At 73.3% G+C, this 57,671-nt stretch carries 45 protein-coding genes and 1 pseudogene (1 of these 46 only partly in view); 20 read left to right on the top strand and 26 right to left on the bottom strand.

Annotated features, from left to right (window positions below; genetic code table 11):
- Nucleotides 1-3,079: the 3' portion of an FxSxx-COOH system tetratricopeptide repeat protein gene (gene fxsT / locus AB0J10_RS05745; RefSeq protein WP_363058149.1), read on the top strand. 851 nt of this gene lie to the left of the window's left edge; only the last 3,079 of its 3,930 coding nucleotides appear in the window; its start codon lies beyond the left edge, outside the window; the stop codon is at nt 3,077-3,079.
- Between the two features lie 130 nt (nt 3,080-3,209).
- On the opposite strand, the gene AB0J10_RS05740 is transcribed toward fxsT, so the two are convergent.
- Nucleotides 3,210-4,097 (bottom strand): alpha/beta fold hydrolase, encoded by an 888-nt coding sequence (locus AB0J10_RS05740; RefSeq protein WP_363058147.1) that lies wholly within the window; start codon nt 4,095-4,097, stop codon nt 3,210-3,212.
- 414 nt (nt 4,098-4,511) lie between these two features.
- Here AB0J10_RS05740 and AB0J10_RS05735 point away from each other — a divergent pair, with 414 nt between their 5' ends.
- Nucleotides 4,512-5,597: a S1 family peptidase gene (locus AB0J10_RS05735; protein WP_363058145.1), complete on the top strand. Its 1,086-nt coding sequence runs from the start codon at nt 4,512-4,514 to the stop codon at nt 5,595-5,597.
- A 233-nt stretch (nt 5,598-5,830) separates the two neighbouring features.
- On the opposite strand, the gene AB0J10_RS05730 is transcribed toward AB0J10_RS05735, so the two are convergent.
- Entirely contained in the window at nt 5,831-6,985 is a 1,155-nt protein-coding gene (locus tag AB0J10_RS05730; protein ID WP_363058143.1) for an AI-2E family transporter, read from the bottom strand.
- Between the two features lie 501 nt (nt 6,986-7,486).
- On the opposite strand from AB0J10_RS05730, the gene dnaE reads away from it, so the two are divergent.
- The 3 genes from dnaE to AB0J10_RS05715 all read left to right on the top strand — a co-directional run bounded on the left by dnaE (nt 7,487) and on the right by AB0J10_RS05715 (nt 13,210).
- Entirely contained in the window at nt 7,487-11,056 is a 3,570-nt protein-coding gene (gene dnaE, locus AB0J10_RS05725; protein ID WP_363058141.1) for a DNA polymerase III subunit alpha, read from the top strand.
- A gap of 131 nt (nt 11,057-11,187) precedes the next feature.
- A complete protein-coding gene (locus AB0J10_RS05720) occupies nt 11,188-12,144 on the top strand; it encodes a hypothetical protein (RefSeq protein WP_363058281.1) in 957 nt (318 codons plus the stop codon).
- 208 nt (nt 12,145-12,352) lie between these two features.
- Nucleotides 12,353-13,210: an alpha/beta fold hydrolase gene (locus AB0J10_RS05715; RefSeq protein ID WP_363058139.1), complete on the top strand. Its 858-nt coding sequence runs from the start codon at nt 12,353-12,355 to the stop codon at nt 13,208-13,210.
- A gap of 182 nt (nt 13,211-13,392) precedes the next feature.
- Here the strand turns inward: AB0J10_RS05715 and AB0J10_RS05710 are convergent, their stop codons facing one another.
- Together AB0J10_RS05710 and AB0J10_RS05705 are read right to left on the bottom strand one after the other, a co-directional pair.
- Nucleotides 13,393-14,391 (bottom strand): lytic polysaccharide monooxygenase, encoded by a 999-nt coding sequence (locus tag AB0J10_RS05710; protein ID WP_363058137.1) that lies wholly within the window; start codon nt 14,389-14,391, stop codon nt 13,393-13,395.
- A gap of 329 nt (nt 14,392-14,720) precedes the next feature.
- Complete coding sequence (locus AB0J10_RS05705; RefSeq protein ID WP_363058135.1) at nt 14,721-15,218, bottom strand: levansucrase; 498 nt, start codon at nt 15,216-15,218, stop codon at nt 14,721-14,723.
- A gap of 228 nt (nt 15,219-15,446) precedes the next feature.
- On the opposite strand from AB0J10_RS05705, the gene AB0J10_RS05700 reads away from it, so the two are divergent.
- Nucleotides 15,447-16,013: a hypothetical protein gene (locus tag AB0J10_RS05700; RefSeq protein ID WP_363058133.1), complete on the top strand. Its 567-nt coding sequence runs from the start codon at nt 15,447-15,449 to the stop codon at nt 16,011-16,013.
- 99 nt (nt 16,014-16,112) lie between these two features.
- Here the strand turns inward: AB0J10_RS05700 and AB0J10_RS05695 are convergent, their stop codons facing one another.
- On the bottom strand, nt 16,113-16,799 hold the full coding sequence (locus AB0J10_RS05695; protein ID WP_363058131.1) for a response regulator: 687 nt from the start codon (nt 16,797-16,799) through the stop codon (nt 16,113-16,115).
- A 438-nt stretch (nt 16,800-17,237) separates the two neighbouring features.
- On the opposite strand from AB0J10_RS05695, the gene AB0J10_RS05690 reads away from it, so the two are divergent.
- The 4 genes from AB0J10_RS05690 to AB0J10_RS05675 all read left to right on the top strand — a co-directional run bounded on the left by AB0J10_RS05690 (nt 17,238) and on the right by AB0J10_RS05675 (nt 21,629).
- Nucleotides 17,238-18,221: a tripartite tricarboxylate transporter substrate binding protein gene (locus tag AB0J10_RS05690; RefSeq protein ID WP_363058129.1), complete on the top strand. Its 984-nt coding sequence runs from the start codon at nt 17,238-17,240 to the stop codon at nt 18,219-18,221.
- Entirely contained in the window at nt 18,218-18,763 is a 546-nt protein-coding gene (locus tag AB0J10_RS05685) for a tripartite tricarboxylate transporter TctB family protein (RefSeq protein WP_363058127.1), read from the top strand. The genes AB0J10_RS05690 and AB0J10_RS05685 overlap by 4 nt, the downstream gene beginning before the upstream one ends.
- Before the next feature lie 3 nt (nt 18,764-18,766).
- Nucleotides 18,767-20,263, top strand: coding sequence for a tripartite tricarboxylate transporter permease (locus AB0J10_RS05680; protein ID WP_363058125.1), 1,497 nt, complete (start codon nt 18,767-18,769; stop codon nt 20,261-20,263).
- 163 nt (nt 20,264-20,426) lie between these two features.
- Nucleotides 20,427-21,629, top strand: coding sequence for a methyltransferase domain-containing protein (locus AB0J10_RS05675; protein WP_363058123.1), 1,203 nt, complete (start codon nt 20,427-20,429; stop codon nt 21,627-21,629).
- Here AB0J10_RS05675 and AB0J10_RS05670 read toward each other — a convergent pair.
- Both AB0J10_RS05670 and AB0J10_RS05665 read right to left on the bottom strand, forming a co-directional pair.
- Entirely contained in the window at nt 21,610-22,104 is a 495-nt protein-coding gene (locus tag AB0J10_RS05670) for a DUF402 domain-containing protein (protein ID WP_363058121.1), read from the bottom strand. The genes AB0J10_RS05675 and AB0J10_RS05670 overlap by 20 nt on opposite strands.
- Entirely contained in the window at nt 22,085-23,008 is a 924-nt protein-coding gene (locus AB0J10_RS05665) for a GNAT family N-acetyltransferase (protein WP_363058119.1), read from the bottom strand. The genes AB0J10_RS05670 and AB0J10_RS05665 overlap by 20 nt, the downstream gene beginning before the upstream one ends.
- A 99-nt stretch (nt 23,009-23,107) precedes the next feature.
- Here AB0J10_RS05665 and AB0J10_RS05660 point away from each other — a divergent pair, with 99 nt between their 5' ends.
- A complete protein-coding gene (locus AB0J10_RS05660) occupies nt 23,108-23,482 on the top strand; it encodes a GntR family transcriptional regulator (RefSeq protein WP_363058117.1) in 375 nt (124 codons plus the stop codon).
- 132 nt (nt 23,483-23,614) lie between these two features.
- Here the strand turns inward: AB0J10_RS05660 and AB0J10_RS05655 are convergent, their stop codons facing one another.
- The 4 genes from AB0J10_RS05655 to AB0J10_RS05640 form a co-directional block, all read right to left on the bottom strand.
- The gene (locus AB0J10_RS05655; RefSeq protein WP_363058115.1) at nt 23,615-24,709 is read right to left on the bottom strand and encodes a DUF5925 domain-containing protein; all 1,095 of its coding nucleotides are present in this window, start codon (nt 24,707-24,709) and stop codon (nt 23,615-23,617) included.
- A 96-nt stretch (nt 24,710-24,805) separates the two neighbouring features.
- Nucleotides 24,806-25,594 (bottom strand): polysaccharide deacetylase family protein, encoded by a 789-nt coding sequence (locus AB0J10_RS05650; protein ID WP_363058113.1) that lies wholly within the window; start codon nt 25,592-25,594, stop codon nt 24,806-24,808.
- Entirely contained in the window at nt 25,591-26,613 is a 1,023-nt protein-coding gene (locus AB0J10_RS05645; protein WP_363058111.1) for a glycosyltransferase family 2 protein, read from the bottom strand. Before AB0J10_RS05645 ends, AB0J10_RS05650 begins: the two co-directional genes overlap by 4 nt.
- The gene (locus AB0J10_RS05640; RefSeq protein ID WP_363058109.1) at nt 26,610-27,491 is read right to left on the bottom strand and encodes a glycosyltransferase family 2 protein; all 882 of its coding nucleotides are present in this window, start codon (nt 27,489-27,491) and stop codon (nt 26,610-26,612) included. Before AB0J10_RS05640 ends, AB0J10_RS05645 begins: the two co-directional genes overlap by 4 nt.
- A gap of 787 nt (nt 27,492-28,278) precedes the next feature.
- Between AB0J10_RS05640 and AB0J10_RS05635 the strand changes: the two genes are divergently transcribed.
- Complete coding sequence (locus AB0J10_RS05635; RefSeq protein ID WP_363058107.1) at nt 28,279-29,088, top strand: SGNH/GDSL hydrolase family protein; 810 nt, start codon at nt 28,279-28,281, stop codon at nt 29,086-29,088.
- Here AB0J10_RS05635 and AB0J10_RS05630 read toward each other — a convergent pair.
- From AB0J10_RS05630 to AB0J10_RS05615, 4 genes are all read right to left on the bottom strand, one after another.
- A complete protein-coding gene (locus tag AB0J10_RS05630) occupies nt 29,058-30,746 on the bottom strand; it encodes a protein kinase (RefSeq protein WP_363058105.1) in 1,689 nt (562 codons plus the stop codon). The genes AB0J10_RS05635 and AB0J10_RS05630 overlap by 31 nt on opposite strands.
- Before the next feature lie 58 nt (nt 30,747-30,804).
- Nucleotides 30,805-32,418 carry a hypothetical protein gene (locus AB0J10_RS05625; protein ID WP_363058103.1) on the bottom strand — a complete coding sequence of 538 codons (1,614 nt, stop codon included), beginning with the start codon at nt 32,416-32,418 and terminating at the stop codon, nt 30,805-30,807.
- Between the two features lie 623 nt (nt 32,419-33,041).
- A complete protein-coding gene (locus AB0J10_RS05620; protein WP_363058101.1) occupies nt 33,042-34,358 on the bottom strand; it encodes a tetratricopeptide repeat protein in 1,317 nt (438 codons plus the stop codon).
- On the bottom strand, nt 34,355-35,884 hold the full coding sequence (locus AB0J10_RS05615; protein ID WP_363058099.1) for a DUF4331 domain-containing protein: 1,530 nt from the start codon (nt 35,882-35,884) through the stop codon (nt 34,355-34,357). The genes AB0J10_RS05620 and AB0J10_RS05615 overlap by 4 nt, the downstream gene beginning before the upstream one ends.
- Before the next feature lie 279 nt (nt 35,885-36,163).
- Here AB0J10_RS05615 and AB0J10_RS05610 point away from each other — a divergent pair, with 279 nt between their 5' ends.
- The gene (locus tag AB0J10_RS05610; RefSeq protein ID WP_363058097.1) at nt 36,164-36,430 is read left to right on the top strand and encodes a hypothetical protein; all 267 of its coding nucleotides are present in this window, start codon (nt 36,164-36,166) and stop codon (nt 36,428-36,430) included.
- A gap of 275 nt (nt 36,431-36,705) precedes the next feature.
- Here AB0J10_RS05610 and AB0J10_RS05605 read toward each other — a convergent pair whose 3' ends face one another.
- From AB0J10_RS05605 to hmgA, 5 genes are all read right to left on the bottom strand, one after another.
- Nucleotides 36,706-37,899 (bottom strand): CaiB/BaiF CoA-transferase family protein, encoded by a 1,194-nt coding sequence (locus AB0J10_RS05605; RefSeq protein ID WP_363058095.1) that lies wholly within the window; start codon nt 37,897-37,899, stop codon nt 36,706-36,708.
- 207 nt (nt 37,900-38,106) lie between these two features.
- The gene (locus AB0J10_RS05600; protein WP_363058093.1) at nt 38,107-38,589 is read right to left on the bottom strand and encodes a hypothetical protein; all 483 of its coding nucleotides are present in this window, start codon (nt 38,587-38,589) and stop codon (nt 38,107-38,109) included.
- 347 nt (nt 38,590-38,936) lie between these two features.
- A complete protein-coding gene (locus AB0J10_RS05595) occupies nt 38,937-40,136 on the bottom strand; it encodes a type ISP restriction/modification enzyme (RefSeq protein WP_363058091.1) in 1,200 nt (399 codons plus the stop codon).
- Nucleotides 40,133-40,882, bottom strand: coding sequence for a GntR family transcriptional regulator (locus AB0J10_RS05590; protein WP_269731251.1), 750 nt, complete (start codon nt 40,880-40,882; stop codon nt 40,133-40,135). The genes AB0J10_RS05595 and AB0J10_RS05590 overlap by 4 nt, the downstream gene beginning before the upstream one ends.
- A 24-nt stretch (nt 40,883-40,906) precedes the next feature.
- Nucleotides 40,907-42,235 (bottom strand): homogentisate 1,2-dioxygenase, encoded by a 1,329-nt coding sequence (gene hmgA / locus AB0J10_RS05585; RefSeq protein WP_363058088.1) that lies wholly within the window; start codon nt 42,233-42,235, stop codon nt 40,907-40,909.
- 248 nt (nt 42,236-42,483) lie between these two features.
- On the opposite strand from hmgA, the gene AB0J10_RS05580 reads away from it, so the two are divergent.
- The 4 genes from AB0J10_RS05580 (at nt 42,484) to AB0J10_RS05565 (ending at nt 48,183) form a co-directional block, all read left to right on the top strand.
- Complete coding sequence (locus AB0J10_RS05580) at nt 42,484-44,724, top strand: molybdopterin oxidoreductase family protein (RefSeq protein WP_363058086.1); 2,241 nt, start codon at nt 42,484-42,486, stop codon at nt 44,722-44,724.
- A gap of 330 nt (nt 44,725-45,054) precedes the next feature.
- The gene (locus AB0J10_RS05575; RefSeq protein ID WP_363058279.1) at nt 45,055-45,378 is read left to right on the top strand and encodes a hypothetical protein; all 324 of its coding nucleotides are present in this window, start codon (nt 45,055-45,057) and stop codon (nt 45,376-45,378) included.
- A 313-nt stretch (nt 45,379-45,691) separates the two neighbouring features.
- Nucleotides 45,692-47,083 (top strand): aldehyde dehydrogenase family protein, encoded by a 1,392-nt coding sequence (locus AB0J10_RS05570; RefSeq protein ID WP_363058084.1) that lies wholly within the window; start codon nt 45,692-45,694, stop codon nt 47,081-47,083.
- Between the two features lie 17 nt (nt 47,084-47,100).
- The gene (locus AB0J10_RS05565) at nt 47,101-48,183 is read left to right on the top strand and encodes a Zn-dependent alcohol dehydrogenase (protein ID WP_363058082.1); all 1,083 of its coding nucleotides are present in this window, start codon (nt 47,101-47,103) and stop codon (nt 48,181-48,183) included.
- Between the two features lie 19 nt (nt 48,184-48,202).
- Here the strand turns inward: AB0J10_RS05565 and AB0J10_RS05560 are convergent, their stop codons facing one another.
- Nucleotides 48,203-48,784 (bottom strand): putative glycolipid-binding domain-containing protein, encoded by a 582-nt coding sequence (locus tag AB0J10_RS05560; RefSeq protein WP_363058080.1) that lies wholly within the window; start codon nt 48,782-48,784, stop codon nt 48,203-48,205.
- A 143-nt stretch (nt 48,785-48,927) separates the two neighbouring features.
- Between AB0J10_RS05560 and AB0J10_RS05555 the strand changes: the two genes are divergently transcribed.
- Nucleotides 48,928-50,262 carry an MFS transporter gene (locus tag AB0J10_RS05555; RefSeq protein ID WP_363058078.1) on the top strand — a complete coding sequence of 445 codons (1,335 nt, stop codon included), beginning with the start codon at nt 48,928-48,930 and terminating at the stop codon, nt 50,260-50,262.
- Between the two features lie 214 nt (nt 50,263-50,476).
- Here the strand turns inward: AB0J10_RS05555 and AB0J10_RS05550 are convergent, their stop codons facing one another.
- The gene (locus AB0J10_RS05550; RefSeq protein ID WP_363058076.1) at nt 50,477-51,160 is read right to left on the bottom strand and encodes a TetR/AcrR family transcriptional regulator C-terminal domain-containing protein; all 684 of its coding nucleotides are present in this window, start codon (nt 51,158-51,160) and stop codon (nt 50,477-50,479) included.
- Nucleotides 51,161-51,224: 64 nt separating this feature from the next.
- Between AB0J10_RS05550 and AB0J10_RS05545 the strand changes: the two genes are divergently transcribed.
- The gene (locus tag AB0J10_RS05545; protein ID WP_363058277.1) at nt 51,225-52,376 is read left to right on the top strand and encodes an acyl-CoA dehydrogenase family protein; all 1,152 of its coding nucleotides are present in this window, start codon (nt 51,225-51,227) and stop codon (nt 52,374-52,376) included.
- Between the two features lie 164 nt (nt 52,377-52,540).
- Nucleotides 52,541-53,164, top strand: a complete 624-nt coding sequence (locus tag AB0J10_RS05540) for a TetR/AcrR family transcriptional regulator (protein WP_363058074.1) — start codon at nt 52,541-52,543, stop codon at nt 53,162-53,164.
- Between the two features lie 155 nt (nt 53,165-53,319).
- On the opposite strand, the gene AB0J10_RS05535 is transcribed toward AB0J10_RS05540, so the two are convergent.
- The 4 genes and pseudogenes from AB0J10_RS05535 to AB0J10_RS05520 all read right to left on the bottom strand — a co-directional run bounded on the left by AB0J10_RS05535 (nt 53,320) and on the right by AB0J10_RS05520 (nt 57,053).
- A complete protein-coding gene (locus tag AB0J10_RS05535) occupies nt 53,320-53,781 on the bottom strand; it encodes a MaoC family dehydratase (protein WP_363058072.1) in 462 nt (153 codons plus the stop codon).
- 217 nt (nt 53,782-53,998) lie between these two features.
- Nucleotides 53,999-54,712, bottom strand: coding sequence for a YoaK family protein (locus AB0J10_RS05530; RefSeq protein ID WP_363058070.1), 714 nt, complete (start codon nt 54,710-54,712; stop codon nt 53,999-54,001).
- Between the two features lie 189 nt (nt 54,713-54,901).
- A pseudogene (locus tag AB0J10_RS05525) lies at nt 54,902-56,003 on the bottom strand (RNA ligase (ATP)).
- Between the two features lie 438 nt (nt 56,004-56,441).
- Nucleotides 56,442-57,053: a hypothetical protein gene (locus AB0J10_RS05520; RefSeq protein ID WP_363058068.1), complete on the bottom strand. Its 612-nt coding sequence runs from the start codon at nt 57,051-57,053 to the stop codon at nt 56,442-56,444.
- Nucleotides 57,054-57,671 lie beyond the last annotated feature (618 nt).

Here is a 57,671-nt window from a genome sequence, read left to right as displayed (position 1 = left end):
CTTCGGCGACGAGGCCGGACTCACCAACTCCCTGCTCTCCGCCTTCGAACGGCTCACCGCCGTCGTCACCGCAGGGGAGGTCACCGCCATGCCCACCGTCGGCGAGGAGACCAGGCTCCGGATCAGGGACGCCTTCACCCGGCGCCGCCCCGCGCTGCCGGCCGACCTGTTCCTCAGCTACGTCGCCGAGAACCGCATGTGGGCCGACTGGATCGAGTCCGTCCTCACCCGCGCCGGCTTCCGGGTCGTCCCGCGCGACGTCTCCGCTGAACCGCCCGAGGACGGCGCCGTCCTCGCCCCCGAGAACGCCGCCCGCACCGTCGTCCTCCTCTCCAGCGCCTACCTCAAGTCCGCCCGGGCCGTGGAAGTGTGGGAGCGGGCCGCGGCCGAGGACCCGGGCGGCGGCCGCGGCCGTCATCTGCTGCCGCTGCGCGTCGGCGACGTGCGCCTCACCACCCCCTACATCGACCGCAACCCCGTCGACCTCTTCCGCCTCGACGAGGTGCACGCCACCAGCGCGCTGCTGCGCGCGCTCGACCGTCCGGTCCAGCTCACCGACGGGGTCGCCCCCGGCCCGCGGTTCCCCGGCACCGTCCCCAAGATCTGGAACGCGCCGGCCCGCAACCCCGGATTCACGGGCCGGTCCGTCGTCCTGGAGCGGATGCGCGACCAGCTCGGCGGCGGCATGGCAGTCGTGCTGCCGCAGCCGCAGACCCTTTACGGCCTCGGCGGTGTCGGCAAGACCCAGGTGGCGCTGGAGTACGTGCACCGCTTCATGGCCGACTACGACCTGGTGTGGTGGATCTCCTCCGAACAGACCGACGACGTCGTCGCCGGGCTCGCCGAACTCGCCACCCGGCTCGGCGCCCAGGGTGGCGAGGACATGGCCGCCGCCTCCCAGGAGGCGGTCGACCTGCTCCGGCGCGGCGTACCGACCTCCCGCTGGTTGCTGGTCTTCGACAACGCCGACGACCCGGAGCAGCTGAAGCGGTTCTTCCCGACCGGTGGCCACATCCTGGTCACCTCGCGGAACCAGACCTGGTCCCAGTACGGCGACGCCCTGCCGGTCGACGTCTTCCTGCGCGAGGAGTCCGTCGAGCACCTCCAGCGCCGCGCACCCGGCCTCACCCCGCAGGACGCCGACCAGGTCGCCGCCGCCGTCGGCGACCTGCCGCTCGCCGTCGAACAGGCCGCGGCCTGGATCGCCGAGACCGCCACCCCAGTCGCCGCCTATCTGGAGCAGCTCGGCCGGCAGGCGCCCAGCGTCCTCGCGCTCAACCAGCCCGCCGGCTACCCGGAGCCGGTCGCCGCGACGTGGAACGTCTCCATCGAACGGCTCAAGGAGCGCTCCCCGGCCGCCGTCCGGCTGCTCCAGCTCTGCGCCTTCTTCGCCCCCGAGCCCATCTCCGCGAATCTCCTCTACAGCAAGGAGATGATCGAGGCGCTCAAGCCGTACGACCCCTCCCTCCAGGAGAAGCTCGTACTCGGCCGCGTCATCCGCGAGATCGGCCGGTTCGCCCTCGCCAAGGTCGACCAGGTGTCCAACTCCATCCAGGTGCACCGGCTGGTCCAGGCCGTCATCCGGGCCCAGCTCAGCGACGAGGAGCAGCGGGACGCCCGGCACGCGGTCCACCGCATCCTCGCCGGCGCCCGCCCCGACGACGACGAGCCGATCGACAACCCCGAGACCTGGCCGCGGTTCAACACCATCTGGCCGCACCTCGGCCCCTCCGAGGCCCGCTACTGCAAGGAACCCGAGACCCGCCGGCTGCTCATCGACCGGGTGCGCTACCTCTGGAAGCGCGGCGACTGGCAGGCTGCCGGAGCCCTCGGCGACGATCTGCGCGAAGCCTGGCGGGAGATGCTCGGCAACGACGACCTGCAGTACCTGTACCTGCGCTTCCACCTCTCCAACATCTTCCGCTCGCAGGGCCGTTACGTCGAGGCCAGGGAACTGGACGAGGTCACCCTGGAGCGCCAGCGCGCCGTGCTCGGCCCGTCCCACCCGCACACGTACATGACCACCAGTGGTCTGGCGATGGACCTCGGCACGCTCGGCCAGTACGGCAAGGCCATGGAACTGGCCACCGAGGCGCACGAGGGGTTCAGCCAGATCTTCCACGAGTCCCATCCGCGCACCCTGGCCGCCGCCAACAACCTGGCGCTGAACCTGCGCATGGTCGGCCAGTACGCACGGGCCCGCGAGATCGACCAGGACGTCTTCGACCGCCGTACCGAGGTGCTCGGCCCCGACCACCCGTACACGCTCTCCTCGGCCACCTCGCTCGCCCGCGACCTGCGCGAGGTCGGCCGGTACGAGGACTCGGTCAGCCTGCTGAGCCGCACCTACGAGAGCTACAAGCAGACCCTCGGCCGCGCCTTCCCCGGCACCCTCGCCGCGGGCAAGAGCCTCGCCGTGTCCCTGCGGCGGGCCGGCCGGCTGGAGGACGCCCGCCGGCTGACGACGGCCACCCGCAACCGCTACCGCGCCAAGTACACCTCGGCCAACCCGGACTCGCTCGCCTGTGATCTGAACCTGGCGGCCGACCTGTTCGCGGCCGGGGAGCCGGTCGCGGCCCGGGACCTCGCCCAGGAGGTCGTCGACCAGTACACGAAGGTGCCGGGCGAGAAGCACCCCTACACCCTCGCCGCGATCAACAACCTCGGCATCTACCAGTGGGGCTGCGGCGACCCCGAGGCCGCGGAGCAGTTGCTCGTCGCCGCCGTCCGCCGGATGACCGACGTCCTCGGCACGGCGCACCCGCACACGCTGTTCTGCACCGTCAACCTCGCCAACGCCCGTGCCGACCTGGGCGAGCTGGAGTCGGCGCTGGAGACCGAGCGGCGGGCGGTGTCGAAGCTGCGCGAGGTCCTGGGCGTCCACCACCCAGAGGTCCTCGCGGTCTCCTCCAACATCGCCGTCACCCTCGGCGGGCTGGGCCGCAAGGACGAGGCGGCGGCGCTGCGGACGGAGACGGCGGAGGAACTCGCGCGGCTGCTGGGCGAGGAGCACGCGCTGACCCGGATCGCCCGGGACGAGCGCAGGACCCACCGCGACCTGGAGCCGCTGGCCGTCTGACCGTGCGGGGTCCGCCGTTCCCGCGCAGGGCCCCGTACGTCAGGACGGCGCCGGGCGGCGGCCTCCGCCGGCGGGTCCCGGGGGCGCGCCGTGCCTGCCCGAGCGCCCCCGACGGGAGTGCTCGGGTCGCTCACTGGCCGGGGACCCCGGGGTGGTCCTCCAGCAGCCAGGTGAGGATCCGGGGGAGCGCGTGCAGTGCGTCGAAATGGGCGGCCGCCGGTTCCAGTACGGCCGTCACCCCCGGGATGCGCTGCGCAAGCCAGCGGGAGTGGCCGACCGGTGAGAAGACGTCCTTCTCGCCGTGCCACAGGAGCACGGGCGCGGTGATGCCGGCCGGGTCGAAGCCCCAGGGGCTGCAGAATGCGAGGGCGTCGTCGATCCAGCCGTACGCCGAAGTGCGCAGCGCCTCCTGGTAGTTGCGCAGGAGCATCGACCGCACGCCGGCGTCCGCGACGACCATCCGGTCCGAGTCGGTGAGCTCCCTGCGCAGATCGTCGAGGAGCCGGACCGGGTCGCGCCGGATCTCCGCCGAGCGCATGATGAACCGTGCCGTGAGCCCGTCCGGGTCGACGGTGGCCGTCGTGTACTCGAGCACGTTCGACGCGGCCATGCCCTCGAACCAGTCCAGGCCGTCCGCGTCCCGCGGGGCGAGCGTCACCAGTGCGGCGGCCCTGGTGACCCGTTCCGGCAGCAGCGCCGCACAGGCCAGAGCGTGCGGTGCGCCGCCCGAGCGGCCCACCACGGCGAACCGGTCGAGCCCCAGCGCGTCGGCGATCGCCCGTACGTCCTCGGCCACGTCCGCCACGCTGCGGCCGGCCAGCCGGTCGGAACCGCCGTATCCCGGCCGGTCGTAGGCGATCAGCTGCGTTCCGCGCTGGTACAGCACCATGCCGCGCGGCGCCGGTCCGAGACGGCTGCCGGGGGTGCCGTGCAGCAGGAAGACCGGTCTGCCCCGCGGGTCCCCCAGGCGCTCCACCATCAGATGCCGCCCGTCCGACGCGTGCACCCGACGTCGCACCCGGAGCCTCCTTCGTCGTGGGCCTGTTCGGATCAGGACATTGCCGTACATGACGTAAGTGCCGCGTACATGTGCCATGTGCGGCAATACTGTCCTGGCATTCCCCGGCCCCTTGATGATTACCCGTCGGGGCGAGGCCGGCGTAAGTCGCCAATGAGCCCGTTCGTCATGGGGATCCGGACAGGACTAGTCCTTACATGCTGCCCATGGGCCGGTAGCAACGGGTGTTCGCAAACGGAACCGACCTGTACGGACCAGGGGTCGTGAAGAAGCAGAGGGCGCATTGTCGGCGTCGTGTGCGCGTCCTGAAGTCGACCTTGTGTGCTACCGGCGCGTATCGGAATAGTGGGCGCCCGATCCTCCGCGTCCGGGTACCCCACTTGCCCGTTCGCGGCCCCCCACAGGAGGTCCTACGTGAAGCACCGACGCATACCCAAGAGGCGCGCGGCGATGGCAGGTGGAGCCGTCGCCGCCCTCGTGGCGGCCGGCGTCACCTTCCAGACTGCGAACGCCAGCGAGGACACGCCCGCGGTCACGGTGAAGACGCTCTCGGCCTCGGCGGCCGGAAACCTCGCCTCGACGCTCAACAAGAGCCTGGGCGGCGACGCGGCCGGCGCCTACTACGACGCCGAGGCCAAGGCCCTCGTGATGAACGTGGTCGACGAGGCGGCGGCGGCCGCCGTCCGCGAGGCCGGAGGCAAGGCGAGAGTCGTCGAGAACTCGCTGGCCGAGCTGAGGGCCGCCCGGCAGACCCTCACCGACCGGGCCACCATCCCGGGCACCTCGTGGGCCACCGACCCGGTGACCAACAAGGTGGTCGTCACGGCCGACCGTACGGTCGCGGGCGCGGACCTGACGAAGCTCCAGGCGGTCGTGAAGGGCCTCGGGGCGAAGGCGGAGCTGAGGAAGACGGCCGGGGAGTTCAGGCCCTTCGCCGCCGGCGGCGACGCCATCCACAGCGGTGGCGGCCGCTGTTCGCTCGGGTTCAACGTCGTCAAGGACGGCGCCCCGCACTTCATCACGGCCGGCCACTGCGGTGAGACCGGCAGTGAATGGTCGGACTCCGCCGGCGGTGCCGCGATCGGCAGCATGGTCGACTCGCAGTTCCCCGAGAACGACTTCGCGCTCGTCAAGTACAGCGGCGACACAGCCCACCCGAGCGAGGTCAACCTCTACGACGGCAGCACGCAGCAGATCGCCGAGGCGGGCGACGCGACCGTCGGCATGCAGGTGACCCGCAGCGGCTCGACCACCCAGGTCCACGACGGCGAGGTCACCGGCCTCGACGCCACCGTGAACTACGGCAACGGCCAGATCGTCAACGGCCTCATCCAGACGAACGTCTGCGCCGAGCCCGGCGACAGCGGCGGCTCGCTCTTCGCCGGCGACGCCGCGATCGGTCTGACCTCCGGCGGCAGCGGCGACTGCTCCGCGGGCGGCGAGACGTTCTTCCAGCCGGTCACGGAGGCGCTGCAGGTCCTCGGCGCCGAGATCGGCTGACCCGACCCCGGTGCGGCGCCGCCGGGCGGCGCCGATCGGCCGACCCCGGCGGCTACGGCGCCACTTGCGGGCGCCGCCCGGCGGAGCACCGACCCGGCGGGGGCGCCTCTTCCGGCGGAACGCGTCCGGCGGAGCGACCTCCCACGGGGGCACCACCCCGCAGAGCGGACCTCTGCGGAGCACCACCCGGTACGGCACCACCCGGCACGGCAGCCCGCGGCCCGGCCCGTCCCTCAGGGACGGGCCGGGTCCCGGCCGCCCCGCGCGCGCAGCGCCTGGCGAACCGACCAGAGGACCGACACCAGCGGTACGGCGACCACCGCGCCGATCACCCCGGCGGCGATCGCCCCCGCCACGACCGAGAGCGCCACGACGAGCGGATGCAGCCGTACGGCCCAGCTCAGCACGATCGGGTGCAGCACATGCCCCTCGATCTGGCCGATGACCACGATCAGCGCGATGACGACCGCGGCGACGACCGGGCCCTTGGACGCCAGCGCCACGACCGCGGCGACGGCGAGCGCGATGGGCGAGCCGATGAGCGGGATGAACGCGGCGAAGAACTCCAGCAGCGCCAGCGGCACGGCGAGCGGCACGCCGAGCGCGTACAGCGCCACGCCGACCAGGACGGCGTTGGTCGCCGCCACCAGCACGATGCCGTGCGTGTAACCGGTGAAGGTGCGCCACCCCGCACGGCCCGCCACCGACACCCGGTCCCGCGCGGAGAGCGGCAGCTGGGCGCAGAACCAGTGCCAGTGCCGGTCGCCGGAGTGCAGGAAGAACACCGCGCAGAACAGCCCGAGCGCCAGTGTCGTCAGCACCTCCACCAGCCGGCCCGCGCCGCTGAGGGCCGTACTGATCACCGTGGACCGATGGCTGGAGAGGAACCGGCCGATCCGTGACTGGAGGTCGTTGAGCGCCTCCGGGTTCAGCCGGAACGGCGGCTGCTCCAGCCAGCGCTCGATCCTCTCGATCCCGGCGCCGAACTCGTGCTGCAGCACGGTCCGCTCGCCGGCGACGGTCTCCGCCACCAGGGCCAGCACGCCGAGGGCGAGGGCGATGCTGCCGATCAGCGCGAGGGTCACGGCGAGGGGCCGCGGCAGCCGGCGGGTCAGCAGATCGACCACCGGCCGGAGCATCGCGGTGCCGACGAGACCGAGGAAGACGGCCACGCCGATCTCGTGGAACCGCCCGAGGACCGAGAAGACGGCGTACACGAGGGTGCCGACCACCAGCAGCCGCCAGGCGTAGGCGGCGGCAGTCCGCAGGACGGGTGCCACCGGCGGCTCGGCCGCGGTGGGCGGGCCGGGCGCCGGGCGTGCGTCACCGCGCGCGCCGCCGCGCGCCGCGCGGATCCGGAGCCGGGGGTGGGCGGATCGTGTGGGCATTGCCCGAACTGGTACCACCGGCGGACGCGGGAGCAACGCGTGTGGCCCGTCATTCGCCCGAAGGCCGTCGACCGCCCGATGGTGCGGCCGCGCGCCCGGCCGGGTGGTCCCGCCGGGGCGGGCCGTCGGTGGCGGGGCCGGCTTCGGGCGCGAACGCTTCCCGGGCCCGGGCGGCTCCGGCGCACGCGCACCGGGCCCCGGGGTGCTGTCCGGCAGTCGTGAGCAGTCGGCGCGGTGGCCGCAGTGCGGCCGGGGGTTCCCCTCCGGTCCGGAGGGGTGATCGCCCACCGGGCTTTCCGGTACCCCCCGTACCGCCTCCTCGCGGTGCGCGGCGAGCTCGGGGAGCGGCGTTCCCACGTCCACAGGACGCGGGGGAGTCGTGCGGATCGCGGTGCCGGACCGCAGCCGGGCCCGCCCGCACGTCTATCGCACGAACATTCGAAACTTGGTCTATGGTGGAGGTGAGGGGGAGGTGAGAACGGATTGATCCAGGAGGTGCGGGTGCCCGGTTTCACGCATCTGCACACCGTGTCCGGTTTCTCCGTGCGGTACGGCGCCTCCCACCCGGAGCGGCTGGCCGAGCGCGCCGCCGAGCGGGGCATGAGCGCCCTCGCCCTGACCGACCGCGACACCGTCGCCGGCGCGGTCCGCTTCGCCAAGGCGTGTGCCCGGGTGGGAATCCGGCCGGTCTTCGGGGCCGAGCTCGCCGTGGGCGAACAGGCCGCAGGTGCCGGGGGCCCGGCCGCCCGCGCCGAGTGCCGGCGCACCCCGGTCCGGGGTGGCGCCTTCATCGACGAGTCCGCACCCCGGGTCACCTTCCTCGCCCGTGACGGGGCCACCGGCTGGGCGGAGCTCTGCCGTCTGATCACCGCGGCCCACACGGCCGGCGGCCGGCCGGTCCTCGGCTGGGACGCCCTCGCCGGGGCCGGGGCCGAGGGGGCTTCCGGGGCCGACGGGCTCACCGTGCTGCTCGGCCCGGCCTCCGAGGTGGGCAGGGCCCTCGCCGCGGGCCGCCCCGACCTGGCTGCCCGGCTGCTCGCGCCCTGGCGGGAGAGGTACGGTGACGCGCTCCGTCTCGAAGCCGTGCACCACGGGGTCGAGGGCACGGGCCCCGGCTCGCTCCGGCTCGCCGCCCGTACCGCGGGCTTCGCCGCCGAGCAGGGCGTGCGGGCCGTCCTCAGCAACGCCGTGCGGTATGCCGACCCCGGCCAGGGCCCCGCCGCCGACGTCCTCGACGCGGCCCGCCGGCTCGTCCCCGTCGACCCCGCCCGAGGGCTGGACGGCGGCGAGCGCTGGCTCAAGGGCGCCGGTGACATGGCCCGCGCGGCCGAGCGGATCGCCGAGGCGGCCGGATGGCGCCGCGACGCCGCCCACCGGCTGCTCGCCGTCACCGAGGAGACCGCCGCCGAATGCCGCGTCGACCCCGAGCGGGACCTGGGGATGGGGTACGCCTACTACCCGGAGCCGCATCTCGTGGGCGCCGCCGGGCGCGGTGCCCAGCGGGTCCTCGCCTCGCGCGCCGCCGCCGGGATGGTGCTGCGCGGCTACGACCGGCTGCCGCCGGCGCAGGCCCGTGCGTACTGGGAGCGGATGCACTCCGAGCTGGACGTCATCGCCTTCCACGGCAATGCGACCTACTTCCTGACGGTCGCTCAGGTCGTGGACGACGTAAGGGGGATGGGTATCCGGGTCGCAGCCCGCGGCTCCGGCGCCGGATCCCTCGTGAACCATCTCCTCGGCATCGCGCACGCCGACCCGGTGGAGCAGCACCTGCTGATGGAGCGCTTCCTGTCCAGGCGCCGGTTCGCGCTGCCCGACATCGACATCGACGTCGAGTCCGCCCGTCGGCTGGAGGTCTACCGCGCGATCCTCGACCGCTTCGGCGGGGAGCGGGTCGCCGCCGTCGCCATGCCCGAGACCTACCGGGTGCGGCACGCGATCCGGGACGTGGGCGCCGCGCTGAGCATGGACCCGGCCGAGATCGACCGGCTGGCCAAGGCGTTCCCGCACATCCGCGCCCGCGACGCCCGTGCGGCCATGGAGGAACTGCCCGAACTGCGCGACGTGGCCCGGCGCAAGGACCGCCACGGCAGGCTCTGGGAACTGGTCGAGCAGCTGGACGCACTGCCGCGCGGTGTCGCCATGCACCCGTGCGGGGTGCTCATCTCCGACTCCTCGCTGCTGAGGCGCACCCCCGTGGTGCCGACCAGCGGCGAGGTCCCCCACGGCTCTTCGGGCACGGGGGGATCCCCCTTCCCGATGTCGCAGTTCGACAAGGAGGACGTCGAGGACCTCGGGCTGCTCAAGCTCGATGTGCTCGGCGTGCGGATGCAGTCCGCGATGGCGCACGCCGTCACCGAGATCGAGCGGACGACGGGCCGGCGGATCGATCTGGACGACGCCGGTCAGGTGCCGCCCGGCGATCCGGAGACGTACCGGCTCATCCGCTCCGCCGAGACGCTGGGCTGCTTCCAGATCGAGTCGCCGGGCCAGCGCGATCTCGTCGGCCGGCTGCAGCCCGAGAGCTTCCACGACCTGGTCGTCGACATCTCGCTGTTCCGGCCGGGGCCGGTCGCGGCGGACATGGTGCGGCCGTTCATCGAGGCGCGGCACGGGCGGGCGCCGGTCCGCTTCCCGCACCCCGATCTGGCCGGACCGCTGGCGGAGACGTACGGCGTCGTCGTATTCCACGAGCAGATCATCGAGATGGTGGACATCATGACCGGCTGCGGCCGGGACGAGGCCGACCGGGTGCGGCGCGGGCTCTCCGACCCCGAGTCGCAGGAGCGGATCAGGACGTGGTTCGCCGCGCAGGCGGAGCGGAAGGGGTACACGGCCGAGGTGGTCGCGCGGACCTGGGAGATCGTCGAGGCGTTCGGCTCGTACGGCTTCTGCAAGGCGCACGCCGTCGCCTTCGCCGTGCCGACGTACCAGTCGGCGTGGCTGAAGACGCACCATCCGGCGGCCTTCTACGCGGGGCTGCTCACGCACGACCCCGGGATGTACCCGAAGCGGCTGCTGCTGGCGGACGCGCGGCGGCGGGGGGTGCCGGTGCTTCCGCTCGATGTGAACCGGTCCGCAGTCGCCCATCGCATCGAACTGGTGTCCGGTGCGGCGGCCGGGGAGCCCGGGACCTGGGGCCTGCGGCTGGCGTTCTCCGACGTCCACGGCATCGGCGAGGCGGAGGCGGAACGGATCGAGGCCGCCCAGCCGTACTCCTCGCTGCTGGACTTCTGGGAGCGGGCCCGCCCCGGACGGCCGGTCGCGGAGCGGCTCGCACAGGTCGGCGCGCTGGACGAGTTCGGCGCCAACCGGCGCGACCTGCTGCTCCACATCGCCGAACTGCACCGCGCCCAGCGGAGTTCGGTCTCCCGTCGCGGCCACGGCGGGCAGCTCCCGCTCGACGGCGGCCGCAGGACCGCGTCCGTCGGGCTGCCCGACCTCGACGAGGCCGAGCGGCTCAGCGCCGAGCTGGGCGTCCTCGGCATGGACGCGTCCCGCCATCTGATGACGGACCACCATGTCTTCCTGGACGAACTCGGCGCGATCCCCGCGAAGCGGCTGCGCGAGGCGGAGCACGGCGCGACGGTGCTGGTAGCCGGAGCCAAGGCGGCCACCCAGACGCCGCCGATCCGCTCGGGCCGACGGGTCGTCTTCACGACCCTGGACGACGGTACGGGTCTGGTCGACCTGGCCTTCTTCGACGACAGCCACGAGGCGTGCGCCCACACCGTCTTCCACTCCTGGCTGCTGCTGGTGCGCGGCGTCGTCCAGCGCCGTGGACCGCGCAGCCTCAGTGTGGTCGGCTCCGCGGCCTGGAATCTCGCGGACCTGATCGAACTCCGGCGTGCGGGCGGCCTGGACGCGGTGGCCGAGCGGCTCGCCGCGGGAGGGGCGGGCGGGGCCGGCGGAGGGGACACGGCTGGGTCCGGCGTTCCGGCAGGTGGGGGCCGCCGCATCCGGATGTCCACCGGGTACGAGATGAACGCCTGGGCGGATCTCCGCCCCGCGGGTGAAGGGGCGGCACCCGCACGGAAGCTGTGGCACCAGAGCCCGGGGAGCGCGGGATGACGAACCGGCGGGGGAACGTGCTCCCTCCGCACGGCGACGCCGCGGCGGACGGGACGGACGCGTCCGTGGCCACGCCCGCGCCCGCGCGGGGCGCACCGGCGGGGGGGCCGGACGCGCCGACCGTCCTGTACGTGCGCTTCCGCGGCGCCGGCGGAGAGGCGCCGGACGGTGCCGCCTACGCGGGGCTGCTCGGGCTGCTCGGTGCGTTCACCCCGGTGGTGGAGGCGGTCGGTCAGGACGGCGCGCTGGCCGATGTCCGGGGCGCGCTGCGGTACTTCGGCCGGGACGCCGCCGGGCTCGCCGCGGTGATCCGGGTGCGGGCCCTCGCCCTGTACGGCGTCGACTGCGTGATCGGCGCCGGGCCCAACCCGTTGCTCGCCAGGATGGCGGCGCGGGAGGCCGGCCCCGGTACGACCCTGGTCGTGGGCGACGCGGCGGAGTTCCTCGCCGGCCGCCCGGTCGCCGCGCTGAACGGTGTCGGCCCCGCGACGGCACGCACGCTCTGCGGCTACGGGCTCGACACCGTCGACCGGGTCGCCGCCGCCCCTCTCGCCGTGCTCCAGCGGATCCTCGGTGCGCGCACGGGACGAGAGGTCCACGAGAAGGCCCACGGCGTCGACCGGACCCGGGTGGTCCCCAACGCGGCGGCCCGCTCCGTCGCGGCCGAACGCACCTTCCCCCGGGACGAACTGGACCGCGACCGCCATCGCCGCGCGCTGCTCTCGCTCGCCGGGGAGCTGGGGGCGAGGATGCGAGGGGAGGGACAGGTGTGCCGCTCCCTGACGCTCACGGTGCGCTACGCCGACCGCACCACGACCACCAGGACCCGCGCCCTGGCCGAGCCGACCGCACACTCCGCGTCGCTCACCGGTGCCGCGTACCGGCTCCTGGACGCGCTCGGTCTGCAGCGCGCCCGGGTACGTGTCCTCGCTCTGCGCGCCGAGGGGCTGATCCCCGCCGAACGGGCCGCGCACCAGCTCACCTTCGACCCCGCCGATGACAAAGCACGCCGGCTGGAGGCGGTTGCCGACCGGGCGCGGGCCAAGTTCGGCCCCCGAGCGGTCATTCCGGGCTCCCTCGCCGCATAAGCCCCGCCTCTGTGTTTCTGTGAGTAACCGCACCATCACGGATCTTGACGGTAATTCAGTTTTTACCGACGCGTAACTTCCCGGTCTTGGTTACCCGTGCGTACGTTTGACATGAGCACACCCCCTTCTTGTGGTCCGGGCCGCAGGGCGAATCCCCACATCCCCACATCAGCCTCGCATTTCCCTTGAGCCGCAAGGAGATCGCACGATGCTGTCCTGGAAGCGTGCCCTCAGACCGCTGACCGCCGCCCTGCTGGCGGTGGCGATCGGCCTCGCGCCGGCCGCCACCGCCCACGCAGCCGCTCCGTCGAGCGGCTGGAACAACTGGTCCTGCAAGCCCTCAACCGCCCACCCCCGCCCGGTGGTCCTCGTCCACGGAACCTTCGGGAACTCCGTCGACAACTGGCTCGCCCTCGCGCCCTACCTCGTCAAGCGCGGCTACTGCGTCTTCTCGCTCGACTACGGCCAGCTCCCGGGCGTCCCGTTCTTCCACGGTCTCGGCCCCATCGCGAAGTCGGCCGAGCAGCTCGACACGTACGTCGACCGGGTCCTCGCCGCCACCGGAGCCGGCGAGGTGGATCTCGTCGGTCACTCCCAGGGCGGCATGATGCCGCGTCACTACCTCAAGTTCCTCGGCGGCGCCGACAAGGTGAACGCCCTCATCGGACTCGCGCCCGACAACCACGGCACGACCCTCCACGGGCTCACCGGCCTGCTCAAGTACTTCCCGGGCGCGGCGGACCTGCTCGACTCCGCGACCCCCGGCCTGGCCGACCAGATGGCCGGCTCCGCGTTCCTCACCAAACTGAACGAGGGCGGCGACACCGTCCCCGGCGTCCGGTACACCGTCATCGCCACCAAGTACGACGAGGTCGTCACCCCGTGGCGGTCGGCATTCCTCGACGGCCCGAACGTGAAGAACGTGACATTGCAGGACCTGTGCGCCATCGACCTCTCGGAGCACGTGGCCATAGGTCTGTTCGACCGGATCGCGTACCACGAGGTGGTCAACGCCCTCGATCCGGCGAAGGCCACTCGGACGACCTGCGCGTCGGTGTTCGCGTGACCTGACGGCCGGCCCTCGACCTGCCGGACCTGCTGACGGCGGGCACGGGGCACGGGCCGTTCCGTGCGGAACCGCGGTGGTGATCCTGCCGCGTCCGCCCGCGCCGACTGCTCGGAAGGACGGCGAAGGTGCCGCCGCGGACACACCGCGGCGGCACCTTCGCCGTGTGCTGCGCCTCCTGCTCAGCGGCCGGCCCTGCGGCGGGCGGTCGCGAACACCACGGCCGCGCCGAGCGCGAGCACCGCGGCACCGCCGGCGGCGAGATACGGGGTGCCGCCGTCACCGCCGGTCTCGGCCAGGTTCTCCCCGGCGCCGTCGGCCTCGGGGGCGTTGCCCCCGGTGCCCGCCTCGCCCTCCGTCGCCGGCTCCGTCTGTGCGGCCGCCTTCGGAGTGGCGGGCCCGTTCGCGGCCGGGGTCTCGGAGTGGTCGTCACCGCCGTGGCCGCCGTGGTCGACGGTGGACTCGTCCGCACCGTCCTCGATCTGCTCGTCCGAGGGGGCGGACGCGGTCGGCGCCGGGGCGCCGACCCCCGCGGAACCGCCGCCGTCCTGGCCGAACACCACGTCCGAGCACGTGTAGAAGGCTTCGGGGGAGTCCGACCGCTGCCAGATCGAGTAGACCAGGTGCCGCCCCGACCTCGGGGGCACGGTGCCGTCGAACACGTACTCCCCGTTCACCAGCTTCGGGTCGGTGGCCTCGGCGAACGGCTGCGCCTCCAGGTCCGACCACGTGAGCGGCTTCGAGGGGTCGTAGCCGTCCTTCGTGATGTACAGCTCGAAGGAGCCCTTGTGCGGGGCGGTGGCCTTGTAGTGGAACGTGTGGTTGCCGGCCGTGAGCCTCGACGCGGGCCAGTCGGCGCGCGGCAGGTCCAGGCCCTTGTACTTGTCCCGGTTCGCGCTGCACAGCTTGCCGTCCGGGATCAGCGACTTGTGGTCGCCCGCGGCGTCGGCGATGTTGACCTCGTTCCAGTCGTAGAACGCCTGCGTCCCGCCGGCCGCGACCGCCGCCCTGCACGCCGCGGACTTCGGGCTCTCCGGCCCCTCGGCGTAGCACGCGGACACCCGGCTCACCGGATCCGTCATCGACCCGTGCGCGACCGCCGGCGAGGCGGCGAGCGCGGTCAGGGTGAGCGGTGCGATCCCGAGCGCGGCGACGGTGGCGGCCCTGCGGCGAGCGGTCATGGTGAGGATCTCCTTCAAGAGCGGCGTAGGGACGGGGTCCCGGGCATGGGCCCGCACCGCGGTGCGGCCCCCCGATCCCTCAGCGGCACCGACGCCCGGACCCCGCCCGGAGATCAGCAAGCTAGCCCGTCGAAACGCCGAAACCGGCTGCTCGGGCGGGGGGACGGCGATCCTTATGGTCGCTTTAAGCGTGGGGTAAGAAGGCACTCAGGAACGCTGCGGAGCGTGCAGGTGCCGGCACGTGCCGTCGCACCCGGGGCGGGCCGGTCACGCCGTGCGCGTCGCACGCGGAAGCCGGCCCGTCCGCCGCTGCCTCTCGAAGTCCGGCGCTACTTCTGGAAGTAGCGCATGCCCTTGTCGAGCATGTGGGAGGCGTAGACACGCCCCAGCGTCGGGGTGCCCCGGTAGAAGCCCACGTGGCCCTGGGACATGTCCACCACGACCGGGCGGGCGAAGCAGGCGAACCGGTTGCGCTGCTGCTCCTGGGCCCAGGCCATGGCCGCGGGGTCGACGCGCTCGCTCACCAGGACGGGGAAGGCGGCGACGCCGGTCTGCAGGCCCACCGGCAGTCCGCCCTTGTTGGCGCGGGCGTAGTCCAGGACCTGCCGGGTGAACGCCTCGACGGCCGGCACGGTGATCTCCGGCGCGGCGGCGACCGCTGTGAAGAGATGCAGCTTGGTGGCGCCCCACTTCAGCCGGAAGTCCGCACGCCGGCCGATGAGCACGGGGGCGCCGTGCCAATGCTCCCAGCGCGGCGCGCAGCCGTCGGCCGTGAGCCGGTGCTCGACGAATTGCAGATAGGTCCGTACTGCGGTCGCTTCGGTCATGCGCAGATCATCGCCGAGCGCTCCGGTGCGGCCGTCGGCGGGGGTCCGGAGCAGCACAGCCCCGGCAGCGTCCGACGCCCGAGTCCGAGCCGTTCCGGCCCGCTCGTGCACGCCTCGTGCGCCCCGTCAAGCGACGAGCTCCCGGGACTGCCGACGTCCCCACCGGCCGCAGGACGCTGGATTCCCCGGCCGCGGCACCAGCGGCCGCCGACGCACCCGGGAGGCGCCATGTCCGCACTCGACCGGGCGGCCGCGCTCCGCCTCCTCGCCGTTCTGCTCGTCCTCGCCGCGGCGGTGGTCGTCCCGAGGAGGTCGCCGCTGGGCTCTCCCGCGCTACTCGTCGCGGCCGGGCCGGTGCTCGTCGGCTTCTTCGTCCTCGTACGGCAGCGCCTGCGGCGGTACTGGTCGGAGAGCCGGTGGGACGAGTGGCTCCGGACCGCGGCCGGGCTCGCGTGGCGGGACCGGATGGATCTCTTCGGGGCCACCGCCCGCGGGCGCCCCGTGCCCGATCCGCGGTTGTCGGCCCTGGCGGCGCAGCGTGCTGAACGCCTGTGCGCGTTGCTCGACGTCAGCAGGCCGGGACGTGAGGTGAGCTGGTCCCTGCTCGGGGCGGCTGCGGCACTGCTGCCCGCGGTGTGGCTGATGCTGACCAGGGAGCGCGTCGTCTGGACCTCGTTCGGCTGCGCGGCCCTGCTGGTGACGGTCTGCCTCGCCGGACTGCTCGTCAACCGCCGCCGTGACCGACTGGCCCGGCGGTGCCTCCGGGCCAACCGCCCTCCGGCGGCACCTCGATGAGTCCGATCTCCCGTGGAGGCCGGGCGCCGCTCGCCCCGGGTCCGGTGGGCCACGAGCGTCAACCATCGGTTGACCACAGTGGATTCACCGAACGGGAGCTCAGCCGAGCCGTCGGTACCGGCGCTCCGGACGCCCCGTGCCGCCGTACCTGAGAGTCACCTCGGCGCGGCCCGTATCCGCGAAGTACTCCAGGTAGCGCCGGGCGCTCACACGGGAGAGCCGGCCCGCCTCCGCGCACTCGGAGGCCGACATGCCCTCCGGGTGCTCGCGCAGGACGCGGTCGACCAGGTCCGCCGTGTGGGCGGCGAGCCCCTTGGGCAGCTCGCGGGACCCGGGCGGACGGGTGCCGAAGATCCTGTCAACGTCCTCCTGGCGCGCCTCGTCCAGCGACTCCAGCCGGCTCCGGAGCGACGCCACGTGCCGCAGCTGCTCCTGGAGCGCGGCGGGGCTGAACGGCTTGATCAGGTAGTGCAGTGCGCCGGCGCGCAGTGCCGAGCGCACCGTGCCGGCGTCCCGGGCCGCCGTGATGAACAGGACGTCCACCGGCTTCCGCTCCGCGTCCCGCTCCTCCGCCGCGCGCAGTTCGCGCAGCACACCGATCCCGTCCATGTCGGGCAGATAGATGTCCAGCAGCACCAGATCGGGGCGCAGCCGTTCCACCGCGCGCAGGGCCTCCGTGCCGCTGTGGGCCACCCCGGCGACCGCGAAGCCCGGTGTCGCGGACACATAGCGGGTGTGGAGCTTGGCGACCATGAAGTCGTCGTCCACCACGAGGACGTTCACCAACGGGAGCCACCCCCCAGGGCTGCGCTCGGCGAGCCGGACCCACGGGCGTCGAGGGGGCGGGTCCCGGACGGGCCGCTGTCGTACGGCCACGCGCCGGCGGCGCGGGCACCGCACAGGTCCCTGCCCCCGGAGGCGCGGGCGCCGCACCGGCACGCGCCGCGCCGCCGCGCGGCGGACGGGCCCGCACCCGACGCCGAGGCCCTCGGCCGCGTGCCCGGCGGCCCGCTCCGGCCGCTGCTCCGTCCCGGGCGCGGCCCGCGGCGGAGCGGTATCGGGAGACCGTGCGGTCCGGAACAGCGCTGCGTCACGCCGACACGCTAGGCCGCGACCACAAGGACCACAACGTCCGTTGGTTCCGGAAGAGAGACAGCTTCTTAACGCACCGGCAACATGTGGGCCACTTCACACGTCCCCTGCTCAGATCGAAAGGCGGCTCACGTGCGATCGCGCACTCCCCTCGCCCTCCTCGGGGCGGCGCTGCTGGTGCTCGTGGGGCCACCGCTGCTCACCCCCGGCAGCGGCGCCGACACCGGTACCCGGATCCCCGGCCTGCGCTTCATGGTCCCCAACTCGCCGGGCGGCGGCTACGACATCACGGCCCGGACGGCGGCGAAGAACGCCGAGGAGGCCGGCCTCACCCACGGCATCGAGGTGTTCAACCTGCCGGGTGCGGGCGGCACCGTCGGACTGACCCGCCTCGTCGGAGAGCACGGCAACGGCAGGCTCGCCATGTCGATGGGGCTCGGCGTCGTCGGTGCCGTGCACACCAACAAGTCGCCGAGGACCCTCGCCGACACCACCCCGATCGCCCGGCTCACCGAGGAGCAGGACATCGTGGTGGTCGCGAAGGACTCCCCCTACAAGACCATCCAGCAGCTCGTCGCGGCCTGGAGGAAGGACCCCGCCAAAGTGCCCGTGGGCGGTGGCTCGTCACCCGGCGGCCCCGACCACCTCGCCCCCATGCTGATGGCCCGGGCCGCCGGCATCGCGCCCCGCTCCGTCAACTACGTTCCCTTCGACGGCGGCGGCGAGCTGCTCGCCTCCATCCTCGGGAACAAGATCGCCTTCGGTGTCTCGGGCGTCGGCGAGTACCTCGACCAGATCAGGTCCGGGGAGCTGCGGCTGCTGGCCGTGACCGGCCCGGAGCGCGTACCCGGTCTCGACGCACCCACCCTGCGCGAGTCCGGACTCGCCACCGACTTCACCAACTGGCGCGGCATCGTCGCCCCGCCCGGGCTCTCCGACGCCGAACGCGACAAGCTCATCGGCCTCGTCACCGAGCTGCACGGCTCGAAGCAGTGGCAGGAGTCGATGCGGAGGAACGGCTGGGACGACGCCTTCCTGCCCGGCGAGAGGTTCGGCGACTTCCTGCGGGCGCAGGACCGCCGAGTCGACTCCGTACTGAAGGAGCTGGGGCTGTGAGCACACGGACCACCCCGACCGCACCGGAGGCACCGGCCGCCCCGGCGGGCCGCTCCTGGCTGCGGGACCACTCCGAACTCGGCGTGAGCCTGCTGCTCGTCGTCATCGGCGTCCTCGTCCTGACCGACGCGCTGACCATGCCCCTCGACCTCGCCCAGCGCGGACCCGTGGGCCCCAGGACCGTGCCACTCGTCGTCGGCACCGGGTTGCTGGTGGTAGCCGCCCTCATCGCCGTGGACGTGCTGCGCGGCGGCCGCGGCGAGGCGGAGACCGGAGAGGACGTCGACCTCGCCGAACCCGCCGACCGGCGCACGGTGCTGCTGCTCGCCGGCGTCTTCCTCGGCAATGCCGTCCTCATCGAACCGCTCGGCCTTCCCCTCTCCGGGGCGCTGCTCTTCTGGGGCTCGGCGTACGCGCTGGGCAGCAGGCACCCGCGGCGCGACCCGCTGATCGCGGCCGCCCTCTCACTCGTCACCTTCCTTGTCTTCAACAACCTGCTCGGGGTGCCGCTGCCCGGTGGCCCGCTGATGGGGGTGCTCTAGCCGATGGACTCGTTCAACTCCCTCGTCGACGGCTTCGGGACGGCACTGACCCCGGTCAACCTCCTCTGGGCGGCACTGGGCGTGCTGCTCGGCACGGCCATCGGCGTGCTGCCCGGCATCGGCCCGGCCATGGCGGTCGCGCTGCTGCTGCCCGTCACCTATGGACTCGAACCGACCGGCGCCTTCATCATGTTCGCGGGCATCTACTACGGCGCCATGTTCGGCGGATCGACCACGTCCATCCTGCTCAACACCCCGGGCGAGAGCGCCGCCGTGGTCGCCGCGATCGACGGCAACCCGATGGCCAAGGCGGGCCGGGGCGCGCAGGCGCTCGCCGCCGCCGCCGTCGGCCACTTCACCGGCGGCATGATCGGCACGATCCTCCTCGTCGCGCTCGCCCCGACCGTCGCCGCGCTCGCCGTCGACATCGGGGCCCCCGACTACTTCGCCATCATGGTGCTGGCCTTCATCGCCGTCACCTCCGTCCTCGGCTCCTCCCGCATCCGGGGCCTGGCCTCGCTGCTCGTCGGGCTCACCCTGGGCCTCGTCGGCCTGGACCAGCTCACCGGACAGCAGCGGCTGACCTTCGGCTCGCTCCAGCTCGCCGACGGCATCGACGTCGTCATCGTCGCCGTCGGGCTCTTCGCGATCGGCGAGGCGCTCTGGGTGGCCGCCCATCTGCGGCGCACCACCGGTGAGGCGATACCGGTCGGCCGGCCCTGGCTCGCCGGGGCCGACGTCCGCAGGACCTGGAAGTCCTGGCTGCGCGGCCCGGTGATCGGCTTCCCGTTCGGCGCCGTCCCCGCGGGCGGCGCGGAGATCCCCACGTTCCTGTCGTACGTCACCGAGAAGCGCCTCTCCCGGCACAAGGAGGAGTTCGGCAAGGGGGCCATCGAAGGCGTGGCGGGACCGGAGTCCGCGGCGTCCGCGTCGGCGGCCGGCACGCTCGTGTCGATGCTGACACTCGGGCTGCCGACGACGGCCGTCGCGGCCGTGATGCTCGCCGCCTTCCAGCAGTACGGCATCCAGCCCGGACCGCTGCTCTTCGAACGCGAACCCGAACTGGTCTGGGGCCTGATCGCGTCGCTGTTCGTCGGAATGGTCCTGCTGCTCGCGCTGAACCTGCCGCTCGCACCCCTGTGGGCGAAGCTGCTGCGCATCCCGCGGCCGTACCTGTACGCCGGCATCCTCTTCTTCGCCGCCGTGGGCGCCTACGCGGTCGGCGGGGAGCCGCTGGACCTGCTGATCCTGCTGCTGATCGGCCTGATCGGTTTCGGGATGCGGCGGTACGGGCTGCCCGTGCTGCCAGCGGTCATCGGTGTCATCCTCGGCCCTGCCGCCGAACAGCAGCTGCGGCGCGCGCTCCAGATCAGCGACGGCAGCGTCACCGGCCTGGTCGGCACCCCGTTCTCGGTGACGGTGTACACCGTGATCGCGGTGCTGCTGGCCTGGCCCCTGCTGAAGAAGCTCGTCGGGCGCCGCCGCGACGTGACGGTGTGACGGAGGCCCCCGCGCCCCCGGCCCCGGGGCGCGGGGGGAGGCACGAGCGGTACGGCCACGAGTTCGTCGAGCGCCGGACGGCGGGCGGCCCGTACCGCTCCCACCACCGCAGGCCCCGCCGCACGGCGACCCGTTGTCAGTGGCGGCTGCGACGATCGGGCGCATGACGACGATCGACTGGGACGCCGCCGCGGACACCTTCGACGACGAGCCCGACCACGGGCTGCGCGACCCCGCGGTCCGCCACGCCTGGGCGGAGCGCATGCGGCACTGGCTGCCGCCGGCGCCCTCCGACGTGCTCGACCTCGGCTGCGGCACGGGCAGCCTCGCCCTGCTCGCCGCCGGACAGGGCCACCGGGTGACCGCCGTCGACCTCTCGCCGCGGATGGCGGAGGCAGCGCGCCGCAAACTCGCGGGCACGGGGGCCGAGGTGCTGACGGGCCGCGCGGAGCGGCCCCCGGTGGGGGACCGGCGGTACGACACCGTGCTCGTCCGCCATGTGCTGTGGGCGATGGACGACCCGGAGGCGGCCCTCACCCACTGGACGTCCCTGCTGCGCCCGGGCGGGCGGCTGGTGCTGGTCGAAGGGGTGTGGCAGGGCGGCGGACTGCCTGCGGCCCGCCTGATCGCCGCCCTCGGTCCGCTCTCCCGGAGGATCGACCACGAACGGCTGTCGGACGTGCCCGGCCTGTGGGGCAGGGCCGTGCACGACGAGCGGTACGCCCTGGTGGCCCGGACCGTCCCGGCCGGGCCCGACCGGGAAGCCCTTGTTGCCCGGGGCCCCGACGGCGAGGGCCCGAGGGCCACGCCCGCCCGGCAGGGCGAGGACGCCCGTGCGGTCCCGGCCCGGCACCGCGAAGTCGTCGACGTCCATCTCGTCCTGCGCCGCGGCGACGAGGTCCTGCTCGCCCGCCGGGCGGGGACGGGTTACGGGGACGGGCTGTGGAACGGCCCCTCGGGCCATGTCGAGGACGGCGAGGACGTGCGCGCGGCCATGGTGCGTGAGGCGCGCGAGGAGATCGGCGTCGAGTTCGCGCCGGAGGATCTGCGCGTCGCGCTGGTGATGCAGCACCGGGGGCCGGGAGATCCGCCGCGCACGGGCTGGTTCTTCGAGGCCGACGGCACCGGTGGCGGCGAGCCGTACAACCGGGAGCCCCACAAGTGCTCGGAGCTGGCCTGGCACCCCCTCGCCGCGCTCCCGGACGACATGGTCGCGTACTGCAGGGCCGGGTTCGAGGCGTACCGGAGGGGCGAGCGTTTCGTCCTCCACTGGCACGAGGACGGCGACCCGATCGGCCACGACCCCGGCCTGCCGGACCGTGCGGTGCCGCTGCCGATGACGCGCGTCAGTCCAGCAGCCGGGTGAACCGGCCCTGCTGGGCGAGGAGTTCCAGGGTGTCCAGGGCTCGGACCGCCTCCTCGGCCGCCCGGGGGTCCCGCTCGGAGAGTCCGCTCGCGGCGAACTCGTCCTCGTCCAGCCGCAGGACCAGCGTGCCGTCGGCCGACACCCACAGATCCAGGTCCAGGTCCTCCACCACCAGCTCGTCCCGGGACACCAGGGCGGGTCGGGTGATGTCGGTGTACCAGCCCTTCAGCGTCCCGTCGCCCGCCCGGACCTCCTTGACCGCGTACCAGCGGTCGCGCCAGTAGTGCTCGGTGAAGACGTCACCCGGTTCGAAGCGGACGAACCCGAAGTCCTTCACGCCCTCACCAGCCCACGGCGCGCGGACGGTGACCCGGGTACCGTCGTCCGCGACCACCTCCGCCGGATAGCGGATCTTCGTCCGCCCGGCCTTGACCAGGGTGACATCGACCCAGGACTCACCCCAGCGTGCGGACATGGCGCACCTCCGTAGCGCAGATCTCGTATCCGAACCACTCGTTGACGGCGAGCATCGGGGCGTTGCCCGCGTCGTTGCCGGTGAACGCCTCGGTGAACCCGGCGTCCCGCGCCCGGTGCAGCGAGTCGTTCTTCGCCAGCTTGGCCAGCCCGCGGCCGCGGTGGGCCCGGGCGGTGCCGGTCATGGCGGTCCCGTAGCGGGCCGAGCCGTCCGTACGGGCCGCGCTGAACGCCGCCGGGCGCCCGTCCACGACGGCGACCGACGTGAGCTCCGGGCTGAACAGCGGATGCCCCCAGGTCTCGCCGAGCCAGTGCCCGTAGTCCGTGAACTCCGCCGACACGTCGCCCGGTTCGTCCGCCGTCGTCTCGGCATCCAGCTCGAAGAGCGGCCGCGGGTCGCCGGCGAACTCGGACGCGGGGACGATCCGCACCCCGTCCGGCGGGGTCCGCAGTGGCGGCAGCGCCGCGGCCGCCAGATCGAGACGGAGGAAGTGCGCCGTGCGCCCGGCCCGGTAGCCGCGCCGCTCGGCGAAGCCGCGGTGCCCGGGTTCGTCCAGCACCCAGGTGTGGACCCTGACGGCACCGGCGCCGGCCAGATACTCCTCGGCCGCGCGCACGAGGGCCGAACCCGCGCCGCGGCCACGGCGCCCGGGACGCACATGGACGTTGGCGTAGCCGACCCCCGGCTCGGGACTGTCGTGCGCGAGCCCCACCTGCGCCGTGCCGATGATCTCGCCGTCCTCCTCGGCGACCAGCGGCCGGTACCGGGCGAGCGGATGCGCGTGCTCCGCCTCGAACACCAGGGACTCGGGGGTGACCAGCATGAACGGCAGGGCGGTGCGCCGGACCCGGGCGACCGCTTCGGCGTCCCCGGGCGCGCGGAAGGCGCGGACGATCACAGTCATGATGCGGCACGCTACGCGTGCGCCCCCGTGCACGCCTCTCAATTTCCCGAGGGGCCAGAGCGGCGTGCCCGAGGCCGGGAAGTGGGGGACAATCACGTGGTGACCTTGAAAATCGTCATCGACACGGACGCCGGCCCCGCACCCTACGAGCAGCTCCGCTCCCAGATCTCGGCCCAGGCGCGCTCGGGCGCCCTGCCCGTCGGCTACAAACTCCCCACCGTGCGGGGTCTCGCGGAGGAACTCGGCCTCGCTGCCAACACCGTCGCCAAGGCGTACCGCGCCCTCGAGGGCGACGGCGTGATCGAAACCAGGGGCCGGAACGGCACGTTCGTCGCGGCGGCGGGGGAGGCGGCGGAGCGCCAGGCGGCGACGGCCGCCCAGGGCTACGCCGAACTGGTCCAGCGACTGGGCCTGTCCCGTGCCGACGCGCTCTCCGCGGTGCAGGACGCACTGCGCGCCACCTACGGGAAGTGAGGCCGTGCGCCCGGAGGGACCGCGCCGCGGCCACGCCCAAGAGAGCAGCGGCCCGGCCGCCCGCCCGGTGCCCTGGGGCGTGTTGCGAAAGTCCCGTCCGGGCGGGGACGGACGACGCTGCTTTCGAAAGCCCTAGAGGTACAGTCCCGCGTCCGCCCCGCCGTGCTGGGACGGCACGGACGCCGGCACCGTCCCGCGACGCAGGGCGTACAACTCCGCCAGCGTCGCGCCCTCGCGGCCGACACCCTCCTCGGTGCCCAGCCAGGACACGGCCTCCCCGCGGGTGAGCGGGCCGACCTCGATCCGCGCAAGGCAGCGGCCCGGCCGGACGACCGCGGGGTGCAGCCGCTCGAGGTCCTCGTTGGTGGTGACGCCCACGAGGACGTTCCGGCCCTGGCCGAGCAGTCCGTCCGTCAGGTTCAGCAGCCGGGACAGCGCCTGGCCCGCGGCGTGCCGCGCCTCGCCCCGGATCAGTTCGTCGCAGTCCTCCAGGAGCAGCAGCCTCCAGCGCCCCTTGGCCGTGCCCTCGTCCTCGCCGATCGCGATGTCCATCAGATAGCCGACGTCGTTGAACAGCCGCTCCGGATCGAGGACGCAGTCCACCTGGCACCAGTCGCGCCACGAGCGGGCCAGCGTCCGCAGCGCGGAGGTCTTCCCCGTGCCCGGCGGACCGTGCAGCAGGAGCAGCCGGCCCGCGATGTCGTCCGGCGTCACCTTCATCAGCCGGTCCATCGCCTGCGCCACCGGCGTCGTGTAGTTGGGACGGACCTCGTCCCAGGTGCCGGCGCTGATCTGGCGGGTCGTGCGGTGCGGGCCGCGGCGCGGGGAGACGTACCAGAAGCCCATGGTGACGTTCTCGGGCTGCGGTTCGGGCTCGTCCTGGACGCCGTCCGTCGCCTGCTTGTGCACCCTCTCGGCGAGGTCCGCGGTGACCGCGGTGACCGTGATGTCCGCCCCGCGGTTCCACCGAGAGATCAGCAGGGTCCACCCGTCGCCCTCGGCGAGCGTCGCGCTCCGGTCGTCGTCACGTGCGACACGCAGCACCCGGGCGCCCGGCGGCAGCAGCGTGGCGCCGGGCTTGACCCGGTCGATCGTCGAACTGTGCGAATACGGCTGCTCGCCCGTCGCGAAGCGGCCGAGGAACAGCGCGTCGACGACATCCGACGGCGAATCGCTGTCGTCGACGTTGAGCCGGATCGGCAGAGCGTGCTCAGGGGTGGCGGTCATGGCGCCATGATCCGGCACGTCGGCCGTCGGTGCACGGCCTTTTGGGGCGTGCCGCCGCTCTCCCCGCCCGCACTCGGGTGCACCCCTGCGGGGCACTCAGGTACGCAGCAACCGCAACGCCCTCCTCGTCCGGCGCACGACGGCGTACCCCTTGGTGAGGGCCCGGTCCCCGGCGAAGCCGAGGGCGAGTCCCCGGCCCTCGACGAGCCGCTCGAACTCCGCCGCATCCGTGGAGCGGCGGACGGTCACCCGCTCCAGGGCGTAGGGCCCCTGGCGACGGCGGGCCAGGGCGTTCCCCACGGCCAGGGACTGCGCGAAGCCGGCCGCGCGGACCGCCTGCCGTACCCGGCGGCTGGAGTAGCCGTACGGGTAGGCGAACGAGACCGGCGCCTCACCGACTTCCGCGGCGATGACCTCCCTGCACCGCAGCGACTCGAACCGGAGCCGTCGGTCGTCCAACTGGTCCAGTTGCGGATGGGTGTGCGAATGTCCGCCGATCTCCGTGCCCGCCGCGGCCAGTTCCCTCACCTGTCCCCAGTCCAGCATGGTGTCGGGCGCGCCGCCCTCCTCGTGCGCACCCCGCAGCCACCCGGTCGACACGAACAGGGTCGAAGCGAAGCCCAGCCCGTCGAGCACGGGGAGGGCGTGCCGGTGCACGCCCTCGTAGCCGTCGTCGAAGGTGATCAGCACCGGCCGGGGCGGCAGGGGTTCACCGTGCCGCCAGGCCCGGCCGAGCCCGGCGGTCGTGACCGGGGTGAACCCGCGCTCGCCGAGCAGTTCCATCTGCTCGGCGAAGGCATCCGGTGCCACGGAGAGGCCGTGGACCGCGGGAGCGGGCCGGTGGGCTATCGCGTGGTACATGAGGATCGGCACGGCCTCGTTCATGGCGTGCCCCCTTCCAGCGGGGCGTGGGCGGTGATCGGGCCGTACGAGAACGCCACCCCGTGACGGGCGCGTGCCCGCGCCACCGCGTACCCGGCCGCGGCCGCGGCGACACCGGCGACGATGGCCCCGGCGCGTCCCGCACCGCCCGGCCGGCCCAGCAGGGCGTCGCGCAGTCCGCGCACGACGCCTGCCGGGAGCACACGCGTGGTGTACCGGCGCTCGGTCTCGAGGCCCTTGCCGCTGCCGACACTGTGCGAGACGAGGGCCTTGGACAGCCCTTCGGCGTAGGCGCGGGTGCGGAAGTAGCGGAAGCGCTCCCGCTGCGCGGGGACCCTGTGGTGGATGACGGCGCGGTCGTCGATCAGCAGCACCGCGTCCGGGAGGGCCCGGCCGAGCCGGATGCAGAGCTCGGTCTCCTCACAGCCCAGGGGCCGTCTGTCGCCGTCCCGTCCGATGCCGCTGGCGAATCCGCCGGCGGCGTCGAAGGCGGTGCGCCGGAAGGAGGCGTTGCCGCCGAGGACGTTCCGGACCCGGACGCGGCCGGGAGGTAGCCCCCGGTACGTGCACCCGACGACCCAGTCGAACTCCTCGGGGAACCACACCGGTCTGCGGCCCGAGGCCCATACCGGCAGGGTCCTGCCGCCGACGGCCATGACCCGGGGGTCGTCGTACCCCTCGGCGAAGCGCCGCAGCCAGTCGCGCTCGGCCACGGCGTCGTCGTCGAGGAAGGCCACGAACTCGCCGCGGGACACGGCGATGCCGGTGTTGCGTCCGGCGGAGAGGCCGCGGGGGCCCGCGTTGGCGAGCACCCGCACCTCCTCTCCCGGTGACGTGCTCCCTCGGCCGGCGGCGAACTCCTCGGTGAGACGGGCCAGCAGCCGGGGGTTGTGGTCGACCACGACCAGCGTCTCCAGCGCCGGCAGCGACTGCCTGCGCACCGACTCCACGGCCGTGAGGATGTCCGTCCAGCGTTCCTCGGTGTAGACGCAGACCACCACGGAGAACGTCCGGTGGTTCAAGAGACCTCTCCTCGAGGGACGTTGAGGCCCGCTGCGGGACCGCGGCGGGAGACCCGGCGGACGCCCTTCTCCCTGAGGATCACTCTGAGCACCCGCAGCCCGTCGCGGACGGCTCTGAGGTTGCTCATGCCGTGGATGCGGAGGTGCTCGTGGCTCGGGACCTCCTGCACCCGCAGCCCGGCCTTGACGACCCGGATGTTCATCAGGGTCTCGATCTCGAAGCCGGTGCAGTCCAGGGCGATGCGGTCCAGGCAGTGGCGCCAGAACGCGTTGTAGCCGTAGCAGAGGTCCGTGTAGCGGGCGCCGAACTTGGCGTTCACGATGCCGCACAGGACGCGGTTGCCGAGCTTGCGGACCGGTGTCATGTCGTCGGTGCCGCCGCCGTTGGCGAAGCGGGAGCCCTTGGCGAAGTCGGCGCCGCCGACCAGGGCGGAGACATAGCTGACGATCTCCTGACCGTCGGCGGAGCCGTCCGCGTCGACCATGACGATGATGTCGCCGGTGCAGGCCGCGAAGCCGCTGATGAGGGCGTCCCCCTTGCCCTTGCCGGCCTGCTCGACGACCTTGACGCCGGGCCACAGCGAACGGGCCACGTCCACCGTGCCGTCCGTGGAGTTGCCGTCGACGAGCACGACTTCATGGATCCACTCGGGCAGGGTCCCGAAGACGTGCGGGAGGTTCTTGGCCTCGTTCATCGCCGGGATCACGACGCTGACCGGCGGCGCGATGGCGAGGTGGGAGGAGATCGGACGGTACTGGGCCGGTATTCGGCCGAGCGTGGCCGTGGCGGTGGCCGTCGCCATGACCGGTGCGGGTGCGCCGGCCGTGGCCATCGGATCGTGAGGACCCGGGACCGCCGGGCGCAGGAACGAGCTCATGAGTCGGTTTCCCTCTCGTCCGGTGGACCGCCCGCCCCCGGGCGGTCCGGATGAGTGTCCGGTTCGAAAGGGGGGTTGTGCTCACCCCGGCCAGGACGGCATGGAACTCCGCACCTGCTGGGCGAGCCGGAACAGCTGACCGCGCGGTACGTGACTCGGCACGAGTACGACCGAGCACGGCACCCCCCTACCGCGCCCCGCCGCGGACCGTCGCGACGTCGGACCCCTCCCCAGGAGTCGCCTTTGATGGTCCGTTGCGGGCGGATGTACGACGGTATTGATGATTGGGACCGTATGACAAGACCTGGCCGTAGGGCGCACGTTTCTCCTTGTTCTGCCGGCGCGTGCGGAATTGCACGAACCTGTTATGCAATGCGGTGCCTGAGGGGTGGAAGGCAATCGCAGTGACGGCTGGGATGGGCGCCTTTGGGACGGAGGGGTGCCAAGTCCGGTCCGGCGGTGCGGTGGGAGGGCGTGAAGGGCGCGTACGGGGCCGGTCCGAGTGCCGCGAGCGCCGTCGCCGCGGCTCCGGGGCGGGAGTGCGGCGCCGTGTGCCGGACGGGGCGAGTTGATGCCCGGAGATCATTCGCCCCGGCGTGTTTGCCCGGAGATGCTGCGGATTGCCGGAATGCTGGGGCCGGTCCTGCCCGTCGTTCCGGACGGGCCGTCAAGAGCCACTGCGTAACACCCCTGTTGCCCGGCCGCATTGTTTTTGGCATGAACACTTCCGGTGAACTAAGGGACATGCTACGACAGTTGAGCAGAGATCCTGCTAATGGGAGGTTCCATGAAACTGTCCCGAATCGCGGTAATCTCATCCTCGCTCCTCATCGGCGCCGCCCTCGCCCTCACCGGCGCGGGCCAGGCCCAGGCCGTGCAATCCGCGGCCGCGGTCGACTACGTGGCCCTCGGCGACTCGTACTCGTCGGGTCTCGGCGCCGGCGCCTATCTGAACGACAGCGGCTCGTGCAAGCGCACCAACCGGGCCTACCCCGCCCTCTGGGCAGCCGCCAACTCACCCTCGTCGTTCGCCTTCACGGCCTGCTCGGGCGCTCGTACGGGTGATGTCCTGGCCGGCCAGCTCGCCCCCCTCAACTCCGGGACCGACCTCGTGTCCATCACGATCGGCGGCAACGACGCGGGCTTCGCCGACGTGATGACGACGTGTGTCCTGCAGTCCGAGAGCACCTGCCTCGCCCGGGTCCAGGAGGCCAAGCGCTTCGTGGACACGACCCTCCCGGCCCGGCTCGACTCGGTGTACTCGACCATCCGGTCCAAGTCGCCGTCCGCCCGGGTCGTCGTCCTCGGCTATCCCCGCTTCTACAAACTCAACGGCAGCTGCATCGCCGGACTCACCGAGAAGGAGCGCGCCGCGATCAACGGCGGAGCCGACCACCTCAACGCGGCGATCGCCAAGCGCGTCGCCGACCACGGTTTCACCTTCGCGGACGTCGTGCCGTCCTTCACCGGGCACGAGATCTGCTCGGGCGCCTCATGGCTGCACAGCGTCAACTGGCTGAACATCGGCGAGTCGTACCACCCGACCGCCTCCGGGCAGTCCGGGGGCTATCTGCCGCCGTTCCGTTCGGCGGCCTGACCGGCCCCCTCCGCCCACGAGGGCCGACCCGGCGAGGACGGCGTCCCCGACGGGGACGCCTCCTCGCACGTCACCGAGAACGCCACCCACTCCGACCGTGCCGCGGCCGGACTCCTGATCTCCATCCGGATCCGGTCGTGGTGCACCGCTCCCTCGGCGTACGTCGACTCCACATGATCGATCTCCCGCGACTTCCCCTCGCCCGAGGGGAAGTCGAGCGTTTTCCAGCCCCCGTCGGAACTCCGGCCGCTCCCGGTCACCCAGCGGTACGCCACGGAGACCGGAGTGCTGTCCACGGTGACCGCCGCCCGGAACGCCGGGGCGCCGGCCTCGGCCGGAGGACACGCCCCGCGGTACTCCGCGCGAATCGCGTGGACCCGGACGTGTACGCTCCGCGCCGGCCGTTCCGTTGGCGAGGTGCCGCCGCCGGTCGCCGTGGCCCCTTCGTCGTCCGGAGCCGAAGGGCCCGAGCGGGAGGGCGCCGCGGGACCGGAGGTGGAACCGCTCCCGCCCGCCGCGGCGCCGTTCACCGGACCGCCGTCCGACCCTGCGCCGTTCGGCCCCGCGCTCCCGTCGCTCCCGCTTCCGTTCCCGCTCGCGCTCCCGTCGTTCAGCAGGGCGTAGGTGAGACCGCCCAGCGACAGCAGCAGCGCGGCGATCCCCGCGGCCAGCACGACGGCCGCGCGCCGCGGCCGCCCCACCGGCGTACCCGTGGGCGGTCCGGCGGTACCGGGGCGCGCGACGGCGGTGCGGGGAGCGGTGGAGGCGACCGGCGGCGCGTGCGGACCGGGGCCCGCAGGGGAACCGGTACGGGGCGTGCCTCCCGCGCCGACGACCCGGAGCAGCCGTTCCGCCTCCGGTGCGGACATCCGCTCCTCGGGCTCCTTCCGCAGCAGACCCGCGATCACCGGCCCCAGTGCACCGGCCCGGCGCCGTTCGGGCGGTTCTTCCTCGACGACCGCGCGGAGCGTGCCGAGCGCTGTGTCCCGGCGGAACGGCGACCGCCCCTCTACCGCCGCGTACAGCAGGACCCCCAGCGACCACAGGTCCGATGCCGGCCCCGGGGTGCGGCCGAGTGCCCGCTCCGGGGCGAGGAACTCGGGCGAGCCGACCAGTTCGCCCGTCATCGTCAGTCCGGACGTGCCCTCGACGGAGGCGATCCCGAAGTCCGTGAGCACGACGCGGCCGTCGTTGGCGAGCAGAACGTTGCCCGGCTTCACGTCCCGGTGCAGTACACCCGCCCCGTGGGCCGCGCGCAGGGCCGCGAGCACCTCCGCGCCGACGCGGGCGGCACGCTCCGGGACCATCGGCCCCTCCGCGGCGAGCGCGTCGGAGAGCGAGAGCCCGCGGACGAGCTCCATCACGATCCACGGCCGTCCGTCCTGTGTCGCCACGTCGTACACCGTGACGACGTTGCGGTGCGAGACCCGGGCCGCGGCCCAGCCCTCGCGCTCCAGCCGGGTGTAGAGCCGCCGTACCTCGGCCGTTCCGAGCCCGGCGGGGGCGCGGACCTCCTTGACCGCGACCTCCCGCCCGAGCAGCTCGTCGCGGGCACGCCAGACGACGCCCATGCCGCCCTCGCCGAGCCGGTCCAGCAGGCGGTAGCGCCCCGCCACCCGAGTCTCGCCGTCCTGTCCGCCGCCCGGTACTTCGCTCATGACGAGCCCTCCATCCGCAGCAGAGCGACCATCACGGTGGAAACCGTTCCAAGCTAGCTCAACTCATCGCTCCTGCGGCCCCCCTGAGCGCCAGTCCGCAGCCCAGGACGACCACGGTGAGCGCCGTGGCGATGGGCGCCGACCGCTGGACGAGGCCGGCCAGCCGTCCGGTGGCCCGCCGCCGTGCCAGCCGCGCCGCGATCCGGCCCCCGAGCCGCACGACGGCGAAGCCGGCCGCGGTGAGGGTGAGGGCGAGCCCCGCCCCGTACGCGACGACGAGGAGCAACCCGAACCAGGCGTGGCCCAGTGCCGCGGCACCGACGAGTACGACCACGGCGGAGGGACTGGGGACGAGGCCGCCGGCGAGTCCGAGCAGGATGCTGCGGCGCAGTGGCTGCCGCCGCCCGGAGCCGCGGCCGGGACGGTGCCCGTCGCCGATGCCGGGGAGGTGCTCGTGATCTGGTTCGCGTCCCGACTCGTGCTGGTGGTGCTCGTGCCCGGGTTCGCGTGCGTGCTCCCGGGCGCCGTCGTGGGCCCGCTCGTGACCGTGGTCCTGAGCGTGGCCGTGGTCCTGTGCGTGGCCGTGGTCCTGTGCGTGGCCGTCGTCGGGGGAGTGCGTGTGCGTGTGGGTACGGAAGCGCCCGCCGCCGAGCCATTCGACGTGGGTGTGTCCGCGCCCGTGCGCCCGGTCCTGCCACGCCCGCCGCGCCAGCAGCCCACCCGCCACCGCGACCAGGATCCCGCTCGCAGTGCCCAGCCAGCCGACGACCGCCGGGGTGACGGCCGACCCCGCGACGATCAGCGCGCCCAGGGCGAGGACGCCCAGTGTGTGGGTGACGGTCACCGAGGCGCCGAGCGCCAGTACCTCCCGCAGCGAGTTCCGGCCGCCCGTCGCTGCCGCCGCGGCCATCAGGGTCTTCCCGTGGCCGGGGGCGAGGGCGTGCAGGGCCCCGAGTCCCAGGGCGACGGCCAGGGCGAGCGCCCCGAACGGCACGGTGAGGTCACGCCGTTCGACCAGCCCCGTCAGGGCCTGGGTCCAGCGGTCGATCCCCCGCGGCAGCACGGACGGAGGCGCCGCCGCTGTTCCCTCGCCGAGCGCGGGTCCGCCGGGCGCGGCCGTGAGCCGCGCCGAGGTGCGGGACGGCGGGGACTCGAGCAGCCGCTGCGGATAGCCGGACAGCCGGCGCGAGACGGACTCGCCGGGTACGTCGGACGACGCCAGTGTCGTGCCGTCGCCGCGTGCCGTGATCTCCCGCCAGCCGGCACCCTCACCGGGGGCGGCCGTGAACGCCACATCCGTCCTGCCGCCGGGCAGCGGCGCGCGCATCGCGCACTCGACGCGGAGGGTGGGCAGCCCGGCCTGGCCGGGCCGGACGGAGGCGCGCGCGGGTCCGGTTCCGAGCGGCACGGCCCGGCCGTCCACGAGCAGCCGGGCCTCGCGCGCCGCGACGGCGCAGCGGTCCTCCGCCCAGGCCGCCAGGGCGCCGGGCGCCATCTCCCGCGGCCGTATCCGCGCGGTCGGGATCTCCGCCAGGTCCTCGACGTGGTCGACGCGCAACTCCCGTTCGGCGACGACGAGTCCGTCGTAGCGGTTCACGGAGAAGTTCCCCAGCGGGTGGGCCGCGGCGGGCGCGCCCGTCCCGACGAGCAGGGCGGCAGTCCCGGCCGCCACCAGAAGCGATGCCCGGACCGCGTGCCCCCGGCCGCGCCCGCGTACGCCCTCCGGTCCTCCGCGTGCCGCCCGTTCATGTACTGCTCGCTCGACCCCGGGGCGGGTTGCCCGGGTCCCGTGTCGCCGGGAACGTCCGGCACGCACTCCTCCCTTGCCCTTCGGGCGCGGGAGGCGACCCCTCGCGGCGTCGTCGGTCGCCGGCGCCGGCGGCTGCGTTCTCCTCCCGCCGCCCCGCGATGGCACGCACCGGACGCCCCCGGCCTGCGGACGGGCGACGCCACTCGCGAGACGCGCCCCGGTGCCGGAGGCCCCCGGCCGCGACCCTGACGCGCGTTCGCGCACAACGCCTTCCCGTATCGCGCGTACGGGCCCGGTCGGGCGCGCCGCGCGGTCGCGGTGCGGGCGGCGGCCCGGGCCTCCCCGGCCCGTCCCGGACGTACGGCCGATCGCCGTCGTCGCGGGGCGTGGGCCGGGGACGGCCGTCGTCCGCCGCGCGGGGTCGGGGTGCTCCGCCGTGACCGGCACCGCGCCGGGCTTGCGGACGCGGGCCAGGCATCCCCTCGCCCCGGCGGTCAGTGCCAGGACCGCGAGCAGCGCCGCGAGGGTGTTCGACAACGGGTCGGTCATGATGCCTCCGGACCGTCGAGCGCGCGGCGCGCCTCGCGCGCGCCGATGGGGGAGAAGGCGGGATTGAGCGCCAGGGCACGGGTCAGTGAGGCACGCGCGGCGGCCCGCTCGCCCACGGCACGTTCGATCATGCCGCGGTGATAGAGGAAGGCCGCGTCCCGGAAGCCCGTCGCGGTCGCCGCCCGCGCATGGGCGAGGGCCTCCTCGGAGCGCCCCGCGCGATGCAGCGCCCAGGCGAGGGCGTCCTCGGTGTGGACGGTGCGGCGGCGTTGCCATTCGGCGCGGGCCGAGCGCAGGGCCTCGGCGCGGTCGCCGTGGTCGGCGGCGGCGAGGGCCGTGTCCAGATCCGGGTTCACGCCGCCCGACCGGGCGAGCCCCGTCCAGGCGCCGAGCACCTCGTACTGGCGGCGGGCGAGCTCCGGCCGGCCGCTCGCCTCGTACAGCTCCCCGAGCGCAACCAATCGCCCCGGCAGTGGGGACCGGGCGACGACGGCCTCGAACTCCGCGATGGCCGGGGCGAGTTCGCCCTTGCCGGCCAGTGCCCTCGCTCGGCACTCGCGTGCCTCCGGATTGTCCGGTTCGGCCTTCAGGGCCCCGCCGCACTGCCGCAGGGCCTCGTCGTAGTCGCCCTGGGACCAGGCGAGCCGGCCGAGCGCCGTCGCCGTGTAGGCGATGTCGCTCCGGGTGCTCGCCGAGTCCCGGGCGAGTTCCAGCACGCGCTGTGCCTCCTCGGTCTCCCCGCGCAGCTCCCGTACGTAGGCGAGGCGGGTGAACACCGGGATGCCCGGCCGGCGGGCGTCAGCCCGGCGAGCCGCCTCCAACGCCGCCGGATAGCGGCCGAGTTCCACGAGCGCGTCGATCCGTACGGCGAGACCGCGCTCGCTGTACGGGTTGACCGCGAGTGCCCGGTCGGCGTCCCGGAGCGCCGCCGGGAAGTCGTGCCGGGCCGCTGCGAGGGCCGCCCGGCCGGCGAGCGCTTCGGCGTTGCCTTCGGGCCGGAGCCGCAGGGAGCGGGCGAACGCCTCCCCGGCCCGGGGGTACCGCGAGGGATCGCCGCTCACCCTGGCCTCCTCGACGTACGCCGCACCGAGCGACGCCCAGGCGACCGCGTCCTTGGGCTGCGCCTTCAGATGTGCCTGGAGGGTGCGCGCTCTCTGTCCGGGAGCCGTTCCGGGGGCCACCGCCCCCGCGGCGGCCGGGGCCGCGGGCACCTCGTCCGGGCCGCCCAGCACCGCTCCCACGGCGGTCAGCACGCACGCCAGTCCCACGATCCCGGCCCCGAGGCGCCACACGGACCGAGTGGCCCGCTTCATGACCACCTGCCGCGCCGGCGCGTCCGCCACCAGGCCAGGCCGACTCCGACGAGCACGACGCCCGCGCCCGCGGCGCCGGCGGAGAGGGCCAGCACGGTGCGGTCGTCCGGGGCGCTGCCCGAGGTCAGCTCCGCGCCGCCGTCGAGCTGGCTGCGGCTCCCGGCGGCCTCCGCCAGGGGCCCGTCGGAGCCCGAGGTCGGCAGCGCCACGTACGGGAAGGACTTCTCGAACTCCACGTCGTTCTTGTCGACGGCGTCGCCCAGGTCGTTCTTCTTCCCGACGAGTTCGCCCTCGACGACCTGGAGCGCGATGTCCAGGACGTCGTCGGTCAGCCGGCGCCCGTTCGGGAAACCCGCGTTGTCGCCGTCCAGCACGCCGAGCCGCTTCGGCTCGCCGGTGGGCGGTACGGCCGTGTTCAGACGCAGTGCCTCGGCGGGCCGGACGCCCGGCGGCTGGTTGAGGTCCTTGACGCCGGTGAGGAACACCGACACGAGGTCGTCCCGCGGCTCCTCGGGTGCTTCGATCTTGTAGATGCCCTCGATGAGCTTCGGCAGCTCCGGGTTGGTGACGGACGTGAGGAAGTCGGCGTCGTTCCAGGGCGACGAGGCGTTGAACCTGTCCTTGTCCTTGAGCGGGATGACCACCTCGTTCACCAGCGGCATGCCCAGCCGGGAGACCTGCGTCCAGTCGCCGCTCGCGCTCTTGCGGTGCGTGGTCGACCAGATCCCGACCACGGGCTGTCCCTCGGACTGCCGGATGTGCTCGGAGGGCACCTGCAGGGCGACGCTGTTGACGTTGTAGCCCTTCAGTGTGTCCCGGCCGACCTCGGACAGGTCGCCCCCGTACAGCAGGTCGAACACCCGCAGGTCGAGGAAGAACGGGTCGTCGGCCTGGCCGGCGAAGACGGTGGTGCCGTCCTTCAGCTCGCGCACGGCCTCCTTCCGGAGCTTCGCGTAGTCGGGCATGGACGCCTTGCCCACGTTCGACGGGGCGACCGGCACATCGTTCGCGATCTTCGTGGTGGAGATCACGTGCTGGTCCCGCAGCCGCATCATCTCCAGGTCGTAGGTCTGGGTGATGTTGAGGTCCGGGTCGTCCAGGCTGGTCACCGGCCCGGTGTTGAACAGGAACGTGTCACCGTTCTTGATCTGGTCGTGGAAGGTCCAGCGGTAGAGCAGGTCACCCTGGGCGTCGCCGTCGGAGTCGATGTGGATGTCGTAGCGGGCGTCGTCCGCGAAGCGGTAGAAGTTCGGTCCGCCCGCCGGCTCCTCGAACGGCAGCCAGTTGGCGATGATCGTCGTGGTGTCCGGCCGGTCGGGGCTGACGAACGCGTACACGTCCGTCGTGTCGTACTGCGGCTGCCCGGAGATGAGCGGGGCCTCGCGGTGGCTGGACGCGTTGGCGGCGCCCGGCGCGAGCGTGGAGCTCACTCCTGCGGCCGCGAGCCCCCCTGCCGCCAGCGCACCACAGACGAGCGAGGCGAGGTTTCTGCGCCCCCGCGTGCTCCTGATGAGATGAGAGAACATGTCGGTCCCGTCCTGTCGTGGACTCTGGTCGGCCGCGCGGACCGTCCTGGACGAGACGGTCCCTGCTGCCTGGTGACAGGTGTTCGGGGCGGTGCGGCCGGAGGTTTGGTCCCGGCTTCGCGGCTGTCCAACTCGCCCTGGAATCAGGCGGATTCAGTGAGCATCCGTCAACCCCCGTACGTGTGTGCTGAATCGCTCGGGCGGGATACACGAGTGTGAGGCAGGGGCGATAGGGTTAATCTGCCCGGGCCGGGTGCCCTCGTACGGGTGGGGAGTGACATGGAACAGATAACGATGCGCAGCAGGGCGCGGGTCCCTGCGATCACCTGCGGGACGGGCGCGACCAGCTCGCGTCTCGACCGCCATCTCGCGGTACTCGGCGGACCCGCCGTGCCGCAGCGTGAGGCGGCCGAGGCGACGTCCCTCATGCGTGAGCTGACGACGCGTGACATTGCGCACAGCCGTGGCAGCAAGAGCGCGCGCGTCTCGCTCTTCGCGCCGCTCCGGCGACTGCGCCGCTCGCTGTTCGGCAGCCGGGGCCAGTGACCGGCGGGGTGGCCGGACGGCGACCTGGGCACGCGTGACCGATCACGCGCACCCGTCCCCCTCGCTCCCGCCCGGACACCGTAGGTCCGACCACCCCGCCGACCCTCACCTCCTGCCGTGTGCGCGCGGCCCGGCCCGGGCCCACGCGCGGGTGCAAGGGGCTCCCGTGGCCCGCACCGGCCTCCGGCACGACCGAGCGGTCGCGTCCCGTCCCGAAGTCGGAAGCCCGGCGTGAACGTCCAGTCTCACCCGAGGCGTTCGCCGCCCGTGTGCTCCTAGGGAACGACTCCGCTCCGGTGCAGCTCGGCGATGTCGTCGGCCGTCAGCCCCGCCTCGCGCAGCAGCGCGTCCGAGTGCTCGCCGAGCGCCGGGACGGCGCCCATGCCCGGCTCCGGGCCGCCCGGGAAGGTGATCGGCGGCAGCATCGCCCGCAACGGGCCGACGGGCGTCGCGATGTCCCGCCAGCGGTCCCGGGCCGCCAACTGCGGATGGGCCGCCAGATCGGCCACGGTGTTGAGACGGGCGCAGGCGATACCCGCCGCCTCCAGCGCCGCCACGGCGTCCCCGGAGTCCAGCCGGGCCAGCGCCCGGGCGACCACCGCGTCCGTCCTCCCGCGGTTCGCCGTGCGCGCCTTGTTGGTCGCGAAGGCGGGATCCGCCGCCAGCTCCGGTCGGCCCAGCACCCGCTCGGCGAGTCGCTGCCACTCCCGGTCGTTCTGCACCGACAGCAGTACCCGGCCCCCGTCGGCCGTGGGGTAGGCGTCGTAGGGCGCGATGACCGCGTGCGCCAGACCCGTGCGCTCCGGGGCGTCGCCCCCGTGCATCCCGTGGTGCAGGGGGTGCCCCATCCACTCCGCGAGCGACTCCAGCATCGAGATCTCCACCGGGCCGCCGCGTCCGGTCGTGCCTCGCCGCAGCAGGGCGGCCAGCACCCCCGAGAAGGCGTACATGGCCGCGGCGACGTCCGCCGCCGGGATGCCCGCCTTCACCGGCTGCTCCGCGGTGCCGGTCACGGACACCAGCCCGGCCTCGCACTGGACGAGCATGTCGTAGGCCCGCTTGTGCGCGTACGGGCCGGACGCCCCGTACCCCGAGATGTCCACCGCGACCAGCCGCGGGTGCGCGTCGCAGAGCGTGGCGGCGTCCAGCCCGAGCCGGGCGGCCGCGCCCTGGGCGAGGTTCTGCACGAAGACGTCGGCCCTGGCGATCAGCCGGCGGACCGCCGCCAGCCCCCGGGGGTCCTTGAGGTCCACGGCGAGGGACTCCTTGCCGCGGTTGCACCAGACGAAGTGCGAGGCGAGTCCGCCCGCCGCGGTGTCGTAGCCGCGGGCGAAGTCGCCGCCGTCGGGGCGTTCCACCTTGATCACACGGGCGCCGAGGTCGGCGAGCTGACGGGTCGCGAACGGAGCCGACACGGCCTGTTCGACGGCGACGACGGTGATGCCTTCCAGGGGCAGCGGCTGGCTCATGGAAGCCGTTAATACCGTGTACGTACCACCTTTGTCACCCCGGTGCGGTCCACCGCCGACGGGGAGGCGCCACGGCCGTGAGGGGCGACGACGCCGGCATCCACGACGGTGAGGGCCGGCGCCCGGAGATGCCGACGAGGTGCCGGCCGCGCAGGCACTGGGACTACAGCTGCCGTGAGCGAAGCCCGTTCCGGCCGGTATCCGCGATCAAGCGGAGACAGGGCACTTCCGGCCGAGGAAAACCTTCAGCTGGGAGAGGCCCCCTCCAGGCTGGGACTGGGTTCGAATCACCCGGATCTGCCCGCGCGCCTCGCAGTACCTTCCAGTCCCCCCGGTGACGGCGGTGAAGTACGGAGTTGCCTGGCCGCGATTCGCGTTCTCCCAGGTGATCTCACCCTTGCCGTCCAGTACGTAGGATCCGTGGCACAAGACCGTTGTAGGCATCGACGAGACCGGAGAGCAGGAAGTCGCCGAGAACCCGATCCGATTTCCCTTCTCATCGAACAGATCGGCGCTGTGGCCAGGGGAAACGGGTGAGCCGACGGACTTGGAGACTACCGTGATGGTTTCCACGTTCTGCCGATCAGCTCCATTTCTCTCTTCTCCTGTTTCCCCATGGGCAACTGGCGAGCTGAGCATGAACGGGAGCAGGGCCAGTGCATAGACAGGCCAAGCCGATGATGCCTTCATGTCAGTTCCCTCTTCGTGCTCACGGGTGGACAAATCGGCTCCCACGCTAGTTCCGAGACGGCGAACCGGCATTCTCCGAAGGTCCGAGTGAGTGAGGGAAAGTGCCGCTCAGCTCTTTCTGCCGCTGGATTCCGCTTTCACCGGGTGCATGCGCTGCGGGTGTTTGGGTGCGGGTGCGGGTGCTGGGTGGTGGTGTCACGGGCACGGCCGAGCCGTGATGCATGTGGAAGGTGCCCTCCGCCCGGACCGGAAGAACCCCACAGCAAGGCTCATCGCCCCAGGCGCGGAAGGCGCTTTCGGGCCCGGGCCCCGAAGCCGGCCGTACCCGGGTGAAACAGCGGGGTCGGTCAGAGCAGTACGAACTGCCCGCCCGGGCCCTCCTCGTGGTGGTCGAGCACGGAAGCGGGCGCCCGGGCGGCCGGCGGCACCCGGGGCACGCGGAGGTCGTGCCAGCCGGTACGGGCGATCTCCCGGCCCAGTTCCTCGCGCTCAACGTTCAGTTGCCCCAGCAGCGCGAGCACCGTGACCAGCTCCAGCAGGTCCGAGGTCCACTCCTGCGGCCACACGGACGGACGGATCGCCTCGAGCGTCCCCGGCGCCGGCTCCGCGGTCCGCCGCGCGAACCAGTCCTCGAGCACCCGGACACCGCCCACCCGGAATTCCCAGGCCTCCACCGGCACCGGTGCGATCCGTCCGGCGTCGAGCAGCAGGGCCTCCTCGTCCGCCTCGTACACCAGCGTCGTGGGACGGGCGGGGACCGCGGCCCGGACGTACGGGCGCCGGCCGCCCGGCAGTCGTGGGCGCTCACCGCCCCGCATCCCCCTGAGCTGGATGTCGACGAGCCGCCGGCCGAGCTCCACCCCGCGCGCCCACACGCCCCGGTCCGCCGTGAACGGCACCTGGCAGCCCCGCGCGGCGGGCCGTCCCGCGGCAGCCACCCACGCGAGTACGTCCCCGGGCTCCGTCGCGTCCGGGAAGCGCTCCCGCAGTGCGGTCCGCAGCCCCGGCGCCAGGTTCGGCTCATGTCCTCCGGGCCGCCGGTACAGGGGGCGTATGCGGCCGGGCCTCCCGGCGGAGCGGCCCTCGGGGAGGACGCCGGAGACCAGCACCGGGGGGCCGTCGTCGCCCGGGACGCGGCCGTGCTCCACCACGAAGAGCTGACGGCCGTCGGCGACCCGCCACAACTCGGGCCGCGCCACGTCGATCAGCCGGTGGTCGGGGAGGATCCACTGCTCGTCGAACGGCCCGCGGCCGATGCGCACCGGCTCCGGGCAGCGCCCGTGCTCCTCGGCGAAGCGTCCCGTCCCGGTGGCCTGCCCTGGCAGTGCCGCCACGGGCCGTCCCGGACCGCGGGCCCGGGTCTCCTCGAACAGGGCGGCCCGCTCCTCGCCCCCGGCCGCGACCAGGGCGTCCCAGCGGGCCCGCAGCGTCCGGGCGTCGGGCGCGACCACCCAGCCGCGACCGAGCCGCAGCGGCCCGGTCGACCACGGCATGATCTCGTCCAGCGGCACGGCGGTGCCGTCGGCGCCGCCCCCCTGGCCGCTCATTCCGCCTCGACGGTCACGGAGAACGAGAACCGGTCGCCCCGGTACCGGATGCGTGCCACGTCCACCACCCGCCCCTCCTCGTCGTACGTCACTCCCGTGTAGTGGAGGATGGGCGACAGCAGCGGCACCTGGAGGAGCTCCGCCGTCTCCGGGTCGGCGAGCCGGGCCTCCACCGTGTCCGTGATGCGGCTGATCCGTACCCCGACCGCGTCCCGCAACACCTTGGTCATCGGCCAGCGTTCCAGGTCCGCCACGTCCAGCCGGGCGGCCACGTCCGGACGTACCGCGTTCTCCGCCCAGTTCACGGGCTCCCCGCTGTCGCCGTCGCACCGCAGCCTGCGGTACGTGACGACCTCGTCCGTGTCCGGGAAGTACTCGGCGAGCCCGCCCGGCACCGGTTCCGGGGCGTGCCCGAGGACGGTGGTCAGCTCGCCGGACTGCTGGGCCACGATCGCGTCGATCGAGCCCAGCAGCCGCCGGGGCGCGCTGCGCCGGACCCCCGGTTCGATGAAGGTGCCGCGGCGCCGGTGCCGGCTGATGAGCCCTTCCGACTCCAGCTCCTTGAGTGCCTGCCGCATGGTCAGCACGCTCACCCCGTAGTGCTCGGCCAGCTGCTCCTCCGTCGGCAGGCGCAGCGGGTCGTGCGGCCTCCTGCCGAGTATGGAGGCACGCAGCGACTGCGAGACCTGGTACCAGAGGGGCAGCTTGCGGTTCAGGACGAGCGAGTCGGGGGCGAAGGCGGTCACGGCAACTCCGTATCAGATCCGGCCTCAGGACCGGAAGTGGCGCTCCAGACCCTGCCACACGTCGTCGTAGGCCCTCTGCAGGTGGTCCGCGTTCGCCGCCTGGGCCGTGGCGGTCACCGGCCAGCGGGTCTCGAACATGAACGCGAGCCCGTCGTCGATCCGCTGCGGCCTGAGTTCGGCGGCGCTCGCCCTGTCGAAGGTCTCCCGGTCGGGTCCGTGCGCCGACATCATGTTGTGCAGCGAGCCGCCGCCCGGGACGAAGCCTCCCTTTCCGGCGGTCTTCGCGTCGTAGGCGCCCTCGATGAGGCCCATGTACTCGCTCATCACGTTGCGGTGGAAGTACGGGGGCCGGAAGGTGTCCTCGCCGACGAGCCAGCGCGGCGCGAACACCACGAAGTCGACGCCCGCGAGCCCGGGGGTGTCGCTCGGGGAGGTGAGCACCGTGAAGATCGACGGATCGGGGTGGTCGTACGAGATCGTTCCCATGACGTTGAACGTCCGCAGGTCGTAGACGTACGGCACATGGGTCCCGTGCCAGGCGACGACGTCGAGGGGCGAGTGGTCGTAGGTGGCGGTCCACAGGTTGCCGCAGAACTTGTTGACGACCTCCACGTCGCCCTCGATGTCCTCGTACGCCGCGACCGGGACCCGGAAGTCGCGGGGGTTGGCCAGTCCGTTGGCGCCGATCGGGCCCAGCTCGGGCAGGGTGAAGGGCTGTCCGTAGTTCTCGCAGACATAGCCCCGGACGGAGCCGTCGAGCAGTTCCACCCGGAAGCGCACTCCCCGGGGGATCAGTGCGACCTCACCGGGCTCCACGGACAGCAGGCCCAGCTCCGTCCGCAGCAGCAGCCCGCCCTGCTCGGGGACGATCAGCAGTTCGCCGTCGGCGTCGCTGAACACCCGCCGCTCCATGGCCGCGTCGGCGTGGTAGAGGTGCACGGCCATGCCCGTGCGCTGGGCGGCGTCGCCGTTCCCGCCGAGGGTCCACAGACCGGCCAGCCAGTCCGTGCCGGGTGCGGGTGCCGGCAGCGGGTCCCAGCGGAGCCGGTTCGGGTCCGGCACGGTCTCGGTGAACGGCGCGGTGCGCAGGGCGCCGTTGTCGGTGCGGACGAACGGGGGGTGGGCGGCGGACGGCCGGATGCGGTACAGCCACGAGCGCCGGTTGTGCGCGCGGGGCTCGGTGAACGCACTGCCGCTCAGCTGCTCGGCGTAGAGCCCGAGGGGGGCGCGCTGCGGCGAGTTCCGTCCGAGCGGCAGGGCCCCCGGGACGGCCTCCGAGCAGTGCTCATTGCCGAATCCCGACAGGTACTCCAGCCCTTCGGCCGTCTTCCTCGCCTGCTCGATACCGCTCATCCGCACTCTCCGATGCGTCCGGTCCAAGGAATCCTATGGTTGACAGTAGGATTCCCGGCGTCCCCAGTCAACGGCAGCGCGCGGCCCCGCCCTGGCGCGGTCCCGGACCGGACTGCCGGGCAACCGCCGGGTGCGGGCGGGCGGCGGCCCGGGTGGTGCGGACGGAGCGGCCCTCCCCAACGTGCGTACCGGTCGGTATGCTCGCCGTGCCCGTGCGTCATCGCTGCCGCCGCCCCGGGGAGGGCCCCATGCCAGGAACCGACGCCACCCGCACCGCCCTGCGGATCTGCCCGCTGTGCGAGGCCACCTGCGGACTGAGCCTGACCGTCGAAAAGGACGGCGCCGGGGAGCGGGTCGGCGCGGTCCGCGGGGACCGCGCCGACGTCTTCAGCAAGGGATTCATCTGTCCCAAGGGCGCTTCCTTCGGCGCCCTGGACTCCGACCCCGACCGGCTGCGGGCCCCGCTCGTGCGCGACCGGAACGGCGAACTGCGCGAGGCGGGGTGGGACGAGGCGTTCGACCTGATCGCCGCCCGGATACGGCCGCTGATCGAGAAGCACGGCCCGGACGCGGTGGGCGTCGTCCTCGGCAACCCGAACGTGCACACCATGGCCGGCGGGCTCTATCCGCCCGTGCTGCTGTCGACGCTGCGCACCCGCAACCTCTTCACCGCCAGCACCCTCGACCAGATGCCCAAGCACGTCTCCAGCGGACTGCTCTTCGGCAACGCCGTCGCGATCCCGGTACCCGACCTGGACCGCACCGACCACCTGCTGCTCCTCGGCGCCAACCCCCTGGACTCCAACGGCAGCCTGTGCACCGCGCCCGACTTCCCGGGCCGGCTCAAGGCGCTGCGCCGCCGCGGCGGCCGGCTCACCGTGGTCGACCCCCGCCGTACCCGCACCGCCCGGCTCGCCGACCGGCACGTGGCCATCCGGCCCGGTACGGACGCGCTGCTGCTCGCCGCACTCGTCCATGTGCTGTTCGAGGAAGGACTCGCCGACCCCGGCCCGCTCGCCGGGCGGGTCGAGGGCGTGGACGACGTGCGCGAGGCGGTACGGGACTTCAGTCCCGAGGCCGTGGCAGCGGCCTGCGACCTGGACGCGGCCGTCGTCCGGACCATGGCCCGCGAACTCGCCGCCGCGCCGACCGCCGCCGTGTACGGCCGGATCGGAAGCTGCACCGTCGAGCACGGCACCCTCGCCAGTTGGCTCGTCGACGTCCTCAACGTCCTCACCGGCAACCTCGACCGGCCCGGCGGAGTACTCTTCCCACTCGCCGCGCACGACCGCGCACCCCGCCCCGCCACCGAACCGGCCCCGCCCGGCAAGGGCTTCGCCCTCGGCCGCTGGGCCAGCAGGGTCGCCGGCCACCCCGAGGTCAAGGGGGAACTGCCCATCGCCGCACTCGCCGAGGAGATCGAGACGCCCGGCGAGGGGCGGATCCGCGCCCTGATCACCATCGCCGCCAACCCCGTGCTGTCCGCGCCCGACGGCGAGCGGCTGGACCGGGCGTTCGGCGCACTCGACCTCATGGTCAGCGTCGACCCCTACCTGAACGAGACCTCGCGCCACGCCGACGTCGTCCTGCCACCGCCGCCCCCGTCGCGCAGCGGGCACTACGACTTCTCGTTCAACGGACTCGCCGTGCGCAACCAGGCCCGCTACACCCCTCCCGCCGTCCCGCTCGACGAGGGCGTGCCGGACGAGTGCGAGATCCACGCCCGGCTGATCCTGGCGGTGGGCGGTATGCACGGTGCCGCCCCGGCCACGGTCGACGACATGGTCATATCGGCCTCCCTCACCCGGGCCGTCGCCGACCCCCGTTCGCCGGTGCACGGCCAGGACGCGGAGGAACTCGCGGGTCGGTTGAGCGGCCGCAGCGGGCCGGAGCGGCGCCTCGACATGATGCTGCGCCTCGGACCGTACGACCTCACCCTCGACGACCTGCTCGCGCACCCGCACGGCGTCGATCTCGGGCCGCTGCGGCCGCGGCTGGCCCAGGTGCTCAGGACCCGCAGCGGGCGTGTCGAACTGCTGCCCGGCCCCATCGCGGAAGACCTGCCGAGGCTGCGGCAGGCGCTCGGGGTGCGGGACGAGCGGCTGGTGCTCGTCGGCCGCCGTCATCTGCGCTCCAACAACAGCTGGATGCACAACGTCCCTGCCCTCAACGGGGGTTCGAACCGCTGCACCCTCCAGGTGAATCCCGACGACGCCGCCCGGCTGGGGCTGGCGGACGGCGCCCTCGCCCGGATCAAGTCGGCCGGGGGAGAGCTGGAGGTCCCGGTCGAGATCACCGGCGATGTGCGCACGGGGGTGGTGAGCCTCCCGCACGGTTGGGGGCACGACCGTCCGGGCACCCGCATGCGGGTGGCGGCGGCCCGTCCCGGCGTCAACGTCAACCAGCTGCTAGACGGCTCGCTGCTCGACCCGCTCTCCGGCACCGCCGTGCTCAACGGCTTCCCCGTGGAGGTGGCGCCGGCCCGCTGAGGTCCCGCGGGGCGGGGCGGCGGTGCGCTCCCCGTCGTCCCGACCCGCACCGGCGCCGAGCCGGTGTCCGCGCCTGTCGGCCGTACGCCGACACCTCGTCGACGTGCGACGACCGCACCTGACGTCGTCCGGCCGCCGGCTCCGCCGGTGGTCCGCGGACGAACGTGAGACGCGGTTCGTCGTCCGCAGGGAACAACGGCCCTCGGGACACGGCGGAACCGGGCTGAACGCCCGGAGGATCCACTGCGTACTAGTGGGCACCCGGGAACTCGAGCGTCTGTGCCTCAATTTTCGACAGGAGCGGCAATGACTGATGGTGACGGGCCGATCATGAAGGGACTCCCGGACGGCGGGGCCGAGCTGTCCGTGGTGCTCAGGCTGCGGTGGGAGGACGTGGCCGCGCTCGGCCGCGAGGCGAGTCGGCTCGCGGAGCAGCGCGGGGCGCCGGTGACGCTCGACGAGGCGGCCAGTCACCGGCTGCGGACCTGGTCGTCGGTGGCCAAGTCCCCGGAGGACAAGGGCCAGTCCGCCCCGGCGGCGATCAGCGGGGGGCAGCAGGTCGACCGCGGCCGTGCCCAGGTCGCGTCCATCTCCCCGCCGTCCGTCCGGCCGCCGCAGCCCTCCCCGACGGCGCTCGGTCAGACCCCGGCCTGAGCGCCCCCGCGGTGCGGGGCACCCCCCCCCATCCCCCGCAACCGCGGGCCGGACGCCGGACCGCCGGCCGGGCCCGGGATCCCGGCGCGTCCGGCGTCCGGTGACGCACCCCGGCCGCCGGACCGTTCGCCGCACACCGCCGCCGCGGGCCGGAGGCGGAGCGACCGGCCGGCCCGGTACCGTCATTCCCGGCTCCCGGGGCGGGCGGTGGGGGAGAATCGCACCACTCCGCACCCGGCCGCCCTGGCGTCAAAAAACTAACACCGCTAGTTTGGGCCCCGGTCAGCTCTTGCCGTGCCCGAAGGAGTAGCGGATGAAGGCCCACGACGGGATGTACATCGGCGGCGCGTGGCGCCCCGCCGCCGGTGCCGACACCATCGCGGTGGTCGATCCCGCGGACGAGCAGGTCATCGCCCATGTCCCGGCCGGCACTCCGGAGGACGTCGACGCGGCGGTGCGTGCCGCCCGCGACGCCTTCCCCGGCTGGGCCGCCACCGCGCCCGCGGACCGTGCCGGGTACGTCGCGGCGCTCCGCGACGTGCTCGCCGCCCGCAAGGACGAGATCGCCGCGACGGTCACCGCCGAGCTCGGTGCCCCGACCAGGCTCGCCGAGACCGTCCACGCCGGTCTGCCGGTGCTCGTCGCCGGTTCGTACGCCGAGCTGGCCGCCTCCTACGACTTCGAGGAGAAGGTCGGCAACTCCACCGTGCTGCACGAGCCGGTCGGCGTCGTCGGCGCGATCACCCCGTGGAACTACCCGCTGCACCAGATCGTCGCCAAGGCCGCGCCCGCCCTCGCCGCCGGCTGCACCGTGGTGCTCAAACCCGCCGAGGACACCCCGCTCATCGCCCAGCTCTTCGCCGAGGCGGTTCACGAGGCCGGGCTCCCGGCCGGCGTGTTCAACCTCGTGACCGGCCTCGGGCCGGTCGCCGGTCAGGCCCTCGCCGAGCACCCCGGCGTGGACCTGGTCTCCTTCACCGGATCCACCGCCGTCGGCCGCCGCATCGGCGCGACCGCGGGCGGCGCGGTCAAGCGCGTCGCGCTGGAACTCGGCGGCAAGTCCGCCAATGTGATCCTCCCCGGGGCCGATCTCGCCCGCGCCGTGAACGCCGGGATCGCGAACGTCATGTCCAACTCCGGCCAGACGTGCAGCGCCTGGACCCGGATGCTGGTGCACAGGGACCAGTACGAGGAGGCGGTGGCCCTGGCCGCCGAATCCGTCGCCAAGTACGTCCCCGGCGACCGCCTCGGCCCGCTCGTCAGCGACCGGCAGCGGGAACGCGTCCGCGGCTTCATCGAGCGCGGCGTCGCCGAGGGCGCCCGGCTCGTCGCCGGTGGCCCCGAGGCCCCGCGCGAGAAGGGCTACTACGTCTCGCCGACCGTCTTCGCCGATGTCACCCCGGAGATGGCCATCGCGCAGGAGGAGATCTTCGGCCCGGTCGTCTCGCTCATGGAGTACCAGGACGTGGACGACGCCCTGAGGATCGCCAACGGCACGGTCTACGGGCTCGCGGGCGCCGTATGGGGTGAGCAGGACGAGGCCGTCGCCTTCGCCCGCCGGATGGACACCGGCCAGGTCGACATCAACGGCGGCCGTTTCAACCCGCTGGCACCCTTCGGCGGGTACAAGCAGTCGGGCGTGGGCCGTGAACTCGGCACGCACGGCCTCGCCGAGTACCTGCACACCAAGTCCCTGCAGTTCTGAACCGGGAGACAACCACCGTGGTCCGCGCCGCAGTCCTGCCCTCCGTCGGCTCCGCCCTGGAGATCATCGGCATCGAACTCCCCGAGCCGGGTCCCGGCCGCGTGCGGGTCCGCCTCGCCGCAGCCGGGGTCTGCCACTCCGATCTGTCCCTGTCCGACGGCACCATGCAGGTGCCGGTCCCCGCCGTCCTCGGGCACGAGGGCGCGGGTACGGTCGTCTCCGTCGGCGAAGGCGTCACCCATGTCGCCCCCGGCGACGCGGTGGTGCTCAACTGGGCGCCGTCCTGCGGGCGCTGCCACCACTGCTCCATCGGCGAGGTGTGGCTCTGCGCCGGTGCGCTCAGGGGCGCGGGTGCCGTCCACGCCGTCACCGAGGACGGCACCGAACTGCATCCCGGGCTCAATGTCGCCGCCTTCGCGGAGGAGACCGTCGTCGCGGCGAACTGTGTGCTGCCGCTCCCGGAGGGAGTGCCGCTCACCGACGCCGCGCTGCTCGGCTGCGCTGTCCTCACCGGCTACGGCGCGGTCCATCATTCGGCCCGGGTCCGGGAGGGGGAGTCCGTCGTCGTCCTCGGTGTCGGCGGGGTCGGCCTCGCCACCGTCCAGGCGGCGCGGATCGCCGGCGCCTCGAAGGTCGTCGCCGTGGACGTGTCGCCCGCGAAGGAGGAGCTCGCCCTCGCCGCCGGGGCCACCGACTTCGTCGTCGCCTCGGACAACACCGCCCGCGAGGTCCGCGGGCTGACCGGAGGGCAGGGCGCCGACGTGGCCGTGGAGTGCGTGGGCCGCGGCGTGACGATCCGCGCCGCCTGGGACTCCACCCGGCGGGGCGGACGGACCACGGTGGTCGGCATCGGCGGCAGGGACCAGCAGGTCACCTTCCACGCCCTGGAGCTGTTCCACTGGGGACGTACGCTCTCCGGCTGCGTCTACGGCAACTCCGATCCGGCCCGGGACATCCCCGTGCTCGCGGAGCACATCCGGGCCGGCCGGCTGGACCTGAGCACCCTCATCACCGAGCGGATCGGCCTGGACGGCATCCCGGCCGCCTTCGAGAACATGCTCGCGGGCAAGGGCGGCAGAGCACTCGTCGTCTTCCCGTAGGCGGATCGCCCGGGGGTCGTCAGCCCGCGCGGACGGCGATCCCGGGGTACTCCAGTGGCAGCCCGGACTCGTCGTAGACGATCCGGGACGAGAAGCCGTGGGCGGGCGCGCGGTAGTCGTAGCAGGTGTGGGTGCCCCGGTCGACGGTGCGGGTGTAGGTCTGCTCCAGCCGTTCCACGGTGAGGTCGTGGGCCCGCACCCACACGGCGGGCACGGACGCCTCGGTGCCGTGGGGCAGCGCCATACGGCGCACGGGCAGGGTGTTGGTCATCGCTGACGCCTCCAGGTCGACGTCGAAGCAGCCGTCGAGATACGGCGCCCGTTCGCCGTCGACCGCCCAGTGGCCCGAGCCGTCCGACTCCAGCAGCACCGTTCGGCTGCCGGAGGGCGAGCGGCCGCGGACCCGAGCCGTCCGCGTCCGCCATGTCGTGTCCAGTTCGATGTCGTACTCGACGGCGAAGGCGTCGCCGTCCTCCGTGCCGGCCGCACAGCCGTCGATGCGCCGGCCGTCGTCCGCGACCCGGAAGAACGCCACTTCGAAGCCCTGCCTGGAGTCCTGGTGGAGCCAGGCCGCGGTCGCAGGCGGATTCGTGAATTCCACGCGCCCACCCTCGCACGGCCCACACGCTACTGACGGGTAATGATAGAGCAAAAAGTCCTGTCGCGCGACCCGTTGACCTCCATACCATCCGGTCGGTACGGTCCCCGCACCCTTGGTCCCCGCACCCATCGGAGTGTGCACGCATGGACACGGCACCCCCTTCCCCGCTCGCCGGGAATCCACAGGCGACCGCTCCCACCGACCGGCACCGCCGCCGCGTGGCCGGTGCCGCCGCTCTGGCCTCGGCCGTCGAGTGGTACGACTACTTCGTCTTCGGCATCGCCGCCGCACTGGTCCTCGGCGACCTCTACTTCCCGGCGGGCAGCGCCTCGGCCGGAGTCCTCGCCGCCTTCGCCACCTTCGCCGTCGGATTCCTCGCGCGTCCCGTCGGCGGGATCATCGCCGGACAGCTCGGCGACAAGCGCGGCCGCAAGCCGATGCTCGTCCTCGCCCTCACCCTCATGGGCCTCGCCACCACCGGCATCGGACTGCTGCCGACGTACGAGACCATCGGTATCGCCGCGCCGCTGCTCCTCGTGCTGCTACGGGTGATGCAGGGCCTGGCCGTCGGCGCCCAGTGGGGCGGCGCGATGCTCATGGCCACCGAGTACGCACCGGAGGGCAAACGCGGGCTGTACGGCAGCCTCGTCCAGCTCGGCGTGCCCATCGGCGTGGTGACCGCCAACACCGTGTTCCTCGCCGCCGGTGCCCTCACCGACGACGCCGCGTTCGCGTCCTGGGGCTGGCGGGTGCCGTTCCTCGTCGGCTTCCTGGTGCTCGGTCTCGCCTGGTACATCCACGCCCGGGTCGAGGAGACCCCCGAGTTCCGCGAGGCCGAACGGGCCCTGGCCGAGCAGGAGAAGAGCGAGCCCCGCTCGCCGCTGCGGACCATCCTGCGCAGGCACCTGGGCACGGTCCTCCTGGCGGGCGGCTCCTTCGCCGTCAACACCGCGACCTTCTACATCATCATCACCGGCGTGCTGGACTACTCGACCCGCGAACTCGGGATGGAGCGCGAGGCGGTACTCACCGTGTCCCTGTGCGTGAGCCTCACCCAGCTCGCGCTGATACCGGCGTCCGCGGCACTCTCCGACCGCGTGGGCCGGCTGCGCATCTACGCGGCGGGCGCGATCGGACTGCTGGTGTGGGCGTTCCCGCTGTTCCTGCTCATCGACACCGCGTCGCTGCTGTGGCTGGCCGTCGGCACCTTCGTCACCAGTTGCTTCCTCAGCATCATGTACGGGCCCCAGGCCGCCCTGTTCGCCGAGCTGTTCACTCCCGAGATGCGCTACACCGGCGCCTCGCTCGGCTACCAGATCGCGGCCGTGTTCGGCGGCGGCCTGGCCCCGTTCATCATGGTGCTGCTGCTGGAGGCGTCTGGCACGTCGATGGCCGTCTCGGCCTACATCACCGTGCTGGCCGTTGTCGCGCTCGGTTCGATCAGGGTGCTCGCGAAGCGGGCGGCCGCCCGGGAGTGACCCCGGCCTCCCCGTCGCCGGTCCGGCCCCGCCGGGCCGGCGTACGGGAGCGCGGTCCGCCCTGCCCGCCGTGCGGACCGCGCGGCCGTTCCCGCACCGCCGCGCTTCCGCCCCGGTCCGCAGCAGGTCTCCGGGCGGACGGCGCCCCTCCCGCAGCCTTCCGGGCCGCTCCCGGGTTGAATGGATCACCAGCGTTGCCGGCGCCGGTGATCAATCAACCCGGGAGCGGCCCCAGGGGGCGGCCCCGTCCGCTTCCTTCGCGCGCGCCCATCTCGTACCGCGCCGCCAGCCCGTCCAGCAGGGCGCGCAGCCCCGTGTCGAACGCACCCTCGTCGATCCTCTCCTGGCGTTCGGCGAGGAGATGCGCCTGGCCCAGGTGCGGGTAGTCGGAGGGGTCGTAGGCGGTCGCGTCGTCGACGAAGCCGCCCGCGAACGAGCCGAGGGCCGAGCCGGTGATGAAGTAGCGCATCAGGGCGCCGATGTGGGTGGCCTGGGCGGGCGGCCAGCCCGCGCGGACCATCGCGCCGAAGACCGCGTCGGCGACCTTGAGGCCGGCGGGGCGTCGGCCGGGGCCGCGGGCCAGGACCGGGACGACGTTGGGGTGCTCGGTGAGGGCCGCCCGGTAGGAGACGGCCCAGTCGTGCAGCGCGGTCCGCCAGTCGCGCGGGTCGGACTCGTCGAACATCGACAGATCGACCTTGGCGCTGACGGCGTCGGCCACGGCGTCCAGGATCTCGTCCTTGTTGCGGAAGTGGTTGTAGAGCGAGGGGCCGCTGACGCCGAGTTCCGCGGCGAGGCGCCGGGTGGAGACCGCGTCCAGGCCCTCCGCGTCCACCAGCGCGCTCGCCGCCCCGACGATGCGTTCGCGGCTGAGGAGGGGCTTGCGCGGTCGGGCCATGCGGCACATAGTAGGCCCTGCCGAGCGGAAACTAGCAGTGTTAGTTAAAAGTGGGGTGGCCGTGGTGAACCTGGAGCTGAGCGAGGAGCAGCGGGCCGCGCGCCGGCTCGCGCGTGACTTCGTCGAGCGTGAGGTCGCCCCGTACGCCGCGGAGTGGGACCGGGCCGAGGACGTCGACAGGGCCATCGTGGAGAAGCTCGGCGCGGTCGGCTTCCTCGGGCTGACGATCGACGAGGAGTACGGCGGTTCGGGCGGCGACCACCTCGCGTACTGCCTGGTCACGGAGGAACTCGGCCGCGGGGACTCCTCGGTCCGGGGAATCGTCTCGGTCTCCCTCGGCCTCGTCGCCAAGACCGTCGCCGCCTGGGGGAGCGAGGAGCAGAAGCGCCGCTGGTTGCCGCGTCTCACCACGGGCGAGGCCCTCGGCTGCTTCGGGCTCACCGAACCCGGCACCGGCTCCGACGCGGGCGGCCTCACGACCCGCGCCGTGCGGGACGGCGACGGCTATGTCATCAACGGCTCCAAGATGTTCATCACCAACGGCACATGGGCGGATGTCGTGCTGCTCTTCGCCCGCACCGGCGGCGCGCCCGGCCACCGCGGCGTCTCGGCCTTCCTCGTCCCGGCCGGGACCCCCGGGCTGACCAGGCGCGCGATCCACGGGAAGCTCGGTCTGCGCGGCCAGGCCACCGCCGAACTGGTGCTGGAGGACGTCCGGGTGCCCGTCGACGCGATGCTCGGCCCGGAGGGCAAGGGCTTCTCGGTCGCCATGTCCGCTCTCGCCAAGGGCCGGATGTCGGTGGCCGCCGGCTGCGTCGGCATCGCCCAGGCCGCGCTCGACGCCGCCGTCGGCCACGCGGCCGCGCGTGAGCAGTTCGGCAGGCCGATCGCCTCGTACCAGCTGGTGCAGGAGCTCATCAGCGACATCGCCGTGGACGTGGACGCGGCCCGTCTGCTGACGTGGCGGGTCGCCGACCTCGTGGACCGGGGCCGGGACTTCGCCACCGCCGCGTCCCAGGCGAAGCTGTTCGCCTCCGAGGCGGCCGTCCGCGCCGCGAACAACGCCCTGCAGGTCTTCGGCGGGTACGGCTACATCGACGAGTACCCGGTCGGGAAACTCCTCCGCGACGCACGCGTGATGACCCTGTACGAGGGCACCAGCCAGATCCAGAAGCTGATCATCGGACGTGCCCTCACCGGGGTGTCGGCGTTCTGAGGGGCCGGCGCCGCGCCGGTGCGCCCGGCCGTGCGCCGTACGGCCTCCCCTGCCCGCGCGCGGCTTCACCCGGGAAGCCGTACCGATGCCCTAAGCGCTTGCTCAGGTTCGGGGTATGGTGTTCGTCCCGCACTCACAGGGACGGCGGGCGGAAAGGATGGGCCATGACTGCGGCGCAGGACACGACGGCCGAGGACGTGCCGTGGGGCGAGGTCGCGCCGGAGGCCGCGCGCAAGCTCCTCGTCGCCGCCGTCGAGGCTTTCGCCGAGCGGGGCTACCACGCGACGACGACCCGGGACATCGCCGGGCGGGCGGGCATGAGCCCGGCCGCCCTGTACATCCACTACAAGACCAAGGAAGAACTGCTCCACCGGATCAGCCGGATCGGGCACGACAAGGCGCTCGAGGTGCTGTCGGCCGCGTCCGGGAGCGGCGGCACGCCGGGTGAGCGGCTCGCCGAGGCGGTGCGCTCCTTCGTCCGCTGGCACGCGGGCCGGCACGACACCGCGCGCGTGGTGCAGTACGAGATCGACGCCCTTTCCGAGGAGCACCGGGCCGAGATCGTGGAGCTGCGCCGGCGCAGTGACGCCGTGGTGCGCGAGATCCTGCGCGACGGCGTGGAGGCGGGCGAGTTCGACGTCCCCGACGTGCCCGGCACCACGCTGGCGGTGCTGTCGCTCTGCATCGACGTGGCGCGCTGGTTCAACGTCCGGGGGCGCCGGACGCCGGAGGAGGTCGGCGAACTGTACGCGGACCTCGTCCTGCGCATGGTGTCCGCACGCAGGTAGCGGTCCCGCCGGGGCAGGGCCTCCCTGGCCGGGTCGCGGCCCGGGACCGGCAGCGCGGACGACGGCCCCGGCGGGACGGAAGCGGCGGCCCTCCGCGGGTGGTCCGTGCCGGAGGGCCCGCCCCTGGTGCGGGAGAAGTCCCGTCGATCAGTCGATCAGAAGAAGTAGCGGGACACCGACTCGGCGACGCACACCGGCTTGTCGCCGCCCTCGCGCTCCACGGTGACGACGGCGGTCACCTGCACGCCGCCGCCCGCCTCCTCGACGCTCTTGAGGGTCGCGCTCGCCCGCACCCGTGAGCCCACCGGGACGGGGGCAGGGAAACGGACCTTGTTGGTCCCGTAGTTGATGCCCATCCTCATGCCCTCGACCCGCATGATCTGAGGGACGAGCGCAGGTAGCAGCGAGAGCGTCAGATAGCCGTGCGCAATCGTCGTCCCGAACGGCCCGGCCGCCGCGCGCCCGGGGTCCACATGGATCCACTGGTGGTCGCCGGTGGCCTCGGCGAAGAGGTCGATCCGCTTCTGGTCGACCTCCAGCCAGTCGCTGTGTCCCAGGTGCTCGCCGACCCCGGCGGCCAGTTCCTCGGCGGACGTGAAGATCCTCGGCTCGGCCATGTCCCTGCCTCTCTCACCTTGTCCCTGTGCACATCTAAGCGACTGCTTAGTCTGGCCGGGTCGGCGGCTCCTGTCAACGGACGGCGGCAGGGGGCTCCTCCCGGCCGCCGGTACCCGACAGGCCTCTCCGAGCGCCGCCCGGCCGGACCCGGGAACGCGTCGGGCACCCGGAACCGCTGCGCTACGCTCCCGCCGACCGCGCCCGGGGCACGAACCGTCAGCCGGCCTCGGACGTCCTCTCCCGAGGCACCAGGGTGAAGCTCAGCGCGATCGCCACCACGATCACCGCAGTGGCCAGCAGGACCACGGCCGCGCTGAACCGGCCGTCGTGCAGCAGCCACGCACCGGCCAGACCGCCGGCGAACATGGCCGCCACCGAGGCTGCCCGCCGGACCTGGTGGCCCGCGCCGGACGCGATACGGGCGTCCACCGCGAGCGGGGAACCCCCGATCAGCGCCGTGAACGCCCGGGTCGTGACCGTCGTCGGCATGCCCGGTACACCCACCCGGAGCGTGGAGACGTTCCTGATCCCCATGGCCAGCCCCACCAGCCCGGTCACCATGTGGTGCCGCCCGGCGGGCGACTCTCCGTGCCGCTCGACCCACCACGCCACCGCGGCGGCGACCGCCAGCACCAGGCCCTCGGCGAGGAGCGCCTCGCGGAACCACCGGCGGCCCCGTACCTGCGACCTCGACTCGAACCGCGCCGAGAGCACGGCCCCCACGGTGAACCCCGCCAGCGAGGCCAGACACGGAGCGGTGGACAGTCCTGCCACTCCGGCCAGCGCGAACGACAACAGCAGCATGGTGCCGGTCTGGACGGCTGTGAACACCGGCCCAAGCACGAGGAAGCTGACCGCCTCGACCATCCCCGTCGTCAGCGTGAGCGCCACCATCGCCCACGTCAGGAAGGGTCCGTGTTTCACCTGCACCCGCCGAGTCTCCGCCCGCCCCGCTCCGGCCGGGACCCATTGCGCCGACCGTGGGCCCGGACCGCGGCGTACGGTGACGCCGGCCCGGGCGGACACGCTCCGGGGGCCGCGTACGGCACCGTGGGCCGCGGACGGCCAGGGGCGCACGGCGGCCCGCACCCCCGTGACGGGCCACCGTGCGCCGGACGGTCACTCGTACTCGGTGCCGCCCTTGCGGGTGAGATAGGCCGGGCTGACGCACTTGGCGATCGCCCTGCCCCCCCACCACCGGGCTCCAGCGCTCGGTCACGGGCCGGACGACGACCCCCTCGCGCAGATGGAGCTCCTCGCCCGAGACCGTCTCCCGGCCGCTCGCCAGCGCGAGCACCGTGTCCGGATCGAACGGTCCCTCGTACAGACGCGGCACCAGCGGGAGTTCCCCGTCCAGCAACCGCACGGCGTCCAGCCAGTGGACCCTGCCGTCGATCTCGGCCGACACGTCGAACACCGCGAAGCCGAGCCCGGCTGAGCGGGCGTTCGCGCCGTACGACAGGTCCTGCACCCCCGCTCCGTAGACCTCGCCGAAGATGCCGACCCTCGTCGCCCCCAACTCGGCGGCGAGCCTCGCCGCCGCCTCCGGAACCGCGTGGCCGCGCACCGCGCGCCAGTAGAGGTTGCGAGGGTCCTCCCTGAGCGCGAGGCCTTTCGCGCCGAACCCCTTGGACGACACCATCACCCTGCCCGAAGACCCTGCGGGCGGGACGGCGGCTCCGTGGTCCCCGGCGACGTAGGTCACCAGGCAGGCGGTCCCGTGGAGCTTCTCGGTGACGACGACGGGCTCGCCGGGCGCGAAGACGTCCGGATGACGCCGCAGGTTCTCGATGTCGACCCAGGGCAGCAGATCCGGTGCCGGCTCCACATCGCCGCTCATCGTGGGCGGGATCGGCGGCGACCACTTCGTGATGCCGAGCAGTTCCGCGAAGTCGGTGCCGTCGGCGGCGGCACGCTCCAGATCCGCCCCGGCGAGGGCCTCGGGCCTGCACACGATGCCCTGCGACAGCTCACCCCGCAGCCGGACCGCCTTCACCCTGTCGGACGCCTTGCCGGCCAGCCGTCCGGTCAGGCCCAGTTCGTCCACCAGCGCCGCGGGGAGAACCGCCTGCTCGGGGATGTAGACGGCGAAGTCGCCGCTGCGGTAGGCGCCCTTGGCGACGACCGCGCGGTACAGCCCCACCTGGGCGAGCTCCAGGGCGTCGGCGTTCGGATGCTCGTGGATCGTCAGCGGCTCGGCGGTGACGCGCAGCGTCGACATGGTCGGGCTCCTCGGTCGGTGTCCCGTCGGGCCCAACTCTCGCCGTCCACAAATCCGATGGGCGATCGATTTCCCGTCTGCTAGGGCTGTCCCGTGATCACCGGTGGATCGGCGAACGGGGTCGGATGCGGTGCATCACACGGCGGAGAGGCGCCCTCGTACCGGGCGTGCTCGGGCGATCGGACAACGCCGCGAGGTGCCGTGGCCGGCGTCGTGCGCCGCTGGGGATCACGGGACAGCCCCTGGTCGTGCGTTCCTGGGAGGACGTGGACGGGTCGGGGCAGATCCCGGTTGAGGCATCTCGAACAGGTGAGGGCCTTTCGGGTTCGGTACGGACCGCGTCGTCCGTACCGAACCCGAAAGGCCCTCGCGCCCCACCGGGACGAACACTGACCGGGACCGGACGGCTGCGTCCTGCCCCGCCCGCGCGTCCTCGCGCTACGCCACCGACGCCAGCTGCCTGCCGGGTGCCTCCTTGGCGGCCCTCAGTGCCTCGTGCGTCAGCACGGGCTGGGGCACCACGATCCCGCAGCCCGAGCACACGGGGCCGAACCAGGGCTCCTGGTCCAGGTCGTGCCGCCAGACGATCCGGTGGTCCGAGCACACCGGGCAGACCGCCGAGGGAGCCGCCTGCAGCGCGGTGATCAGCCGGCGCAGCACATCGGCGAGCGGATCCGTCGGGTGCACCCGGGGGTCGTCGCACCGGGCGATGCCGTTGCCGCCCCAGGTGCGCCGGTGCCAGTCGTCGAAGGACCCCGGCCGTCGCAGACCGTCGTGCTTCTCGCGCCTGCGCCGTGCCGCGAAGTCCCGTTCGTACACGAGCCACACGGCCCGCGCCTCCTCCAGTTCGCCGAGCGCGGCCACCAGCCGCGCCGGATCGGGATCCCTGTCGTCGGGCTCGATCCCGTGCCTGGAACACAGGTGGTCCCAGGTCGCCCGGTGCCCGTAGGGGGCGAACCTCTCCAGGCACTTGCGCAGTGAGTGGCGCCTCAGCGCAAGATCGCACCGCGGGTCGCGCACCTGTCTCGCAAGACTCCGGAATCCGGCCATCGCACTGCCACCTCCGTCGCTCGAACACCGTCGCTGGTACTTCCGCGTCAAGGAATGGACGTACGAGTACCCCGTCCGGCTCCCTCGAACATCCGTACAGCGAGATATGTGTGGCGATTCGGAAAGACCGGTGTACCGGCGCAGCGAACCGGCCGCGGTGATCCGGGGGAGGCGGACGGCCACGTCACGGCCGCCGCCGGGCCGCGCCGGGAGGTGCCGATTCCTTCCCGCGGCCGGGCGTTCGCGAGGGGCGGCGTCGGGCGGTGTGCTCCTCGACCGGTCCCGCCCCGCGGCGCCGCGGAGGAGGCGCAGGTCCAGGTGGTGGCCGTGCGGGCGCACCCGGTCGGGGGTGCCTCGTGCGCGTCCGCCGGCCGGGGCCCGGGTGTGAACGTCCGCACCGGTTCGACCGGTTCACCGGGCTGGTGGTGTTGGACGAACCCCGTACGAAGGTCGTTCCGTCCCAGGCGGTCATCGCCCGGGACGTACCCTCACGAAGGCGCCCTGAAGTCGCCGGTGCAGACGGGGTTTGGCCGATTCACGCCCCGCGCGCGGCGGCACGCGGACGGGTCCGGCGTCGAAACAGGACGTCGAAGACCTCGGGGTGGGCCTTCTCCACCT

It is taken from the genome of Streptomyces sp. NPDC049887, assembly GCF_040656535.1.
Lineage (GTDB): Bacteria > Actinomycetota > Actinomycetes > Streptomycetales > Streptomycetaceae > Streptomyces.
The sequence above is the reverse complement of the archived record's forward strand: the minus strand, read 5'-3'. Positions and strand labels throughout refer to the sequence as shown.

Excerpts from the sequence above, each read along its gene's own strand:
- AB0J10_RS05730 (WP_363058143.1), bottom strand. The coding sequence starts at position 6,985 with ATGCCCACACGATCCGCCCACCCCCGGCTCCGGATCCGCGCGGCGCGC.
- AB0J10_RS05715 (WP_363058139.1), top strand. The coding sequence starts at position 12,353 with ATGCTGTCCTGGAAGCGTGCCCTCAGACCGCTGACCGCCGCCCTGCTG.
- AB0J10_RS05710 (WP_363058137.1), bottom strand. The coding sequence starts at position 14,391 with ATGACCGCTCGCCGCAGGGCCGCCACCGTCGCCGCGCTCGGGATCGCA.
- AB0J10_RS05705 (WP_363058135.1), bottom strand. The coding sequence starts at position 15,218 with ATGACCGAAGCGACCGCAGTACGGACCTATCTGCAATTCGTCGAGCAC.
- AB0J10_RS05700 (WP_363058133.1), top strand. The coding sequence starts at position 15,447 with ATGTCCGCACTCGACCGGGCGGCCGCGCTCCGCCTCCTCGCCGTTCTG.
- AB0J10_RS05680 (WP_363058125.1), top strand. The coding sequence starts at position 18,767 with ATGGACTCGTTCAACTCCCTCGTCGACGGCTTCGGGACGGCACTGACC.
- AB0J10_RS05675 (WP_363058123.1), top strand. The coding sequence starts at position 20,427 with ATGACGACGATCGACTGGGACGCCGCCGCGGACACCTTCGACGACGAG.
- AB0J10_RS05670 (WP_363058121.1), bottom strand. The coding sequence starts at position 22,104 with ATGTCCGCACGCTGGGGTGAGTCCTGGGTCGATGTCACCCTGGTCAAG.
- AB0J10_RS05665 (WP_363058119.1), bottom strand. The coding sequence starts at position 23,008 with ATGACTGTGATCGTCCGCGCCTTCCGCGCGCCCGGGGACGCCGAAGCG.
- AB0J10_RS05655 (WP_363058115.1), bottom strand. The coding sequence starts at position 24,709 with ATGACCGCCACCCCTGAGCACGCTCTGCCGATCCGGCTCAACGTCGAC.
- AB0J10_RS05650 (WP_363058113.1), bottom strand. The coding sequence starts at position 25,594 with ATGAACGAGGCCGTGCCGATCCTCATGTACCACGCGATAGCCCACCGG.
- AB0J10_RS05640 (WP_363058109.1), bottom strand. The coding sequence starts at position 27,491 with ATGAGCTCGTTCCTGCGCCCGGCGGTCCCGGGTCCTCACGATCCGATG.
- AB0J10_RS05635 (WP_363058107.1), top strand. The coding sequence starts at position 28,279 with ATGAAACTGTCCCGAATCGCGGTAATCTCATCCTCGCTCCTCATCGGC.
- AB0J10_RS05630 (WP_363058105.1), bottom strand. The coding sequence starts at position 30,746 with ATGAGCGAAGTACCGGGCGGCGGACAGGACGGCGAGACTCGGGTGGCG.
- AB0J10_RS05620 (WP_363058101.1), bottom strand. The coding sequence starts at position 34,358 with ATGAAGCGGGCCACTCGGTCCGTGTGGCGCCTCGGGGCCGGGATCGTG.
- AB0J10_RS05615 (WP_363058099.1), bottom strand. The coding sequence starts at position 35,884 with ATGTTCTCTCATCTCATCAGGAGCACGCGGGGGCGCAGAAACCTCGCC.
- AB0J10_RS05610 (WP_363058097.1), top strand. The coding sequence starts at position 36,164 with ATGGAACAGATAACGATGCGCAGCAGGGCGCGGGTCCCTGCGATCACC.
- AB0J10_RS05605 (WP_363058095.1), bottom strand. The coding sequence starts at position 37,899 with ATGAGCCAGCCGCTGCCCCTGGAAGGCATCACCGTCGTCGCCGTCGAA.
- AB0J10_RS05600 (WP_363058093.1), bottom strand. The coding sequence starts at position 38,589 with ATGAAGGCATCATCGGCTTGGCCTGTCTATGCACTGGCCCTGCTCCCG.
- AB0J10_RS05595 (WP_363058091.1), bottom strand. The coding sequence starts at position 40,136 with ATGAGCGGCCAGGGGGGCGGCGCCGACGGCACCGCCGTGCCGCTGGAC.
- hmgA (WP_363058088.1), bottom strand. The coding sequence starts at position 42,235 with ATGAGCGGTATCGAGCAGGCGAGGAAGACGGCCGAAGGGCTGGAGTAC.
- AB0J10_RS05580 (WP_363058086.1), top strand. The coding sequence starts at position 42,484 with ATGCCAGGAACCGACGCCACCCGCACCGCCCTGCGGATCTGCCCGCTG.
- AB0J10_RS05575 (WP_363058279.1), top strand. The coding sequence starts at position 45,055 with ATGAAGGGACTCCCGGACGGCGGGGCCGAGCTGTCCGTGGTGCTCAGG.
- AB0J10_RS05570 (WP_363058084.1), top strand. The coding sequence starts at position 45,692 with ATGAAGGCCCACGACGGGATGTACATCGGCGGCGCGTGGCGCCCCGCC.
- AB0J10_RS05555 (WP_363058078.1), top strand. The coding sequence starts at position 48,928 with ATGGACACGGCACCCCCTTCCCCGCTCGCCGGGAATCCACAGGCGACC.
- AB0J10_RS05550 (WP_363058076.1), bottom strand. The coding sequence starts at position 51,160 with ATGGCCCGACCGCGCAAGCCCCTCCTCAGCCGCGAACGCATCGTCGGG.
- AB0J10_RS05540 (WP_363058074.1), top strand. The coding sequence starts at position 52,541 with ATGACTGCGGCGCAGGACACGACGGCCGAGGACGTGCCGTGGGGCGAG.
- AB0J10_RS05535 (WP_363058072.1), bottom strand. The coding sequence starts at position 53,781 with ATGGCCGAGCCGAGGATCTTCACGTCCGCCGAGGAACTGGCCGCCGGG.
- AB0J10_RS05520 (WP_363058068.1), bottom strand. The coding sequence starts at position 57,053 with ATGGCCGGATTCCGGAGTCTTGCGAGACAGGTGCGCGACCCGCGGTGC.